Genomic DNA, 57,671 nt, shown 5'->3' on the forward strand with positions numbered 1-57,671 from the left:
GCAGGTTCCATTTTCTTAGGTAAATGGTCACCCGAATCAGTAGGTGACTATGCTTCAGGCACTAACCATGTATTACCGACTTATGGCTATACCCGTACATATTCAAGCCTTGGTTTGGCCGATTTTAGTAAACGAATGACAGTACAAGAATTATCTGCTGACGGTTTACTTGGTATTGCAAAAACAGTGACCACAATTGCAGAAGCTGAAGGCCTTGACGCTCACAAACACGCTGTCACTATTCGGGTTAATAAATTAACTGCACAACAAGAGAATTGATCATGAACATAGCTCAACTAGCCCGTAAAACCGTGCGTGAATTAACCCCTTACCAATCAGCCCGTCGTCTCGGTGGTAAAGGTGATATTTGGCTTAATGCAAATGAATCACCGTTTGCCAATGAATACAGTATTAATCTTGCAGGATTAAACCGCTACAGCGAATGCCAACCACCAGCACTGATCGATGCTTATGCTGACTACGCAGGCGTTGATCCTCAGCAGGTTTTAACATCTCGTGGTGCCGATGAAGGCATTGAGCTGATCATTAAAGCTTTCTGTGAGCCAAATTGCGACAGTATTCTCTATTGTCCACCCACTTACGGTATGTATGCCATTAGTGCAGAGATCAACGATGTTAACGCCAAAGTTGTACCATTAACGCCTAAATGGCAATTAGACCTTAATGCCATTGCAGAGCAACTTGATAACGTCAAGATCGTGTTTGCTTGTAGCCCTAATAATCCAACCGGTAATTTATTGGCGCGTAACGATATTATTGCCTTATTAAAGATGACGACAGATAAAGCATTAGTGGTTATTGATGAGGCTTATATTGATTTTAGTCTACAAGATAGTGTCAAAGATTTACTTGCCACCTATCCACATTTAGTCATTCTACGTACCTTATCTAAAGCATTTGCACTGGCAGGATTACGATGTGGGTTCACCTTAGCTAATAAAGAAATCATTGAAATTCTGCTTAAAATCATTGCACCTTACCCGGTGCCGGTGCCTGTAACTGAAATTGCAGTACAAGCCCTATCCGCAGCAGGTCGTGCTCGAACCAAATTTCAAGTATTGGATCTATGTGCTAACCGCGCTTACCTACAAGCAGGCCTCAGTATGTTACCCGGCGTTACTGTCTTTGATGGTTATGGTAACTACCTACTAGTGAAATTTACTGATGCCGATACATTATTTAATTCGCTATGGGATAACGGCATCATTTTGCGTCGTTCACCGATTGAAAACTGTATTCGAATCAGTGTCGGTAACCGTGACGAATGTGAAAAAACCCTCGCGTTTATTCGTGGTCAATTACAACAACAATAAGGACATTGATTGTGAGCCAAGAAAAAATTCTATTTATCGACCGTGATGGCACCTTAATTGTTGAGCCGCCACTAGACTTTCAAGTAGATCGATTAGACAAGCTACAATTTGAACCAAATGTTATTCCAGCATTACTTGCACTACAAAATGCTGGCTATAGCTTAGTAATGGTCACTAACCAAGATGGTCTAGGGACTGATAGCTACCCACAAGCTGATTTTGATGCACCACATTCGATGATGATGAATATTTTCAGCTCACAAGGCGTTCACTTTCGTGATGTATTGATCTGCCCTCACTTTGACCACCAGCAATGTAGCTGCCGTAAGCCAAAGTTGGGCTTAGTCAAAGACTACTTACAGCAGGGTCGTGTTGATTTTGCAACATCGGCTGTGATTGGGGATCGTCAAACTGATCTTCAATTGGCAGAAAATATGGCTATCCGTGGCATTCAATACCATCCGCAAGCTATGAACTGGCAACAGATCGTTACCGATCTCACCACTAAGCCACGGATCGCTGAGGTAATTCGTACCACCAAAGAAACAAATATTCGTGTCAAAGTGAATTTAGATCAAACGGGTGGCAATACGATTTCAACCGGATTAGGATTCTTTGATCATATGCTTGATCAAATCGCCACTCACGCTGGTTTTCAAATGGAATTAACGGTTGATGGTGACTTACACATTGATGACCACCACAGTGTTGAAGATGCTGCTCTTGCCTTAGGTGAGGCATTACGCCAAGCACTTGGTGACAAACGTGGCATTGGTCGATTTGGGTTTAGCTTACCGATGGACGAATGCTTGGCACAATGTGCGTTAGATTTGTCTGGTCGTCCTTACCTTAAATTTGATGCCATATTTAGTCGTGATCGTGTTGGTGATCTTTCTACGGAAATGGTACCTCACTTCTTTCGTTCATTGACCGATACTCTTGCCTGTACGCTGCACTTATCATCAACAGGTAATAATGATCACCACATTGTAGAAAGTTTATTTAAAGCCTTTGGACGAACTCTGCGCCAAGCGATCAAAGTGGAAGGTAATGAGCTTCCAAGCAGTAAAGGAGTGTTGTAATGACAGCATTAGCCATCACCAACGCAGATCAGCAAGTCGTTATTATTGATACTGGTTGTGCCAATGTAGCTTCGGTTAAATTTGCCATTGAACGTTTAGGCTATCGTGTTGAAGTTAGTAAAGATCCATGTGTTGTTTTAGCGGCAGATAAGCTGTTCTTACCCGGTGTAGGTACTGCCAGTGAGGCGATGTATAACCTTGAACAACGTGATCTCATTGCACTTGTCAAACAAGTAACCAAACCATTGCTCGGTATCTGCCTCGGTATGCAACTCTTAGGAAAACAGTCTCAAGAACAGGGTTACCAAGGCACAGAGTTAATCACTTGCTTAGGGATCTGTGATGCGATTGTTGAGAAAATGAACGCACCCGCATTACCTTTACCTCACATGGGCTGGAATACAATTACACCACAGTCAAATCACCCGCTATTTAAAGATATTCCAGCGGGAAGTTATTTCTATTTTGTTCATAGCTACGCCATGCCTGTATTTGATCATACTGATAATCAAGGCGGCATGACCATTGCGACCACAGAATATGGGCATCCATTTACAGCTGCGGTACAAAATGGCAATTATTATGGGGTGCAATTTCACCCAGAGCGCTCAAGTAAAGCGGGCGCGCAACTGATAAAGAACTTCTTAGAACTATAAAAATTAGCAATAACCATACAAAGGACATGTGATGATTATTCCCGCATTAGACTTAATCGATGGTCAAGTTGTGCGCCTATTTCAAGGCGATTACGGACAAGTGACTGAATATAACGTTAACCCGACAGAACAATTTGCCGTTTATCATCAAGCTGGCGCCAACTGGCTTCACTTGGTTGATTTAACTGGCGCTAAAAACACCCAAGCACGCCAACTGACACTTATTCGTCAATTATTGGCAAGTACGCCAGCCAATGTTCAAATTGGTGGCGGAGTGCGCAGCGAACAAGATGTTAGTGATTTACTCCATGCAGGCGCGCAGCGGGTGGTTATTGGCTCAACTGCCGTGAAACAACCGGAAATGGTAAAAGGCTGGATCGAAAAATACGGCGCTGAACATATTATATTAGCCCTTGATATTAATATTGATGGCAATGGTAACCGAATTGTTGCGGTATCGGGCTGGCAAGAAGACTCCGGTGTCACCATTGAAACATTACTTGAAGACTTTCTAAAAGTAGGATTGAAGCACGTCTTGTGTACTGATATTTCACGTGATGGCACTCTCGCTGGTTCAAACGTCGAATTGTATGTCGATCTTTGTCGTCAATATCCACAAGTTCAATTTCAATCCTCTGGCGGTATTGGCTCACTTGAAGATATTGCAGCCTTAAAAAACTCAGGGGTTGCTGGCGTCATCGTAGGACGGGCGTTATTAGACGGTAAATTTACCGCTGAGCAAGCATTTGCTTGTTGGAATCGCTAAGGAGAACACATGCTAGCTAAACGTATTATTCCTTGTTTAGATGTTCGCGATGGCCAAGTGGTTAAAGGGGTTCAATTTCGTAATCATGAAATCATTGGCGACATTGTACCACTGGCACAACGTTACGCAGAAGAAGGCGCTGACGAACTGGTCTTTTATGATATTACCGCCTCAAGTGATGGTCGAGTGGTTGATAAAAGCTGGGTCTCACGCGTTGCTGAAGTGATTGATATTCCATTTTGTGTTGCTGGCGGTATTAAATCAGCACAAGATGCGAGCCGTATTCTTCAATTTGGCGCAGATAAAGTTTCTATCAATTCACCAGCACTAACTGATCCGTCATTAATCACCACACTCGCAGACAAGTTCGGAGTGCAATGTATCGTTGTCGGTATTGACTCCTATTTTGATGCTGAAGCAGGTCAATATCAGGTATATCAATTTACGGGTGATGAACACCGCACTCAAGCCACTCAATGGCAAACACGTGCTTGGGTTGAAGAAGTCCAACGTCGTGGTGCAGGTGAAATTGTATTAAATATGATGAACCAAGATGGTGTGCGTAATGGTTACGATTTAGAACAACTCAACATGGTACGCAATGTCTGTAACGTGCCTTTAATTGCCTCTGGCGGCGCGGGTGAAATGTCACACTTTCGTGATGCTTTTCAACTCGCCAATGTTGATGGCGCACTGGCAGCGTCGGTGTTTCATAAGCAAATCATTAATATCGGTGAGTTAAAGCACTACCTAAAACAACAACAGCTGGAGATTCGACTATGAGTTTAACAACATCTATTGATTGGGAAAAAGTAGCCGGATTAATCCCTGCTATTATTCAAGATAGTAATAGTGGCCAAGTATTAATGCTGGGCTATATGAATGATGAAGCATTAGCAAAAACATTGGCAACGGAGCAAGTTACTTTTTGGTCACGTACAAAAAATCGGTTATGGACTAAAGGTGAAACATCAGGCAATGTATTACGCCTAAAAAGTATTAAGCTCGATTGTGATCAAGATACATTATTAATTCAAGTCGATCCGATTGGTCCAACTTGCCACTTAAACACGACCACCTGTTTCGATAATGATAAAAGCGGTGCACAACCACCGTCACTGGTTTTCCTTCATCAACTTGAGCAACTTTTGGCGAGTCGTAAAGGTGCAGATCCTGACTCTTCCTACACCGCTAGCCTCTATTCCCGTGGCACCAAGCGTATATCGCAAAAAGTGGGCGAAGAAGGCGTTGAAGTCGCGCTTGCGGCAACGTCGGGTGACAAAGCGGAATTAGTGTGTGAGTCAGCGGATTTGATCTATCACCTACTTGTACTGCTTCAAGATCAAGGTTTGTCACTGTCTGATGTCACCGATAAACTACAAGAGCGTCATAATAAGAAAGAATAGTCTTATTAGCTCCAATAAAACAAAAGCCAGCTAAAATTCAGCTGGCTTTCTGTGTATATAAAACGAGATTAAGCCTTAAAATTAACGACCTAAAGCTTCTTTATAATGTAATCGACATACTGATACGTAGCGATCATTACCACCAATTTCAACCTGGTTACCACCTGCAATAGCATTACCCGCAGCATCTTGGCGAATAACCATGTTCGCTTTACGACCACAATGACAAATCGTTTTCAATTCAACTAATTTATCAGCCCAAGATAATAAATAACGGCTACCTTCAAATAACTCGCCAAGAAAATCTGTTCGTAATCCGTAGCATAAAACAGGAATATCTAATTTATCGACCACTTCAGTCAATTGATAAACTTGCTCTTTCGTTAAAAATTGGCATTCATCAATTAACACACAGTCAATTTTACCTGCGTTCGAAAAATTGATTAATCTCTGATACAAATCATCTGTCGAATTAAATAATTCAGCATCTTCTTGTAACCCAATGCGAGAGCTAACTTTACCTTTACCAAAACGATCATCAATCGCCGCCGTAAAAATAATTGGCGTCATGCCGCGCTCACGGTAGTTAAATGATGATTGTAATAATGTGGTCGATTTCCCAGCATTCATTGCTGAGTAATAGAAATACATTTGGGCCATTAGCTTTCCTAGTCATACGAATTACATTTAAAAAACGCGCAGATGCTACATAAAATTGCCGTCAATGAAAAGCACCTAGGTCAACAACTGTTATTGTTACTATAAAAAAACCAGCTAATCTTCATTAACTGGTTCAATTTACATCCATTGGGTTATTTTAATAACATGGGATATTAACGTAACCCTGTTGCTTTTATGGGGCGACTCGACAACCATGATAAAACGAAACACATTAATATAAAGGCTACCGTTGCCACTAAAAATGCTAACGCCAATGAATCTGTAATCCCTAAAGTTAAAAATCCAATTGCAGCAATAACAGCAACAGATAATGCATAAGGTAATTGAGTTGCCACATGATCAATATGATGACAGCGTGCACCTGTCGAAGACAATATCGTCGTATCTGATATTGGAGAACAGTGATCACCAAATACAGATCCAGCAAGCACACTTGCAAGCATAGGTAACATTAGGCTAATTTCGGTCGCACCAGCAAGATCACCGGCAATAGGTAACATAATTCCAAACGTTCCCCATGAAGTACCGGTTGAGAATGCCATAATGCCTGATAACAAAAACAAGATCATTGGTAATAATGCAGGATTAATATTGCCTTGAACAAGCGTTGATAAATATTGACCTGTTTTCATATCGCCAATAACGCCACCAATACTCCATGCAAATAATAAAATTAAAATCGCACCAAACATTGATTTTGCGCCAACCCAAAGTGTATTACTGATCTCTTTGGCGGCAATACGCTGACGAAATACAGGAATAATAGCAGCAATTAAACCAAAGCCACCACCCAGACATAGTGCTTGACCAACATTGGTATTTTCAAAAGCGCCTAATAATGAAAACGGTTTACCTTCAGAGATAAGAACTTGATAGCCCGTAAACACCATAAAGAAGAACGTGGCGATAATAAGAATAATAATTGGCCACACTAAATCACCAACACGGCCTTGTAAGCTCTCTTTTATATCAAGCTCTTCTGTTAAATCTTTCGCCTGATCATCAACATCCCCCCCCTCATCCGTACCACAGCCGTGATTTGCAGCAATCTCATGTTTTCTCATCGGGCCAATGTCCCACTGAAACCATGACACAACAAAAACCATTGCTAAGGCAAAAATAGCATAAAAATTCATTGGTGCTAACGTCATAAAGGCACTTAATGGCGTATATTCAGTAACACCATGGGTCACTAATATGCCACCAATAAGCGTAATAATATAAGCCCCCCAACTCGATGCTGGCATTAATACACACATTGGTGCTGCCGTTGAATCAAGGATATAAGCTAATTTTGAGCGTGACACATGAAAACGATCAGTCACTGGTCGAGCAATAGAACCAACCGCAAGGCTATTAAAATAGTCGTCGACAAAAATGAATACCCCTAAAAAAGCGGCCAAAAGTTTTGCCCCACGCTTGGTCTTTATTTTTGTCTGTGCCCATTCAGCAAAAGCACGGGTGCCACCAGACAGTGTTAATAAGGCAGTGGTCATCCCGAGCAAGATTAAAAACAGCACAATACTCATGTTCCAAGTATTAATGCCATCATCTGCAATGAATAACCCTTTGATTGATGTAGCAAGATAGGACGCTGTATTAGTGAAAGAAAAATCATTAAGAAATAATGCTCCAAGCACAACACCTGTACCTAAAGACAATAAAACTCTACGTGTTAAAATCGCCAAGCCAAGTGCGACTAGTGGCGGAATAATGGATGTTAATGAGTGGGAATAATCTATCAAAGTTTATAATCTCTACGACAACCAATTCTGGTTAGAAGATCTACTGTTAGATATAACCATGATGGCATATTCAATTGAGTATATAGAAAGAAGGTTAGCCTTCCCAGCCTCTACAGTAGCGCTCCATAGTTATATCTTTATCTACTATGGCAGTATTACACTTATTCAATGTAACCCCAGTAAGAATATTTGATAATATGCATCTTACTTCGGCATTGACTCCTTTCACTAATAGTCGTCGGTATCACCCTCATATTAGTTACTAATAAACAATGCACCTCTACCCTTATCATTAAAGATGTAATAAAACATTCTACGTAAACGATTCAAGTTTGCAACACCATAAGTCAAAATCATTAACAATAGATATCACAAATGAATTGGTAACAACCATAAACGTTCAGCAATAACGAAGTGGTATAACATTTTAAATTTTATTATCATTTAACATATAAAGAGCAGTAACAATAACCAAAACTATTTGGCTCGTATTTATACTATTAATGAAGAATCATTTTATAAATAGCCTCATATACCGAATATAACTATTTTTTAAATAAAGAAATGATTAAAATGTTTTACACGTAATGTATAAAAGTATTACTATTGCAAAAAATGTTTTAATGCTGCTATTATTATTTACAGTTAATTAAAAATAACAGGAAATATAAAATGTCTGATGCAATGAAAGCGCTTTTAAACCTTCGAAGCCTACGCGCACTTTCGCGTGAATATACACTAGAGCAACTTGAAGAAGCGTTGGATAAACTAACAACAGTTGTTACTGAACGTTCAGAAGCTGAAGCTGAAGAACAAGCAAAAGAAAATGAGCGTAATGAAAAACTAGCTCAATATCGTGAAATGCTATTAGCTGACGGTATTGACCCAGAAGAATTGCTAGCAAGCTTAGCAAAAGCACCAAAAGCTAAGCGTGCTACTCGTCCTGCTAAATATAAATTCATCGATGAAAATGGCGATGAAAAAACATGGACAGGCCAAGGCCGTACACCTAGCGCGCTAAAGAAAGCATTAGATGATGGACAAGCTCTTGAAGAGTTTGAAATCTAATCTAAATATTTAAATAAAAAAGCCTAACTTGTTTAGGCTTTTTTTATATCTATTATCAATATTACGATTACTATTTCGCTCATAAATATCCCCATCAAGAATAAAATAATATTTATATTCGTAATAATGCCAAATAAAAAAAGCCAGACATTAATGCCTAGCTTTTTTATCATTCATTAAACTTGTATACAGATCTAATAATAACGTGTTATAGAATACGGTCTGCTAATGCACTTACTGCTAAAGCAAAATAATGCGAACGATTCCACTTAAGTAATGTTCGATAGTTTTCATATATAAGATAGGATTTACCCTCACCGCCATCGGGCTGAATTAGCCATGCTTGAATATCAGCAGCGGGTAATGCACCATGGCTGTTACTCATTACACCTAATTGTTGCCACTCTGACAATGTCTTTCCTTTTTCTGTTTCTGTGCCTTCATAACTATCAGCTAATACTTGTGACAACTTAACTGGGCGTCCCCACGTATATTCACTGTTCCAGCCAGAAAGTTTTAAATAATTCGCGGCAGAAGCAAAAACATCCGCTTTGGTATTCCAAATATCCGCTTTACCGTCACCGTCACCATCAACAGCATAAGTAAGATAAGAAGTTGGCATAAATTGGCATTGACCCATAGCACCGGCCCAAGACCCCTTCATATCATCAATCGTAATATGGCCATCTTGTAATATTTCTAATGCTGCCATAACTTGTTTGCGAAATAACGCCTCACGACGGCCGTCATAAGCCAATGTTGCTAATGCTTCAACAACATTATAATTGCCTTGAATCTTACCAAAATTACTCTCTACACCCCATAAGGCGACAATAAACCGCGGTTGGACTCCATATTGTTTACCAATACGTTCTAACGCGGGTTTATTTTGTTGATAAAGTCGATTAGCTTGCTTTACTTTCCAATCAGGTACTGCACGAGTAATATATTGCTCTAATGACAGTTTCTTTTCAGGTTGATTATTATCAGCTTTAACAGCGTGCGCTGTATATTTAATACCGTTAAATGCAGCACCGATTATCGGTTCAGAAATACCCTTCTCACGCGCTTCTACTTTTAATTTATTTACATAGGCATCAAATCCTTCTTCGCTTGCAAATGCAGAAGAGGACATTCCAACCCCGATGGCAACAAAAATCGATATCAAACGCTTATACATAATGGCCTTATTTTATTATTTAGCGGCTTTATCAGCCTTATATTGTTCTAATAAATTAGTCACAGGTGGCGGTACTTGCAAATAAAAGCCCACACTACCCAATGCTTCTTTCACTTTTTCAACATCAGCCAATGCCAATGTTCTACCTTCTAACTTGATTACCATAACAAATTGAGGCTTGCCAAATGTCGACATTAATTGTGCGGGCACGTCCGCAAAATCATCTTTTTTATTAATGTAGAGATAAGTATTGTCTTTTTTTAAACTTTTGTAGATTGAACACAACATATAATTAGCCTATTTCATTTATGCGCCATACATTTCAGAGCAAGATTACAAGCAATCATTCACTATTGACTCAGTTTTAAGTTAATTGTGTGAGAAGTTTGTCTGAAAAACCAACGTCAGCGCAAGGATAGCTTGCCCCTAACCGCGAGTAAATATACCATGCTAGTACCTTTGTGATAATGAACTAAATGGTTAATTTAAAATCTTAGCCATAATATACCTATGACCAAGATAGCTGAACTAAAAGGGAGCTCGTTCACGCTCTCTGCTCTTCATTTAGTTGATAATGACATTAGTAAAGTAACTAATCAGCTAAAAGACAAAGTTGAACTTGCACCAAATTTTTTTGCTTCTGCACCTGTTGTTATTGATATATCACAAGTTGACGCTGATATTAATTTTGAACAACTAAAAGCAGGTGTGATCGATGCAGGTATGATCCCTGTCGGTATTGGTGGTTGTAAAAATAAAACACAGCAAACACAAGCAAAAGCGGCTGGTTTTGCTATTATGAATGCGGCAAGACCGGTTAAAGACGAGCCATCTGAATTTTTAGCTGAAACATTAGATACCCCAGTAAGTACAGATAAAGAACCAACGTTAATTATTCGTACTCCGGTTCGTTCTGGGCAACAAATTTATGCTCGTAATCGTGATCTCGTTATTCTCAGTAATGTCAGTGCTGGTGCGGAAATTCTTTCCGATGGTTGTATCCATATTTATGGCACACTACGTGGGCGCGCTATTGCGGGTGCAAATGGTGAGCAAAGTGCGACAATTTTCTGTCAAAACTTACAATCTGAACTAATTTCTGTTGCGGGAAACTACTGGCTGAGTGATAACATTCAGGAAGAGTTTTGGGGCAAAGGTGTTGTCATATCTCTTGAAGACAATAATCTCAGTATAGAACACCTAGCTTTATAAAAGTTTTAAGAAGGAATTGAGTAAATGGCACGAATTATCGTTGTTACCTCAGGTAAAGGCGGCGTTGGTAAAACAACATCAAGTGCTGCTCTTGCATCTGGTCTAGCACTGAGCGGTAAAAAAACTGCAGTTATCGATTTTGATATCGGCCTGCGTAATCTCGATCTCATTATGGGTTGTGAACGCCGTGTCGTTTATGACTTCGTTAATGTTATTAATGGCGAAGCAAATCTAAGTCAGGCGTTAATTAAAGATAAGCGTGTTGATAACCTTTTTGTATTGCCAGCCTCACAAACACGCGATAAAGACGCGCTGTCTCGTAATGGTGTCGAAAAAGTATTTAAAGAACTAGCAAAAATGGGTTTTGATTTTATTATCTGTGACTCACCTGCTGGTATCGAAACAGGTGCCCTAATGGCGCTGTATTTTGCAGATGAAGCGATTGTTACCACGAACCCTGAAGTTTCTTCAGTTCGTGACTCTGATCGTATTCTAGGTATTCTAGATTCAAAGTCTCGTCGTGCAGAAAAAGGCCGTGAACCGGTTAAACAACACCTTTTACTTACACGCTACAATCCTGCGCGCGTTAATCAAGGTGAAATGCTAAGTGTACAAGATGTTGAAGAAATTCTTCATATTCCATTGCTTGGTGTTATTCCAGAAAGCCAAGCAGTATTGAATGCATCTAACAAAGGTGAACCTGTTATCTTTGATAAAGATTCCGATGCAGGACTAGCCTATGAAGACACTGTTGCACGTCTACTTGGTGAAGAACGTCCTTTCCGCTTCTTAGAAGAAGAAAAGAAAGGCTTCCTAAAACGTCTATTTGGAGGCTAAGTGGCTATGGCACTGCTTGAGTTTTTCCGCCCGAAAAGAGCGAAAACTGCAAATGTAGCAAAAGAACGGCTACAAATTATTGTTGCTGAAAGACGTAGTGCTGGACAAGCATCTCCGGCCTACCTTCCACAGCTAAAACGCGATATCTTAGCTGTTATCAGCAAATATGTTCAAATTAACCCAGAACATGTTTCAGTAAATCTAGACCATAACGGCGATGAGTTATCGGTACTAGAACTTAACGTCACGTTACCTGACGAAGAAAAATAATAAAGCCCCGCTAAGTGATACTTAGCGGGGCTTTTTATTCTTTATTTTTACTATCGATTAAACTATCGCTTAACTTATATCGTTACGCGCATGGCTCAGTTTTCATCCAGTATTGCTAAGACACGAGATTCAAATAAACCCTGACGCCAGTTTTTTAGCATTTCAGGGCGCTTTTCATCTGCACGTTGATATTTCCATGCCCATGAAAGTAATTGGTGAATTTGCTTTTTAGACGCTAAAAATTCAGGAGCTAATCCTGTTGTTAATTCAACGTCTGTCACCACATCTTTTAAACGTTTGACCATTTGTTTATAGCCAGGAAAATCAACCAAACGTTCAATTGCCTTCGGGTAATCTTTGTAATTAATCGCATCACAATCGTGTACCATTTTTAATAAACGGTTACCATGACGCTGAATTTCCATCGGCTCAAAGCCTTCTTTTTCAAGCACTGAACGCGAAGTTATTTCTAAACGAGCCAATTTCCACAAATGTAATTCTTTAACAATAAAGTTAAGTGCAATATCACGCTTTCTTGCTTCACGAACACGCCAAGCTGCCAGTTGCTGTAATATAGCCAATTGCTTTGGTGTTAATTGCCAAGCATTTTTAATATCAAGATACGCTTTATTAGGATCAAGTACTTTTGTTCGACGTAACATGATTGCATTACATTCTTGCTGTAAAGCTTCCATATACCCAGCAGCTTCAACTTTAGCCAATAGCGTTTCGTATAATGGCTTAAGGTAATGCACATCAGCAGCGGCATAATCTAACTGTTTGTCAGTCAATGGACGAGCGAGCCAATTAGTACGAGCCTCACCTTTATCAAGCTCAACACCCACATACTCTTTAACTAACGCACCAAACCCAGTTGAGATACCATGGCCTAAAAAAGCCGCCATAATTTGAGTATCAAGCATTGGTACAGGCAAGCAACCCGCATGGTACTGGAATACTTCAAGATCTTCACCACAAGCGTGCAGCACTTTAATCACAGACTGATCGCGCAACAATGCCCATAATGGCTCCATATCTTCAACATTAAGCGGGTCAATGAGTGACAAATATTCACCATCAAATAGTTGAATAAGCCCTAAACGAGGGTAAAGCGTTCGCGTACGTACAAATTCAGTATCAAGCATAACAGCTGTATGCTGACGTGCTGACTCACACCGTAGGCGAAGCTGCTCAGTTGTTGTAACAATCTCGAAATTCACAATGTACCTTTTTATGACAGAACGACCCCGTTTTAGAGCCAATTAAATATTTTATAGTAAAATGCCGGCATAAAAGCCGGCATTAGATACGTGCTAGCACAATCAGTTGCTACTATTTTATCAAACCGACATTTATTTTATGTCAGTAAAGACACTACTTCGTGGTTTGTTGCGCTTTTTTATCTGACTCTTCACGTAAGACACGACGTAAAATTTTACCAACGTTAGTCTTTGGTAAGTCATCCATAAATTCAACAATTTTAGGAATCTTATAGCCAGTTAAATGCTGTCGGCAATGAGCAATTAATTCTTCACGCGTTAAACTATCATCACGTTTAACCACACAAAGTTTTACCACTTCACCTGACACATCATGTGCTTGACCAATCGCAGCCACTTCTAATACTTTATCGTGTAGTGCCACAACATCTTCAATTTCATTTGGGTAAACATTAAACCCAGAGACAAGAATCATGTCTTTTTTACGATCAACAATATGCAAGAAGCCTTCATCATCAAATTTGACGATATCACCCGTTGAAAGCCAACCATCATCGGTTAACACTTCTTTGGTCGCTTCAGGATGTTGCCAGTAGCCTTTCATTACTTGAGGGCCACGAACTTGTAACTCACCAACTTGGTCGATACCGACAACGTTGCCTTCATCATCAACCATACGAACTTCAGTTGAAGGAACAGGCAAGCCAATAGATCCATTATAATAAGTTAGATTATACGGATAAGCTGCAACTAGCGGTGAACATTCCGTTAAACCATACCCTTCAAGTAAATAGTTACCCGTGATTTTTTGCCACTTTTCTGCAACAGCACGTTGAACCGCCATGCCACCACCAACAGAAAGGTGTAAGTTGCTAAAGTCTAATTTATGGAAATCAGGGTGATTCACTAACGCATTAAATAACGTATTAACACCAGTAATGGCTGAGAACGGGTAGCGTTGTAATTCTTTGATAAATGTTGGAATATCACGAGGATTAGTAATCAATAAATTTTGACCACCCATTTCCAACAACAGTAGACAGTTAACAGTTAATGCAAACACATGATACAACGGCAGTGCAGTCACGATTAATTCGCGACCTTCACTTAATACAGGACCATAAGCCCCTTTTGCCTGCATCACGTTAGACACCATATTATGGTGAGTAAGAATTGCCCCCTTAGCAACACCTGTAGTACCACCAGTGTATTGTAAGAAAGCCATGTCATCGCCAGTAATAAACGGCTTAACATATTGCATTCTGCGCCCTTTGCGTAAAGCAATACGCATTGAGGTTGCATGAGGCAAATGGTATGACGGTACCATTTTTTTAATGTATTTCACTACGAAGTTAACTAATGTTCCCTTCGGACGCGATAATTGATCACCAAGGCTGGTCAAAATAACATGCTTAACACACGTATTCTTCACTACAGCTTCTAGCGTGTGAGCAAAATTAGAAACAATAACAATGGCTTTTGCGCCAGAGTCGTTAAGTTGATGCTCTAATTCTCGTGGTGTATAAAGCGGATTAACATTCACCACCACACAACCTGCGCGTAAAATACCAAACAATGCAATCGGATATTGCAATAAATTTGGCATCATAACAGCAACACGATCACCTTTTTGCAGTTTAAGCTCATTTTGTAAGTATGCAGCAAATGCACGGCTACGCTCTTCCAACTTACGGAAGGTCATGACCTGCCCCATGTTGATAAATGCCGTCTGATCTGCGTATTTACGTACAGATTGTTCAAACATGTCGACCAAAGATGAATATTCATCCGGGTTAATTTCTGCCGGTACATCGTCCGGATAGCGGCTAAGCCAAACCTTATCCACGTGCACTCTCCTTTAAAATTAGACTGCGGTGCGCGCCTATCAACTTCACAAAACGGTAATGCTATAAATAATATAATTCGTTATAACGGCACTACCGCATATTTAATTTTGGATTAAAAATTGAATATTGCACAATGGCGATATCTGTTGATGCCAAAGATAAATCAATAATTAATCTAATTGAGTGGGGATAAAGGCTCGAATATGACGATAAACATCATTCGAACTTTGTAAATGACAATGATGTCCCCCGAACACCATCACTTGGGTAAAATCGTTAATACCCCATCCATTAACATCACACTGACGTAATGTCGCGTAGCCATCTTCACCGATAATAGATAATACAGGAGCTTGAATACGACTTAACAAAGCCTGTGCATGTTGTTGTGCCATTCGATATAAAGAATCACAACGAAGACGAGGGTCATGACGCCAATACCAACGTCCATCACGCTCAATTGTCGCCCTCTTGACGACAGCATCAAGTAATGATGCCGGTAATCGATTCACGTTTGCACGAAGCGCTACGGCTTCTTCAAATGTTGCCATTGAACGCTGCTGTAAACGCTGTTGCTGTCGACGATAACGCTGTCGACTTATGATACCCATTCGTAACCGTTCAGCTGCCATTTGCGAAGGTTCAGTTAATGGCGACAACCCTTCAATTAAGACTATTTTATCGACATATTCAGGAAATATTGCGGCATAACATCCCGCAACAATAGCGCCAAGTGAATGACCGATAAGATGTACTTTTGTTGGTTTAAGCTGCGTAATCACTTGATGTAAATCATCAATATAATCAACGAAATGGTAATAATTATCGGCACTTTTATAATCCGATTTGCCATGTCCTGGCCAATCAAGCGCAATAACCTCATAATCAGTTATTAATAACGGCCATAGTGATGCAAACGTAGCGGCATTATCTTGCCAACCATGTAATAGCACCAATAAAGGTTTTGAGGTACTCATCACCGTAGTGACATCAATACTGCTATAAGCGGCAAGGTTATACTCTGCTAACGTCAGCGTGATCTCTTTCATGACGGTTATAGTACTACTCGTTCAACAATTCGGCCGTTAACCCCAAAATTAGACATCATTAAATCATTACCCCATCGGTCACAATTAAATGAATAACAAGGTTGGCGTGTCCAAAAAGGGTCATCTAATTGTACTTGTTGTTGTACTTTCCATAATTGCTCGCCAAATACGTGCACGACAGGAAAAGTATATGGGTACTGCCCTATTTTCCCCTGCTCATCACCAGAAAATTGCCCAGCAACCGTCAATAGACGGCCTTTGGCATATTCTAAAGGCTCTAGAAAACCATCAACATAGGCGATAAAACGCCCTTGAGATTGTGCATGTAACTTAGGACGACCGTCAGCCGTTAATGGCATCGCAACCATTTCAATACGTGTTTGCTGCTGTTCATTACGAATCGAAGCAATAACACCACCAAGACGAACATCTTTACCTTTATTCGCCTGTGGATGTTGCAGAATAACTGTTAAATCAGTAATTGGATCTTTCGATTTCGTTACTAACGTTGCAGGTAAGCTCGCGCAGCCTACCATAAACACTAATATCACCCCAAGAAATAGCTTACCAAACATCTAAAACCTCCACACATTTGTTTAATAACTCGACAAAAAATAACATATCTCACTACTTAATTCCTATCTCGACCGAGGTAATAGGAAATCTAACACCATCAATAATACAGGCATTAAAATAATAAAAAGAAAAGTAAATGCAGCCACAGCTAGTGTTAGCAAGGGTAAAGAAACACCAATAAGGGTGATTTGATGCCTAGAATTATAGTTGTCATCGTAGAAGAGAAAATCTTAGCAGATAGGATTTGGGTATAAAAAACACGAAGAGTGATCAGCATGACTGTCACTCTTCGTTTTTTATTTTCACGATAGCATCAGTCATTACAGACAATGCGGTGTCGATTGATACTACTCACGACCAGGCAATTTCTTCCATGTCACAGTATCACGTAAATAAACGGGGCTTGCGGCCTCTGCAGCAACGATTTCACCGCGAGCAAAAGCGTATTTAGCTAGATGTACCATATCTTGTGAATCGGGATATAACACGCTACCTAGTTGCGCTTGCAATGGTAATTGATTAAGTAGTTCAGGATATGCTTCCCAACCAGTACCTGCCGTTAACCATGTATGGGTGTCAGCTTGTACGTTCGCTAATAAAGCATCAGGAGCAATCACTTGCTCATTGCCCAATAATAGCCAATCACCATCATTTTTACGCTGGTATTGCCCCCAGTAAAGCTCCCCCATGCGTGCATCAATCGCCGTCAATACATGATCAGCTTGATGTAAACGGAACGTACCTTGCGCCATTGCCGCTAAAGTAGACACTCCAATCATCGGTAAGTTAGCACCAAAGGCCAGTCCTTGTGCAATACCAATACCAATACGAACGCCGGTAAAGCTACCCGGGCCACGACCATATGCTAATGCATCAAGCTGCTTCAGCTTAACACCAGCTTCAGCAAGTACCGCATCAATCATCGGTAAAATTTTCGTCGTGTGCTCACGAGGAGCATATTCACAGCGAGAAATAACATCATCGCCGATCATAAGTGCGACAGAACAGTTTTCAGTTGCAGTATCTACTGCCAGAATTTTGGTGCTCATTCAAGCCTCTGAATGTTGGGTATCGTCAGCAACAGATAGATTCATATCCGTTAAACTCGACAAAAATTCGCTAACTCCGACAACACTACGTGTGCGTGGAATTGGCGGTAAACTTCTCAAAAATACAGCGCCATAAGCACGGGTGACTAAACGGTTATCGCAAATCACTAATACCCCTTTATCTTGAGTATCACGAATCAAACGACCAACACCTTGCTTTAAGGTGATCACAGCATCAGGCACTTGTACCTCAGCAAAGGGATCACCACCACGAAGACGACAATCTTCAATACGTGCTTTTAATAATGGGTCATCAGGTGCTGTAAACGGTAATTTGTCTATGATAACACAGCTAAGGGCTTGGCCTCTAACATCAATACCTTCCCAAAATGCCCCCGTCGCAACTAATAATGCATTACCTCGTTCAAGGTATTCCGCTAGCAGCTTTTGTTTGCTGGTTTCGCCTTGTGCTAATACGGGTAAATCTAGCCGAGCACGAAAACCCTCGGCAAGATCTCGTACCATTTGATGTGAGGTACACAAAAAGAAACAACGGCCGCCATTAGCTTCAATCACAGGAGTTAACATCTCTACGAGCTTATCAGCTAATCCATAGCTATTAGGCTCAGGTAAATGCCGAGGAACACACAGCAAAGCCTGAGTTGCGTAATCAAAGGGACTCTCTAATGAAAATTGTTGTTTAGGTTGCAGCCCTAAGCGGTGGCTAAAATGGCTAAAATCATCATCAACAGCCAAGGTTGCTGAAGTAAAAATCCACGCCCCTTTTTGTTCTGCCATACGTTCACTGAATTTATCAGCTACAGATAATGGCGTAATGTTTAAACTAAATTGGCGTGGTGTGCACTCATACCAATACGAATACCCCATAATGCTGGTATCCATTACTCGTTTTAAGCGAGCTTTTAACAATGTCGCTCGTTCAAAGGCCGCATCTAATAACTGGCTGCGCCCTAACGCTAATTTAAGCACGTCATAAATTAAATCAAGGGCATCATTGAGTCGAACCAGTTCACGTTGTACCGCGGGAGTTTTTGAAGCTTCACGCCAATTACCACGAAAACCGGGATCACCTAAAATAATCCGCATTTCAAACGCCGCCTGTTGTAAACGTGCCGCTGCCTTTTGCAGTTGGCGCATATCTTTCGCTTCGGTGCGATAGCCAATTTCAATATCTTTTGCTAATTCAATTAACTGGCGGCTCGATAGATTTTGACCAAAATATTGACTCGCAATATCAGGAATCTGATGTGCTTCATCAAAAATAAACATTTCAGCTTCAGGGATGAGCTCACCAAAGCCGGTTTCTTTAATAGCAAGGTCAGCTAAGAAGAGATGATGGTTAACGACCACGATATCAGCTTCCATCGCTTTACGACGTGCTTTAACCACAAAGCAGTCATCATAAGACGGACATTCTCGACCAAGGCAATTATCATTGGTTGAGGTGATCATTGGAATCACTGGGCTATCTTCAGCAATATCTTCACATTCCCCCAGATCTCCCGTTTTAGAGGCTGATGACCATTGTCGAGTTTTAATCAATAAACTCAACATCACCGGATCAGAATGATCACCATGACTTTCTGTTATTTGGCGACTAAGACGATCTACACATAAATAGTTTGAACGGCCTTTTAATAAAGCCACTTTTCCTGTAAACCCTAATGCGCTTGCCATTAAGGGTAAGTCACGATGAAATAATTGCTCTTGAAGGTTTTTTGACCCCGTACTGATGATGGCTTTCTTGCCACTAACTAATGCAGGCACCAGATAAGCAAATGTTTTACCTGTTCCTGTCCCGGCCTCAACCACTAATTGTGATTGTTGCTTTATTGCATCAGCGACCGCTTTTGCCATATCAATTTGAGATTGTCGAGCTTGAAATCCGGGAATGGCTTTATCTAACGCACCACCAGCGGCAAAAAACTTAGCTATCATTCACTTCGCACTATTGGTTATTTATACAGTATCAATAATTCTATTATGCCAATTTTATTCCGTGACGACCAGCAATGTCAGGCGCTATTTCTCGATCCTAAACCCACGCTATAAGAAACTATTTGACCCCAACACAGTATAAGCGTCATAGTGATAAATTATGATTTTTAGACGTAGCATAGCGTTACCGTCATCAGGAATAGACATGGAAAAGAAAACACTATTAACGGAATGCCCTGATAATATGGGGCTTATCTCCAAGATCACCAATATATGTCATAAACACCAACTCAATATTATTAATAACAAAGAGTACGTTGATAACGCTAAAAACCATTTTTTCATGCGTACAGAATTAGAAGGCTATTTTAATGACGAAACTTTACTTGCCGATCTAGACCGAGCCTTACCCGCAGGCAGTAAGCGTCGATTAATTAGTTCAGAGCGTAAAAAAGTCGTTATCATGGTAACCAAAGAAGCCCATTGCTTAGGGGATATTTTAGTTAAAACCTTTGACGGATCGCTAGATATAGATATTGCAGCGGTAGTTGGTAACTACGATAAACTGCAAAATTTAACTGAAAAATTTGATGTACCATTTCATCATATTTGTCATGAAGGGCTTACTCGCGAGCAACATGAAACAAAATTACTTGCCGCTGTACAGCAATATTCACCTAACTATGTCGTACTAGCAAAATACATGCGTATCCTCACGCCTAATTTTGTCGCGCAATTTCCACATAAGATTATTAATATTCATCACAGCTTTCTGCCTGCATTTATTGGCGCAAAGCCTTATCAGCAAGCCTTTGAACGGGGTGTGAAAATTATTGGAGCAACAGCTCACTTTGTTACCAATGATCTCGATGAAGGCCAAATCATAACGCAAAACGTGATTCCGGTTGATCATACGTTCAGTGCTGAAGAAATGGCAAAATCTGGGCGTGATGTTGAAAAAACCGTATTGAGCAAAGCGCTTGGTTTAGTGGTTGATGATCGCGTATTTGTTCATGGTAATCGAACCGTGATCCTTTAACTTATCGACAGCCTTCATCCATGTTTCTATTTGCGATGATAAAAAATGCCACTGCACGATGCGGGGGCATTTTTTTACTCTTCATTTCACAACCGCTGCTTATTCACAACTAATAGCATTAATTATTGTTCACTTGTAGGTATTATTGTTCACTCGCGATCACTGCAGCTAATGAATGTGAATGTAATTTAATGCATATATTGTCTTTTTTAAACGCATAGGTTGGATTAGGTAAGCGTTCATGCTCACCAGCAGGAGAACTTGCTTTAACTTTAATTCCTTTCTCGGCCAACTGCTGCCAATTTAACGCTGGAAACGTTGAGTTAATCGACTGTTCTAATTGTTCTAGTGACATCGCGTTTCCAGGAATAACAAACTCAACATGCTCCCAGCCTTGTTGAGGATAAACTTTGTCACTTGGATACGGTAACTCTAACGCTTCAATCGACCACTCTCCAACTTGCAATGGTGTATCAAAACCAATTACTACAATTGGACGCCCATTAATGATCGCTTTTGACCATTCAGTGCCATACGCCAGCCATGCCTGATGAAGTTCCAGTGCGATATCCTGAGAATTAACCCTTAATGCAATATGATCTGCTGTATATGATGAGAGCGATATTCCGATTTCATCGGCTAAACCAATAATGCGATTCATAAAAGCAGGTAAACCAGCTAACATTTGCTCTGGGTGTAAGCCTAATTGTTTCAGATTTTGCATTTTGCACCTTCAACCACGTAACATTTAATAAACAACAGCATAATTACTCACACTTTCCGCATTATCAAGAACTAAACTAACCCTAAGGGAGCCCTTATCAGGGCTGAATTTTGGCTTTATTTTAGTCTATTTTAAAAACTTTAAAAAAAATTGCCTACAATCTCTTTTTCCAGTTGCCAAAGTACCTAACTATGTGGGTATTATTAGGGTAACGCATACTGCTTATTCAAGATATTGGTGTTTATATTAAATTAACACTACCATCAAAAAATACTCACGTAGCTTTGGTCGCTTTTTAGTGCAATGAAAAACACTTTAGCTCCGTGAGTATTTTTAACGGCATATCTTGCTATCTGCAGAGGTTTTTGCCACATATTTATGATTGGCGTTACAAACGATTTAAGGAACAGCGAGTGAATATTCAAGCACTTATTAATAATAAAGTATCACAAGCATTAGAAGCCGCAGGCGCACCAGCAGGTAGCCCAGCAGCAGTTCGTCAGTCAGCAAAAGCACAGTTTGGTGATTACCAAGCAAACGGTGTAATGGGCGTTGCTAAAAAACTGGGTATGAACCCACGTGAATTTGCTCAAAAAGTTATCGACTGCCTAGAACTAGATGGTATTGCTGAAAAAGTTGAAATTGCAGGTCCTGGCTTTATTAACATTTTCCTAGATAAAGCATGGTTGGCCGCTCGCGGTGAAGAAGCGCTAGCTAGTGATCGTCTAGCCGTTAACACTGATGAAGCACAAACAATCGTTGTTGACTACTCAGCACCTAACGTAGCAAAAGAAATGCACGTAGGTCACTTACGTTCAACTATCATCGGTGATGCAGTTGTACGTACTCTAGAGTTTTTAGGCCACAATGTTATTCGTGCTAACCACCTTGGTGACTGGGGTACCCAATTTGGTATGCTTATCGCTAACATGGAGCGTAAAGAGAAAGAAGGTAGCGATGTTTCAATGAACATCAGCGATCTTGAAGGCTTCTACCGTGAATCAAAAGTGCTTTACGATGAAGACGAAGAGTTTGGTGTAACAGCACGTAACTTCGTTGTTCGTCTACAAAGTGGTGATGAGTACTGCCTTGAAAAATGGCGTCAACTTGTTGCTATCACATTGAAGCAAAACCAGCGTAACTACGATCGTCTAAGCGTATCATTAACTGATGATAACGTGATGGGTGAGTCAATGTACAACGACATGCTTGCTCCTGTTGTTGCAGATCTAAAACAAAAAGGTCTAGCCGTAGAAAGTGATGGTGCAACAGTTGTATTCCTTGACGAATACAAGAATAAAGATGGCGAGCCTATGGGTGTTATCATCCAAAAGCGTGATGGTGGTTACCTATACACGACAACAGATATTGCTTGTGCTAAATACCGTTACGAGCAACTTCATGCAGATCGTGTTCTTTACTTTATCGATTCACGTCAACACCAACACCTAATGATGGCTTGGTCTATCGTACGTAAAGCGGGCTATGTTCCTGAAGAAGTTTCTTTAGAGCACCACGCATTTGGTATGATGCTAGGTAAAGACGGTCGTCCATTTAAAACTCGTGCAGGTGGTACTGTACGTCTTGCTGATCTTCTTGATGAAGCAGAAGAGCGTGCTAACAAGCTAATCGAAGAAAAGAACCCTGAGCTAAGCGCTGAAGAAAAAGCAAAAATTGCTACAACAGTTGCAATGGCTGCGGTTAAGTACTCTGATCTTTCTAAGCACCGTACCACAGATTACATCTTCGATTGGGACAACATGCTAGCATTTGAAGGTAATACAGCACCTTACATGCAGTATGCATACACTCGTGTTGCCTCTATCTTCAAGCGTGCCAATATTGAACTTAAAGATCTAACATGCCCTATCGTTATCAATGATGAAAAAGAGCAAGTGTTACTATCTAAATTACTTCAATTTGAAGAAGCAGTTCAATCTGTAGCTCGTGAAGGTCAGCCACACTTAATGTGTACTTACCTATTTGAACTTGCAGGTCTGTTCTCTAGTTTCTACGAAGCATGTCCAATTCTTAACGCTGAAGAAGATGTTAAGCAAAGCCGCTTGAAGTTAGCACTACTTACCGCTAACACTATCAAGAAAGGCTTGGATCTTCTTGGTATCGAAACACTAGAACGTATGTAATTCCACGACTTGTCGTAGTCGCTACATAACCAAAAGCCTTCATTCGTGAAGGCTTTTTTAATGGTATTTTATTAAGGTACTTATATTAAAAATCACTGCCCAAATCGTAAGCCGCCATCATGTAACCATGTAAGTTCTTTTTTAGTCGATAGCCGCCCTTTCACAGCGTTTCGATGCGGGAAACGTCCAAATTCTTTAATTACATCTAAATGACTATTCGCAAATTCATAAAAACTATCAAACACTGCGGCGTTCTCTGACTGGACAGTTTTACGCAATAAATCAAATCGAAACACACTCTCTTCTTGATCTTCTAAATCTTCTGAATGCTCTAATGGTAAGTAAAAAAATACCCGCTCAATAGCGGCAAGCTCAGCATCTTGATTAAGAGCCAACCCTCGCTTACAAATAGCTAGAGCTAATAGATCATAACGAAAAGCTGCATTTAATCCGCGATAAATATTACGTGGAAATTGATCTAATAAAATAATTAATGCAAGCCGACCCTGCGCGGTATCACTCCAATGATTAAGATCACCATTACCCGCCTGACTTACCCAACATTGAAACTTAGAGATAATATCAGCATCAACCTCAGCCCCACCTAAAAACCACAGTGCATGTTTATTATTACGGGTCACTTCACCGTCTAGCTCACCAAACCAGTAATCAAGAATAAATTGATACTCAGCTACCATTTAAGCCCCCCATTAATATACACTTTAACAACGTTTTCATTGGATAATCATTCTCTGTAAGGTAACGATTACGTATACCCAAAGGATAATACCAATTACGCCAAATTAAGCTTACTATAATAAATATTGCTCAAGCTTGTGAGCTAGAATGTACTGTTAAGGAATAATTACATGAGTTTCACTCTTCACCCGCAATTAATGGCAGATACAACCATACTTGGTGATTTACCTTTATCGCGAGTATTGCTTGCTAAAGAAGCCCTTGGCCCATGGTTAATTTTAGTACCACGTTATGAATCACTACGCGAAATCCATCATTTATCAGAGCAAGATCAACAGCAACTAATACGTGAATCATCTGCAGTTGCTGCTTTATTAGAGCAAGACTATCAGGCTGAAAAAATTAATATTGGTGCGTTAGGTAACCTTGTGCCTCAACTTCATATTCATCACATTGCACGTTTTAGTAATGATATTGCATGGCCAGGCCCTATTTGGGGTAATACCAAAGGTATTCAACGTAGCGAAGAAATACAGCAAGCATTAGCTGAAGAACTACGTCAAGAGCTAATGAATATTGCTGGTTTTAGTATCATTACTGCGTAGTTTTATTATTACGCTGATGATTACTCCCCCCTGCGTGTGTAGTCTTTAATATAAAAAAGCAGCCCGCAGGCTGCTTTTTTAATGGACGCTAATAATTGTTAGCGCATCACTGTGACAGATAATTCATTTGCCGCTAAACAGCGATACCATACATCTTTCGCTGTTTGACAACATTGCGTACTATCGCAGCCAACCAATTCCTTACCGATAGTTCCTTTACGAACCCAAACAGCAAGCATGGCATCAACACCATCTTCCGACATACCAAAATGCAGTGAAAGCTGTTTACGGCTTACCCGTCCATTATCTGTAATATATTGCTTTAATTCTTGTAAAATCATTCAAACAATAATCCTTCTAGATGAGACTGCTTTTTACCTTGTCGCTTAAGTAAGAAATAAATCCCGACATTAATGACAATAAAGAATGCAATCCAGAACGAACTACTGGCTGGATGCACGGCAAAATCAGCAATTTGATAGAACAATGAAGCAAAAGTATATGCCAGTAACATTGTCCAACCTGCAATAAAGCCAGCAAATTTCTTACCAAACTCACGTACATATGCACCCATTGCTGCCGCACATGGTGTATAAAGCAGAATAAAGATTAGGTACGACATGGCTGCAGCACCACTCACAAAACGTGATTGAATATTGCCGTAAACCGATTGATCAACACCTTGCTCTTCAGCAACCGCGGTTTGGTTCTCAAGACTACCCACCTCAATACCCAAAGGATCACTAAAGCTTAATGCTGCTAGATTATCACCAATAGAAGCAACAGCTTCTTTTAAGCTACTAACAAGATCATACTCTTCATTACCACCATCAAGGGCTGGTGCATACAAACTATTTAAGGTACCAACAACTGCTTCTTTAGCAAAAATACCGGTAATAATACCCACTGTTGCAGGCCAGTTATCTGCTTTAACACCAATAGGTTCTAGAACAGGTGTTACAACTTGTGCCGCATGTGATAATACTGATTTTGACGTATCTTCATTACCAAATGAGCCATCAGTACCCAGAGAGTTAAAGAAACTTAAAATAGTAACCACAACCACAATCGTTTTACCGGCACCAAAGACAAAACGCTTTAGCTTCTGCCATGTTTTAATGATTACATTACGTATTGTAGGTAATTCATAGTTTGGCATTTCCATGATAAAACTATCGCTTGAACCAGGATAAAGCGTATTTCGTAGAATAAGACCTGTCATAACAGCTGCAACAATACCCAAAATATATAGTGCAAAAACAACGTTTTGACCATTTTCAGGGAAGAATGCTGCCGCAAATAATGCATATACAGGCAAACGAGCACCGCATGACATAAACGGTGCCATTGCTGCAGCTAGTTTACGTTCACGTTCTTGTTCTAAAGTACGCGTTGCCATAATAGCAGGTACATTACAGCCAAAACCGAGTACTAGTGGAACAAATGCTTTACCCGGTAAGCCAACTTTTTGCATCACTTTATCAAGTACAAAAGCCGCACGTGCCATGTAACCTGAGCTTTCCAATACAGCAAGGAACAGATATAGGCAGGCAATAACAGGAATAAAGGTTGCAACGGTTTGAATACCACCGCCCACACCATTTGCAATAATGGTTACTAGCCATACCGGCAGATGGTTGTCTAATAGATAATGACCACCATCAACTAAAATCGCGCCAAAACTAATATCAAAGAAGTCGATAAATGCACTGCCTACGTTAATCGCAAACATGAACATTACGTACATTACTAAGAAGAAAAATGGGATGCCAATAGCACGATGTAATAATACGCGGTCAATTTTATCGGTGAGACTATTGCTTAAGCGCCCCTCTTGACGACGTACTTTCTGACATAATTGATGTAAAAATGTATATCGAACATCCGCAACCTGAATGTCAGGATCAACCAAATCCAGCATTTGCTGACGAATAGCGCAAGCTTGCTGTTTGTTTTCTTCAGATAGTGTATGAATTACTAAGGTATCGTTTTCTAATACACGAATAGATTGCGCACGAGAATTTAATTTTTCATCATGATTAAATAGCGGTTTTAATTTATCTACAGTCGCTTCAAAATCATCGCCATAATCAAGTGAAAAATCTGAAACAACAATGCCCTGAATCAGCATTTTATGCAGTTTAGATTTGAACTCCCCAATACGTTCCATGTTATTAGCAGATAATGCAACAACAGGACACCCTAATGCTTTTTCTAACGCTTTAAGATCTAACACTTGCTGCTGACGTTTTAATACGTCCATTTTATTAAGCACAACCACCATCGGTCGACCTAATTCACGTAGCTGCAATGTCATGTATAAACTACGTTCAAGTGATGATGCATCAACAACGTTAATGATAACATCTGCCGGTGTTGTCAAAATTGCACGCGATGCAATCGCTTCATCAAGACTATTAGCGTCATTTGCGCTATCAAGGTTATAAATACCAGGAAGATCGGTTAAAGAAAAATCATCACCATTATGTTGGTAACGACCCGTCTTCTTTTCAACAGTGACACCAGCCCAGTTACCCACTTGCTGTTTTGAACCTGTTAATCCATTAAACAGTGTCGTTTTACCGCTATTTGGATTACCAACGGTAAGAATGTCATATTGCATTATTTAACCTCAACTTCTATATCTTCAGCAATTTTTTTACGGAGCGCAATATCAACACCACGCACGCGTACTTGAAGTGGATCCCCTAATGGAGCTAAACGAACAACAGTAATTTCTGTATGTGGTAGTAACCCCATAACCATTAATTTTTTACGCGTTACAACAGGCAACGCAGACATATTAATCACTGTACCGCTGTGGCCACACGACATCTCTGACAGTTTCATAACTAAACGGCTACCTTAATAAGAATTATTTTCATTACGATGTAGAGGATTTTACACTTTGATACGAAATTAGTCTTGTCTTAAATCAATTATTTCATGCCTGTTTTGAATAAATAGTTTCGGCTAGTAACTAAATATTTAATAACATAAATAACTGCTAATATTTAAAATACTAGTCAATACATTCAAAATTTAGCAGGCAAAAAAAAGCGTACCTTTCGATACGCTTTCACAACAGCCAATACTGTCTCTATTAACTCGGCATTTGTGTACTTAACTGTTTTTTATATGCTTTAACATTACGCATAAATTGAGTACGTGTGCTACCTCTTAAAGGCTCAGCTTGTGGTAAAGGTACTTTCATCGCGTTAACAGGACGGCCATTTTTAATTAGTTCAAAATGTAAGTGTGGCCCTGTTGAACGCCCAGTATTACCACTTTTAGCAATACGCTGCCCCATTTTAACTTTATCGCCCACTTTGACTTGGCGTTTACTTAAATGTAAGTAGCGCGTCATGTGTTCTCGTCCATGCTTAATAACAATATAATTGCCCGCAAGAGGATGATAACGAGATTTCACTACTACGCCATCACCAGCCGCCAAAATAGTAGTTCCAACAGGCACAGCAAAGTCAGTGCCGTTATGTGGCGAACGACGTTTAGTAATTGGATGTAAACGGTTTGGGTTAAATGAAGAGCTAATTCGGTATGAACGTAGCAGTGGGACTCGCTTAAAACCACGATTTAAGCTACGTGCATCTTGATCATAAAATTGGTCATCTGCGCCACGAGCAATAAATATTGAATGGCCACGACGCTGGCTTTTATAGTAGAAGGCATTTATTTTACCTTTGCCTACTGCCTTACCATCAATAAATTCGCGATCTAATACCACACCAAATGAATCGCCTTTGCGGGCATCACGGCCAATATTCATTTTCCATTGTAATGCTTTAACAACATTACCAATTTGAGTTGGAGTTAACCCTGCATCACGTGCAGAATTATAAAAACTACCGGAAACACGCCCAGTTAATGTTACGGGCTTAATATCACCTTTTTGTACAACTTCTTTATATGTATACCCTTTTTTAGTCAGAGTATAAGTATCCGTCACTTTTTTACTGCGAATAATACTCAATGATGTTAACTTACCATCCGCATTGACTTCCCATTCTAGGGTTTGTCCAACACGTAACTGCTGTACAGATTTATTCGCATCAATTAAACGGTACATCTCAGAAATAGGTAGTCCGTATTGAGAAAAAATAATTCCTAACGTTTCCCCTGATGCGACACGGTGTTTGGATTCAGTTTCAGCATGAGCCTGTACTAATTGTTGTTCAATCTCATCTTTAGGGGCTTGAAACTGGGGATCATTTTGATCTAAAGATGCTCCCATAGGCTCACTATCTGATTCTAATACTTCAGGATCGGTGAGATTAATGGGTACAGCAATAGGTGCTGGTTTTTTAAAGCTGGAAAAATGTATTGTATGTTTAGGCTGCCATACAATAGCAGCCACCATCAAAATTGTAGTTGAGAATAACGCAATTTTATGCTGCAACGGCAGCATCTTTAAAGATGCTACCGCAGCGATATAATATTTCATGATTAATTAAGACACTTACTAAATCGTTGTCCAAGTTCATTAAGAAAGCGGACATATCCTCCCTTGCCCTCAACGATATCGGTAGCCATTGGGTCAAGAGTCCCTATTTTTACATTCGTTCCTTTAGTTACAGACTTCACAACAGCTGGCGAAAATTGTGGCTCACTAAAGACACAATACGCTTGATTATTTTTCAGTGATTCACGAATAGATAACAAAGTCTTAGCGCCAGGACGACGATCAGGTTCAACCGTAAAATGACCTAAATTATCTAATTTAAACTGTTGCTCAAAATAGCCGTAACCATCATGAAAAACATAATAACCTTTGTCACTTAACGGTTTTAGTTGCTTATTAAGCTGAGTAACCGCTAACTGAACATCTGTAGTGAATGTAGAAAGATTAGCTGTATATGTGTTTTTATGCAATGGATCATACTTGATCAATGCCTTAGTTATGACATTTGCTGCCTGCACAGCTTGATCTGGACCTAACCATAAATGTGGATCAATACCATGATGGTGATGGTGATGGTGATGATGGCCTTCATGCTCAGATTCGTGATCATGCTCTGCTTCATTTTCATGACCATCATGATCTTGTTCTTCTTCAGAATAATAACGGAAGCTAATGCCCTTTTGCTGGCTTAAAGCTATATTCTCAGGCTTTGATGCCATTGTTTTAGTTAAAAATGACTCTAATTCAGGCCCAACCCAAACCACAAGATCCGCTTGTTTTAACTTTTTAATATCGGAAGGACGCAATGCATAATCATGAGGTGACGCACCTAACGGAATAACATATTCACTGGTCGCAACCCCTTGAGTTAATTCGCTAACAATCAAGTTTAGCGGTTTCACAGTAGTCACAACATTAAAGGTATCAGAAGCCAATGCAGATCCAGAAACGACAAGAGCGGTAGCACAAAATAGAGAGGTTAAACGGTGCATGATTTTTCCCATAAAAATGTAGAGCAGCAAAAATTATTGATTATCAGCAAAGAAATTTTTCTCAATTGGCTATAATCGGCGCGTATTAACAGTAACACATGTAAAACGAAGATGTTATAATATAACATCACATTCTGGCAAACTCTTATTTTAAGCTCGCATTATGACAACATTAGTAGAATTACAATCACTCACAGTGGCCTTCTCTGGACGTAATGTTTTAGATAATGTTGCACTCAAATTAGAGCGTGGTGAAATCACGACCCTTATCGGCCCAAATGGCGCAGGTAAGTCCACCTTGGTTAAAGTGATCACAGGTTTACAGAAACCAACATTAGGTAAAGTCATCCGCCAAAAAGGATTACGGATTGGTTATGTTCCACAAAAGCTTCATCTAAACAGTACCCTACCTCTTTCTGTCGATCGATTTATGCGTTTAGCTGGGCGTTATTCACTAGCACAACGTCATGAAGCATTGACCATGGTTAATGGCGCACACTTAATGGAAAGTGATATGCACCGTTTATCTGGTGGTGAAATGCAACGGGTATTATTAGCACGAGCATTACTTCAAAAGCCGGATTTACTCGTATTAGATGAACCCGTTCAAGGGGTTGATGTAACAGGCCAATTAGAGCTTTATCGCTTAATTCAGCAATTACGTGATTTACTCAATTGTGCAATATTAATGGTTTCGCACGATCTACATTTGGTCATGGCAAAAACAGATAAAGTAATCTGCTTACAGCACCATATCTGTTGCTCTGGAAGTCCATTTAGTGTTACTAACCACCCTAAATACATTGCGTTATTTGGTCGCCAAGCCAGTGATCAATTAGCACTATATCAACATCAACATAACCACCAACATGATGATTCAACAACACCATCAACATGCTGTAATAATCATCAGGATAATAATTAATAATGATTGAGTTTCTACTTCCTGCATTAATTGCAGGTATTGGGATTGCCTTGTTAGCAGGCCCGTTAGGTTCATTTGTAGTATGGCGTAAAATGGCTTATTTCGGCGATACGCTTTCACATGCGTCATTGCTGGGTATTGCTTTAGGCTTTTTATTTAATATTAACTTAAACCTTGCCTTGGTTATTTGTTGTTTAGTATTAGCGGTTATTTTAGTGACATTACAAAAACAACGTTATGTCGCAACGGATACATTACTTGGCATACTTGCTCATAGTGCATTATCTCTCGGTTTAGTCGCGGTAAGCTTTTTAGATAATGTTCGAATTGATTTAATGGCCTATTTATTTGGAGATTTACTGGCAGTTACCACAACTGATCTCATGTGGATTTATGGCGGCGGAGTTATCGTATTAGCCTTACTTATTTATCTATGGCGACCACTATTATCAATGACCATCAGCGAAGAAATGGCGCAAGTTGAAGGCGTAAATGTTGATTTAATGCGATTACTATTAATGCTAATGGTCGGCATGGTGATTGCAGTAGCAATGAAATTTGTAGGGGCGTTAATTATTACCTCATTGCTTATTATTCCAGCTGCAACAGCACGCCGCTTTGCCCATAGCCCCGAGGCAATGGCAGTGATTGCATCAATTATTGGTTCAATTTCAGTCATGATCGGATTAGCTATGTCATGGCATTATGATACGCCAGCAGGCCCATCTGTTGTGGTATCTGCAGCGGCATTATTTATGCTAAGCCAATTTAAACCAGCTCGACGTTAGTAATCTTTATTACAAAGATTACAAATAAAAAACCCGCTACACATTAGTTTGTGAGCGGGTTTTTATACAATCAATGATCATCAACTACGCATCTACGTTAGTTTACCAACCAGTCACATCACGTAATGTCTTACCGATATCAGCCAAGCTTTGGACGGTTTTTACACCCGCCGCTTCCAGAGCTGCAAATTTTTCTTCAGCCGTGCCTTTACCACCAGAAATAATCGCACCAGCATGGCCCATACGTTTGCCTTCAGGTGCAGTCACACCGGCAATATATGACACGACAGGTTTAGTGATATGATTTTTAATATACGCTGCGGCTTCTTCTTCCGCAGTTCCACCAATTTCACCAATCATGACAATAGCTTCTGTCGCAGGATCTTTTTCAAACATATCAAGAATATCAATGAAGTTTGAACCAGGAATAGGATCACCACCAATGCCAACACATGTGGACTGACCAAAGTCTTCATCCGTTGTTTGTTTCACCGCTTCATAAGTTAATGTACCTGAACGTGAAACAATACCAACTTTACCCGCTTTATGAATATGGCCAGGCATAATTCCAATCTTACACTCATCAGGCGTAATAATACCTGGGCAGTTAGGGCCAATCATACGTACGCCTTTGGCATCTAAACGTACTTTAACATCCAGCATATCCAACGTTGGAATACCTTCAGTGATGGTAACAATTAATTCGATACCAGCATCGATGGCCTCTAAAATCGCATCTTTACAAAATGGCGCTGGCACATAAATAACGGTGGCTGTTGCCCCTGTTGCCTCAACAGCATCACGAACAGTATTAAACACAGGTAAGCCTAAATGCGTAGTGCCGCCTTTACCTGGAGAAACACCACCGACTAATTGCGTACCATAAGCTAATGCTTGCTCTGAATGAAATGTCCCTTGTCCACCGGTAAAACCTTGGCAAATGACCTTAGTATCTTTGTTAATAAGTATCGACATTATTTACCCTCCGCAGCAGCAACAACTTTCTCAGCGGCTTCTGTTAGCGAAGTAGCAGCAATAATATTGAGACCGCTATCAGCCAATTTTGCAGTACCAACTTCAGCATTATTACCTTCAAGACGCACCACTACTGGCACTTTCACACCAACTTCCGCGATAGCACCAATGATGCCGTCAGCAATTAAATCACAACGTACAATACCGCCAAAAATATTCACTAAGACAGCTTTAACGTTGTTATCTGAAAGAATAATTTTAAACGCTTCTGTAACACGTTCTTTAGTTGCACCGCCGCCTACATCTAAAAAGTTAGCTGGGTGACCACCATGAAGATTAACAATATCCATGGTTCCCATTGCTAATCCAGCACCATTAACCATACAACCAATACTGCCATCAAGGGCTACGTAATTAAGTTCCCATTGTGCCGCGTGGGCTTCGCGCTCATCTTCTTGTGAAGCATCATGCATCTGACGTAATTTAGGTTGGCGATATAATGCATTTGCATCCACATTAACTTTACCGTCAAGACAAACTAAGGTGCCTTCATCTGTAATAATTAATGGATTCACTTCAAGCAGTGCTAAATCACACTCAGCAAACATAGTGCCAAGCCCTAAGAAAATACGTGTAAACTGTTTAACTTGATCACCTTGCAGACCTAATTTAAAGGCTAATTCTCGCCCCTGATAAGGTTGTGGTCCAACTAAAGGATCTATCGCCGCTTTATGGATTAAATGTGGCGTTTCTTGTGCCACTTTTTCAATTTCCACACCACCTTCTGTCGATGCCATGAAAACAATACGTTGTGAACTACGGTCAACAACAGCACCTAAATATAATTCGGTTGCAATACTAGATGCCGCTTCTACCAATACTTTAGTTACAGGTTGACCCGCAGCATCTGTTTGGTAAGTCACTAAATTTTTGCCTAACCAATGTTGAGCAAACTGCTTAATACCTTCTTTATTATCATGTAGTTCAACACCACCAGCCTTGCCTCGACCACCAGCATGAACTTGACATTTTACTACCCATTTTTCACCGCCAATTTTACCTGCCGCCGCAGCCGCTTCTTGTGGGGTATCACAAGCATAGCCATCTGGAACAGGTAAACCATACTCAGCGAATAGTTGTTTTGCTTGATACTCGTGCAAATTCATAATGTTCTATCCGTTTTTATCCCTTTGGGACTCGTTAAATCCATTTGAGATATTCTTTGATACCTCTTCATCATGGCGCCATGTTTACTGTTTCCCGTTATAGGAAAAGTGTTAACCGAATAATGAGCACTTATTCGGTTAACGATGTAATATTTATACGTCCAGTAATAAACGTGTAGGATCTTCAAGCAACTCTTTAATTGTCACTAGATAACCCACTGACTCACGACCATCAACTAAACGATGATCATAAGAAAGCGCAAGGTACATCATTGGTAAAATTTCAACCTGCCCATTAACCGCCATTGGGCGATCTTGGATTTTATGCATACCTAAGATTGCCGCTTGTGGTGGATTAATAATTGGCGTTGACATTAACGAACCAAATACACCGCCATTAGTAATCGTAAAATTACCACCAGTAAGATCATCAACCGTTAATTTTCCATCACGGCCTTTAATGGCTAAATCTCGAATACCTTTTTCAATCTCGGCTAGACTTAACTTATCACAATCTCGTAACACAGGGGTAACTAAACCTCGTGGTGTTGAGACCGCAATACTAATATCAAAGAAATTATGGTAAACAATATCATCACCATCAATCGATGCATTTACTTCAGGATAGCGTTTTAATGCTTCAACAACGGCTTTAACATAGAACGACATAAAACCAAGACGAATGCCATGGCGCTGCTCAAACACATCTTTATATTGCTTACGTAGATCCATAATTGGCTTCATATTAACTTCATTAAATGTCGTTAACATGGCGGTACTATTTTTAGCTTCAAGTAAACGTTCAGCAACACGCTTACGTAATCGTGTCATAGGCACACGCTTTTCACTGCGGTGTGCTAAAGGTAACTCGTGATCAATTTTTGCTTCGATATTTTTTGCGACAGCCGGTACAGCAACAATATTTTTCAAATAAGAATCAACATCCTCACGTGTAATACGTCCCCCAACACCAGTGCCTTTTACTTTTTCAGCAGCCACACCATGTTCACTTAACAAGCGACGTACTGCAGGGCTTAATGCTTCTGTATTTTCTTCATTTAATGATGCGGTATTACGCTTATTCGGTGATGATTCCGCATCAGCAAGTACATCTAATGTTGGTTCACCAGCAACAGCATTAACTTTAATCTTGCCAATCAGTTGCTTAGTTAATACCGTTGTGCCTTCAATTTCAAAAATAGCTTCTAACACGCCATCTTCAGGAGCTGGAACTTCAAGTACAACTTTATCAGTTTCAATATCAACCAAGACCTCATCACGAGTAACAGTGTCACCTGGTTGTTTATGCCATGTGGCTACAGTTGCATCAGCAACAGATTCCGGAAGGTCAGGAACCAGAATTTCGATTGTCATATCGGTATTGTCCTTTTGTTCTCGTTCTAATTATTAGAATGGTCTTGAGATTCAATAGTTAATGCGTCTTCAACTAACGCTTTTTGTTGTTTCAAATGTACAGACATATACCCTACCGCAGGTGACGCTGATGCTGGACGACCGGCATAACGTAACTGTGATCCAGCAGGTAAAGCAGAATAGAAGTTATGTTGACTAGAATACCATGCACCTTGGTTTTGAGGCTCTTCCTGACACCAAACAAAATCAGTCACATGTTGATAATCAGCAATAGCTGCTTCAACATCTTCTTTCGGGAAAGGATACAACTGTTCAATCCGCACAATAGCAACATTCGTTTGTTCATTTTTACGACGCTGTTCTAGCAAGTCGTAATATACTTTACCGGAACAAAAAACGACCCGTTGAACATCTTGAGCAGGTAAGGCATCAACCTCACCAATCGCCGCCAAGAAAGTACCATTAGCTAATTCATCTAATGTTGATGTACACAATGGATGGCGTAACAACGATTTAGGAGACATCACAATTAACGGACGGCGCATTGGACGAACAACTTGACGTCGAATCATATGGTAAACTTGAGCCGGGGTTGACGGTACAACCACTTGCATATTTTGTTCAGCACATAATTGTAAATAACGTTCAAGACGAGCCGACGAGTGCTCTGGACCTTGACCTTCATAACCATGTGGTAGCAGCATGGTTAAACCACACATACGTCCCCATTTTTGCTCACCTGAACTAATAAATTGGTCAACGACTACTTGCGCACCATTGGCAAAATCACCAAATTGCGCTTCCCAAATCGTTAATCCACTTGGCTCTGCGGTTGCATAACCATATTCAAACGCTAAGACCGCTTCTTCAGATAACACCGAATCAATCACTTCAAATGGCCCTTGACCATTATGGATGTGAGTTAACGGAATATAGGTGCTGGCATCTTCTTGATTGTGTAACACCGCATGACGGTGGAAAAAGGTACCACGGCCTGAATCTTGCCCCGTAATACGAATACGATTACCATCATCAACCAATGTTGCATAAGCTAAATTTTCAGCCATACCCCAATCAATGGCTTTTTCACCAGCAATCATTGCTAAACGATCGGTATAGATTTTTTGAACACGACTTTGCAGTTGGTGACTGGTTGGATACTGACATAAACGTTTACCCAACTCTTGTAAACGCTGCTCGTCAACTTTACTCTTCCAATCAACAGTCCAATCATGACCCAAATATGGTGCCCAATCGACGGAGTGCAATTTCATTGGTCGCCACTCTTTGACCACACACTCACCACGATCTAATGCATCACGGTATTCATTGACTAGACCTGTCGCTACATCTAATCCAAATGCACCAATGTCAGTTAAATAATCGGCATATAATTTACGTGGCGTCGGGTGCTTTTTGATTTTTTGATACATCAATGGCTGCGTAGCGTTAGGCTCATCAGCTTCATTATGACCATGACGGCGATAACACACTAAATCAATCACGACATCACGCTTAAACTCATGACGATAGTCAAACGCCAGTCGAGTAACAAAAGCAACCGCTTGTGGATCATCGGCATTGACGTGAAAAATAGGGGCCTGTACCATTTTCGCGATATCAGTACAGTATTCTGTTGAACGAGTATCTTGAGGATTTGACGTCGTGAAACCCACCTGATTATTGATAACAATACGTACTGTACCGCCAACACTATAACCACGAGCTTGAGACATATTAAAGGTTTCAGCAACAACACCTTGTCCAGCAATAGCAGAGTCACCGTGAATGGTAATCGGTAATACTTTATCGCCAGTATCATCACCTAAACGATCTTGACGAGCACGAACTGAACCAACAACAACCGGGTTTACAATTTCAAGATGCGAAGGGTTAAAAGCAAGCGCAAGATGTACATCACCGCCAGGGGTTGAGAAATCAGCGGAGAAACCTTGGTGGTATTTCACATCACCGGTGCCCCAGCTTTCGCCATGCTTACCCGCAAATTCATCAAACAAATCTTGTGGTTTTTTACCTAATACGTTCACTAACATATTTAAGCGGCCACGGTGAGCCATACCCACAACGACTTCACGCACACCTTGTGAACCCGCATGACGAATCAACTCTTTCATCATTGGAATCATGGCGTCGCCACCTTCTAATGAGAAACGTTTTGCGCCTGGGAATTTTGCACCTAAATAGCGCTCAAGGCCTTCAGCAGCGGTCAATTCATCAAGAAAGCACAATTGTTCGTCGGTAGTAAATGATCCTGTTCCCATCACCGATTCTAGTCGCTGTTGAATCCAACGCTTTTCTTCAGTGTCAGTAATATGCATATATTCAGCACCAATTGAACCACAATAGGTCTTTTTAAGGGCTGCATATATTTCACTGAGTTTCATGGTCTCTTGACCGATAGCAAACGAACCGACATTAAACGTTTCATTAAAATCATCGGCAGTTAGCGAGTGAAATTCTGGATCAAGATCAGCAACGTGCTCACGTTGCCATAATCCTAATGGATCAAGATTTGCATTTTGATGACCACGAAAACGATACGCATTGATTAACTGTAATACTTTAACTTGTTTTGCATCAACATCAGGATCATTTACAACAGCACTTAAGAAATGAGTTTCTTTTGCTAACCGTCGAAAATAATCACGGACACGAGAATGAGGTTGTTCAACCACCTTATCATTAACGATAGGTAGGCCAACAAACACCTCTCGCCACTGAGTATCAACTAACTCTGGATCGCTAAGATACAACTCGTAAAGATCTTCTACATAAGTTGCGTTGGCGCCAGCTAAATGTGAAGACTCAAGCCATGCCTTCATAACGCTATTCTGCATTACTTTCCCTTAACTACTGATTTATCGCCATTGGCTTCGGTTTAATACCGCGCATTTCGGTTAGTGGTCAATGATTGGTTAACACTGAACCACTAACATATCGATATTTTTTAGACTGCTCGTTGAAGCAGCATAGATTTTATATGTCCAATCGCTTTTGTCGGATTTAATCCCTTAGGACAAACATTTACACAGTTCATTATGCCATGGCAACGAAAAACACTAAATGCATCATCAAGTTCTGATAATCGTTGATCAGTCGCTGTATCACGACTATCAATTAACCATCGGTAAGCTGCTAGCAACCCCGCAGGGCCAATAAACTTATCAGGGTTCCACCAGAATGATGGGCAGGCCGTCGAACAACAAGCACACATAATACACTCATATAGACCGTCCAATTGAGCACGATCTTCCGGCGCTTGTAAGTTCTCTCGTGCTGGCGGTATTGTCGCATCATCAATTAAAAAAGGCTTTACTTTAGCGTAGTTACTATAGAACTGTTCCATATCAATAATCAAATCACGTATCACAGGTAACCCAGGTAACGGACGAATGACAATCGCACTGGTATTGATTAACGCTGATAATGGAGTAATACAAGCTAATCCGTTTTTACCATTCATGTTAATACCATCAGAGCCACAAACACCCTCACGACAAGAACGACGGAAAGACAAGCTAGCATCTTGTTCTTTAAGTAAAATCAACGCATCTAGCACCATCATATCTGAGCCATCAGCCACATCAAGCTGATAATCTTGCATATACGGAATATCATCAACGTCAGGATTGTAACGGTAAATTGAAAAATTCAGTTTCATCGTAGTGATCTCCCGTTAATAAACACGTGCTTTTGGCGGAAACGCTTCTCGATGAATAGGCGTCATGTTGACATCACGTTTCGTCATCGTTTCTGTTTCTGGATTATAAATCGAATGGCATAGCCAATTAGTATCATCACGATCGGGGAAATCAAATCGAGCATGAGCACCACGACTTTCAGTACGGTAATTAGCGGCAATCGCTGTTGCCATTGCGGTTTCCATGAGGTTATCTAGTTCTAAACACTCAATACGCTGAGTATTAAACTCAGTTGACGTATCATCTAATCGCGCATGCTGTAGTCGTTCACGAATTGCTTTTAGCTCTTCCAAACCAGTAGCCATTGCCTCACCTTCCCTAAATACCGAGAAGTTGTTTTGCATGCATGCCTGCAAGTCTTTACGAATTTGAACAGGATCTTCACCTTCTTGAGTATTATTCCAACGGTTAAGGCGAGCAAGTGAGGCTTCTATATCCGCTTCTGTCGCAGGTTTAGCTTCAGCTTGTGCCAATAATGTATTACCTAGATGCAATCCCGTTGCGCGTCCAAAGACGACTAAATCAAGTAATGAATTACCCCCTAAACGATTAGCCCCATGTACTGATACTGATGCAATTTCACCACAGGCAAACAAACCTTGAATTTCTTCATCCGCCCCATTCGCATTTTGTTTCAATGCTTGACCAGATACTTGTGTCGGTACGCCCCCCATCATGTAATGGCAGGTTGGAATAACAGGAATTGGCTCTTTAACAGGATCAATATGGGCAAATGTACGCGATAATTCACAAATACCGGGTAAGCGCGATTCAAGAACATCTTTACCTAAGTGATCAAGTTTTAACTTCAAGTGAGGCCCCCATGGACCATCGCATCCGCGCCCTTCACGAATTTCAACCATCATCGAACGAGCGACAACATCACGGCCAGCTAAATCTTTAGCATTTGGTGCATAACGCTCCATAAAACGTTCGCCATCTTTATTCAGTAAATAGCCACCTTCACCACGACAACCTTCAGTTACCAACACGCCAGCACCTGCTATACCAGTCGGATGAAATTGCCACATTTCCATATCCTGCATAGGTACACCAGCACGTAATGCCATACCTACGCCATCACCAGTATTAATATGGGCGTTAGTAGTGGATGCATAAATACGCCCCGCCCCGCCTGTTGCTAGGATTGTTGCTTTGGCTTTGAAATAACACACCTCGCCAGTTTCCATACACAAAGCCGTGCAGCCTAGAATAACGCCATCTTCATTCTTCACTAAATCAAGCGCATACCATTCAGAAAAAATTGTGGTGTGGTGTTTAATATTTTGCTGATAAAGCGTATGTAATAAAGCATGACCCGTTCGATCGGCAGCCGCCGCCGTACGTGCCGCTTGCTCACCACCAAACTCTTTTGACTGACCACCAAATGGACGTTGATAAATACTGCCATCATCAAATCGAGAAAAAGGTAATCCCATTTTTTCCAATTCAATAACAGACTTAGGACCGTTTTCACACATATACTCAATCGCATTCTGATCACCAATATAATCAGAACCTTTCACCGTATCATACATATGCCATTGCCAATTATCAGGATGAGAGTTCCCTAAGGCAACCGTGATTCCTCCTTGTGCAGACACCGTATGAGAGCGGGTTGGAAACACTTTTGATAGCAAGGCACATTTTAAGCCTTGCTCTGATATTTGTAGTGCAGCACGCATTCCTGCACCACCAGCGCCGATAACAACGGCATCAAATTCACGAACAGCAATGCTCACTACACACCCCACACAATGAAGAAACCTGAAAATAGGTAAATAAATAAAATTGCGACAACAGCAAACTGACAACACGCTCTTAATACTGCAGGTTTAATATAATCAGTAAGCACTTGCCATAAGCCGATCCACGCATGAATTAAAATGGAAACCAATGCCAACAGAGTAAATACTTTCGTGGTCAGCTGCCCAAAAAACGCTTGCCACGACGCAAAAGTTATTTCGGCACCAAACGTAAAAAAGCCTACTAAATAAAAAGTATATAACGTCAAAATAATGGCTGTGGCACGAATTAAAATAAAATCATGTACGCCGTTACGTCCGACAGAAGAGACACTGGCTACCATACTAATACTCCTGCAAACACGGATAATATCGCGACAATAACAAAGCTCACTTTAGTACTAGCAAGGCCGGTTTCCATTTCTTCAAAATAGCCAAAATCCATCAATAAATGACGAATACCTAGTACAATATGGTAAAACAGCGCCGTTAATATTCCCCATAGTACCAATGTAACCACCACACTATCAGTCACACTGACAACAGTAGTAAATCCTTCTGGGGAAGATAATGACAAGTTCAATAGCCATAATAAAATAGCGACAGCAACGAACGTAATCACGCCCGATACACGATGTAGAATTGACGCAATCGCCGTTAAGGGAAAGCGTATAGTTTGTAGGTTGAGATTGACGGGTCTAGGCTTCTTTACTTTCACATTTTGCTCACTCAGCTTTATTAAAAGCATCTTATTTTTATTAAACGCTTTGATTGTTCCTATAGTGAGCCATCAAGAAACAGTTAAAAAATGCTACGTTACCATTAAAAGCAAAGTGTTGAGCAATATAATCGCTTTGTCTTTCAACCGCATTCTTTGCGCAGTTTATTAACAACTTTTCATCCATATCACAACCAAATATCAACGCAACTATACCTAGCGTAACATTCAAAAACAAACTTGGTTACATGTTATTACACACCAAGTTCACAAAAAAAACACAAATATGGAAAAGTTATTAACAAGCGCACATTGATGAATACAAAAATTGACAATTGCTTCACCGAGCGGTACAACAAATATACATCCGTTTCGGATTCAGGATTCTACAAATAACAAAGGAGATTGTTATGGCAGATAAGAAAGCTACTCTTCATATAGAAGGGAAAGCACCTATCGAACTGCCGATTATCGAGGGCTCAGAGGGCCAAGATGTAATCGATGTGCGAAAACTAGGCGCAAACGGTTTTTTTACATTTGATCCAGGTTTTCTAGCGACAGCCTCATGTGAATCTCAAATCACGTATATTGATGGCGATAAAGGAATTCTGCTACATCGTGGTTTTCCTATCGATCAATTAGCGAATAATGCTGATTACTTAGAAGTCTGTTACGTTCTGTTATATGGTGAAGTCCCTACCCGTGCTGAGTATGAACAATTTCGTACTACAGTTACTCGCCACACCATGGTGCATGAGCAAATCGCAAGTTTCTTCCATGGCTTTCGCCGTGATGCCCACCCAATGGCAATTATGTGTGGTGTCGTCGGAGCTTTATCAGCGTTCTACCATGATTCATTAGATATCAATAATGATCTTCACCGTGAAATAACCGCATTTAGATTACTGTCTAAAATGCCAACCTTGGCTTCAATGTGTCATAAATACACCACAGGCCAACCTTTTATTTATCCTCGTAATGATCTCGATTACGCTGAAAACTTCCTTCATATGATGTTTGCTACGCCATGTGAGGAATATGAAGTCAGCCCAGTTGTATCACGCGCAATGGATAAAATTTTCACCCTTCATGCCGATCATGAACAAAACGCATCAACATCAACTGTCCGTTTAGCCGGTTCTTCAGGTGCCAATCCGTTTGCTTGTATTGCTGCAGGTATTGCCTCTCTTTGGGGACCTGCTCACGGTGGTGCCAATGAAGCCTGTCTGAAAATGCTGGAAGAGATTGGTAGCGTAGATAATATTCCGGAATTTATTGAGCGAGCCAAAGATAAAGATGATCCATTCCGCTTAATGGGCTTTGGCCATCGGGTATATAAAAACTACGATCCACGTGCAACCGTGATGCGCGAAGCTTGTCATGAAGTGCTTGAAGAACTTAAAATTGATGATCCATTACTTGATGTAGCAATGGAACTTGAACGTATCGCACTGTCAGATGAATATTTTGTCAGTAAGAAACTATATCCGAACGTTGATTTCTATTCAGGTATTATTCTCAAAGCGATTGGTATTCCGGTCTCGATGTTTACGGTTATTTTTGCGATGTCACGTGTTATTGGTTGGATTGCGCATTGGAACGAAATGCACAGCGATCCAACTAATCGTATTGGTCGTCCACGTCAGCTTTATACGGGTTATTCACAACGAGAGTTTAAACCGCTTCATGAACGTGAGTAACTAAAGTTCGAGGTTCGAGTAAATAAAAAGGTTGAGACAAAAGCTCAACCTTTTTTATTTTTTAAAAACAACAGTATAATTGCCAATTCTATCAAGGTAATTAGTTATACTGGATTATCGATATCAATAAATTCAACCGCAATACCATGCTCTTGTGCTAACCACTCACCCAAAGCTTTAACACCATAACGTTCTGTTGCATGGTGCCCTGCGGCAAAATAATGAATACCCAATTCACGCGCAATATGGGTTGTACGCTCGGATACTTCACCTGAAATAAAGGCATCACAACCTTGCTGTACTGCCAGTTCAATATAATCTTGGCCACCGCCAGTACACCAGCCTACTTTTTTAATTAACGCTGGTGCATTATCACCAATATGCAGGGGTTCACGTTGTAATGCCATTGCAATCCGTGCGGCAAATTCTTCGCCTGTTAATGGTGTATCAAGATCACCATAAATCGCAATCGAGCGCGGATTACCAACGTCTAAACCGCCGATAACACTTAAACCTAAACGCTGCGCTAATTGAACGTTATTACCCACCTGTGAGTGAACATCAAGTGGCAAATGGTAAGCGTAGAGATTAATACCATTTTCGATTAAAGCCTTAATACGGCGATATTTCATACCTCGAATTTCAGCCGGCTCACCTTTCCAGAAAAAACCATGGTGAACTAAAATAGCATCGGCACCTTCAGTAACAGCACGATCAATCAGATCTTGGCAAGCTGTCACTCCCGTAATTACCTTGTTTATCTCAGTGTTGCCTTCTACCTGTAACCCATTAGGACAATAATCTTTCATCAAGTGTGGTGATAAAAAATCATTTAACAAAGCTTCTAATTTAAGATTATTCATTACCCAACCTTTTTTAATAACGTTATGCCGTTGACTCTACAATTGCTTCTATAAAAAATATCAGCCTTTGGTGATAATCTCAATTAACAACACCAACCATTCTGTGTACTTATATTATTAGACATACAAAAAAAGCCACCATTGGCAGCTTTTTCAACAACAAATCGTCATATTAAATAGATCAACTAACGGCGTGGAATACTATGCTCTAGCCGTGATAACCACAATGGTTTCGTGCTTGTTTGTGACCAACAACGGTACATATAACTTGTAAGTCGTGTACGTTTATTAATAGGAATAAAAAGCAGTACAGGAAAACACACGAACCCTAATAAAACCGTATAAATACGACGAGAGATAATATTCATTACTGAAAATTGCGTATACATTGCTAACACCTGCTCTTTATAAACCTATTGATACTTTAATCCAATAAATGAAAGAATACTACAGAAATTGGGTTAATAATTAGTCAACAACGATAAAGAAAACGTTTACCTTGAGGAATGTGTCAACATGTTACAGAAACATGATATTAATTATCACACTACAGCTGATTTTAATGCGCTGTTGACGATGCCTAATCTTGTTACTGATGGTGATTACAGCATCAGTAACCAATGGCTACACCAGTTTTCAAAAAATGCCATTATTCCAACTAATGTTAACTACCACGGCAACACCCGTTTAGGTTTTTATTATCAATGGCTATGGCAGCAATTGATTATACATCATCCAGATTACAGCCTGATTGGTGAAGAAATTCAATTACAATGGCAACATCAGACGGCCGGCGCCATTGATTTTTTAGTCCATAACCATAGCAATGATGAACTTGAACATTGGGAAGTGGCTATCAAATTTTATTTAAGCTTTCAGCACCAATGGCCGGGGCCAAACGCTAACGATAATTTAGATAAAAAAATAAATAGAATGCGGAATCATCAACTCCAACTGACAACTCACCCTGCATTTAATCATCTCGATTACTCTCTACCAACACGGCGTAGATTAATTATGCAAGGACGTTTATTTGATGCTTGGCCAGAAACTCAATCAGGCTCAGCTATAGTGATAAACCCCACCAGCAAAAAAGGGCATTGGTGCTATTGCTCGCAAGCATCGACACTTAATCTACGTGCATTAGAGAAACGCCAATGGATTGCGCCTCCTCCTTTTTCGCAATTAACGACAACACTAGATATCACTAAAATTGCAGTTCCTACTCAAGCTGTTGATAATAATGATAGTGTTTGGTTTATAGTGCCAAACCATTGGCCTCGACATAATCGCGAGCTATAAAAAACGCCCTAATACTCCTTCAATAACAAAGAGAGTAATTAGGGCGTTTTTTCGAATGTATTATCCGTTATGACGCTAAATTATTATAAACCAGCATCACTAAAGACTTTACTTACGATATCTTGAGCTTCTTTTTCGATAAGAGCTAGATGCTCTTTACCTTTAAAGCTTTCACAATAAATCTTGTAGATATCTTCTGTACCCGATGGACGAGCTGCAAACCAACCGTTTTCTGTGGTTACTTTCAAGCCACCAATCGCTGCACCATTACCTGGAGCATGTGTTAGTCGAGCAAGAATAGGTTCGCCAGCCAATGTTTCAGCTGCAACCATTTCTGGAGATAACTTGCTTAATACTGCTTTTTGTTCTTTATTAGCAACAGCTTGTAGGCGCGCATATTCTGAGCTACCAAACTCAGCAGCAAGTTCATCATAATATTGTTGTGGGTTCTTACCTGTTACCGCTGTGATTTCTGCAGCAAGTAGACATAAAAGAATACCATCTTTATCGGTTGACCAAGGCGTACCATCTTTACGTAAGAAAGAAGCTCCCGCACTTTCTTCGCCGCCAAAGCCCAAAGAACCGTTATACAAGCCATCAACAAACCATTTAAAACCAACAGGCACTTCAACTAATTCACGACCTAATGCTGCAACAACACGGTCAATTAAAGCACTTGATACTAAAGTTTTACCAACAGCAACGTCTTTACTCCACTCACTACGGTGACGGAATAAATAGTCGATACAAACGGCAAGGTAATGATTAGGATTCATCAAGCCAGCAGGAGTTACGATACCGTGACGATCGTAATCAGGGTCATTACCAAACGCTAAATCGTAGTTATCTTTATAAGCAAGTAAACCTGCCATAGCATAAGGTGATGAACAGTCCATTCGTACCACGCCGTCTTTGTCTAATGACATGAAACGGAATGATGGATCAATAGAATCATTAACTAAAGTTAAATCTAAAGCATAATATTGTGCAATCTGACGCCAGTACTCAATACCAGAACCACCAAGTGGATCAACACCTAGCTTTAAGTTTGCTTTTTGAATCGCTTCAATATCAATAACGTTAGCCAAATCGGCAACATAAGGTGCAACTAAATCTTGCTCGACAACAAGATCAGAAGCAAAAGCATCAACAATTGACACACGCTTTACGTCAACCATACCATTAGCAATGATATCGTTCGCACGTTGCTCAATAGCGGTAGTTAGCTCACTTTCAGCTGGGCCACCGTGAACAGGGTTATACTTAATGCCGCCATCTTGTGGTGGATTATGCGATGGAGTAATGACAATGCCATCAGCTTTATCTGCATAGGCTTTATTGTGACAAAGAATGGCATGAGAAATGCCTGGCGTTGGTGTATAACCTAACCCTTCTTGTACTACAACTTTCACATTATTCGCGACCAACACTTCCAATGTTGACGTGAACGCAGGCTCAGATAAAGCATGGGTATCCTTACCTAAAAATAGCGGTCCAGTTAAGCCATTTGCTAGACGAACTTCAGCGATTGCTTGAGCAATAGCCCAAATGTGGTGCTGGTTAAACGTTCCTTTATCAGCAGTACCACGATGTCCAGAAGTACCAAAGGCTACTTTTTGTAGCGGATCAGTAATAGTTGGCTCAATCAGAAAATAGTTAGCAACAAGTGCTGGAATATTATGCATATCTTCTTGCTGAGCGCGTTGACCCGCACGAGGATGGATTGCCATTGTCTTAATCCTTGTAAAAACTTAATAGTGACTAAATTTCACCACAAACTTTATCAATAATATCAGAACTAAACCCCATCTTCGTCATCAATTGGTCAATCATTTGACGCTTTCGGTCTGTATTGGTATTTGTGATCACCCAAAATGGGGTTGTGGGAATAGCTTTTGGCTTAGTTGTTTTACCACTGGTGAGTAATGTTTCTTCATCATGGGCAAAATAAACGCGAGTGCGTCCTTTAATTGCCGCAGCTTCTGCGAAACCATCAGCATCAATACGATAAAGAGAAGATAAGATCAGCATAAAGCGGCCAATGGCTTTTTCCTGTGCCGCAAATTCATCTGAAATTAACACCGTACGCATTTCTTTAACGCGATCTATGGTTGGCTCATTACCAGCATCACTGCTCACAACGATGCCTTTAGGACGGACAGGCATCACAACTGCAGGTTGCTGCAATTGTTCTTCTGGCACCATAAGCAAGCGACGTAAAATATCAGAAGCGCTTTCACCAATATGTTGAGTTTGGCTAGCGATATAACGATATAGCTCTTCGTCTACCTCAATAGTCTTCATGGTATTATTCATTATCATTCCGTTTAAAATTCTGGGTACGATTATAGCCTGATCCGAGGTTATACTCTATGGTAAATACCACACCTAACTAGAGAAAATAGCCTGTGAATCTTCATTTTCGTGCTGAAGGCAAGGGTAAAACGATCGTTTTGATCCATGGTTTGTTCGGCAGTGCAGATAATCTTGGTCTTTTAGCCCGAGAATTAAAACACCATTACCACGTGATCAGCGTCGATCTTCGTAACCATGGTTTATCCCCTCATAGTGATCAATTTAGCTATCAAGATCTTGCTCAAGATATTATTGAGACTCTCGATCATTTGGCCATTGACCAATTTGATGTAATTGGCCACTCGATGGGTGGTAAGGTCGCAATGGCATTATCCGCTATCATTCCTCAACGCATCAATCACCTTATTGTTATCGATATTGCTCCTGTCGCCTATCAAGGTCACCGCCATCAAAATGTGTTTGATGGTTTACGTGAAGTTAATCGCCATTTACTCACTAAACGTAGTGAAGCAGAAGCGTATTTAGCGCGTTATATTAATGATGCAGGTGTTCGCCAATTTTTATTAAAATCATTGGTAAAAACAGAGACCGGTTACCAATGGCGATTTAATGTCGAAAGCTTAATTGCGAACTATGCCACTATAATGGGTTGGCACCCAGCATCGCAACCCTTCACGGGTAACACTCTATTTATAAAGGGACAGTTATCTGATTATATTGAACCTCAATACCGTGCCGCAATTATGGCGCAATTTTCAAATGCCAAAGCACATGTGGTTGCCAATACAGGGCATTGGCTTCATGCTGAAAAATCGGCCACAGTAAATCGCATTATTCTTCAATTTTTGAATCAATAAGCCAAAATAATACACCAGCATAATTGAAGATTAACTACAGTAGACTATAGGACTAACTATTAAATCCCTTACTCTACTGTGATATAGTCTATTGATGTTTGATAGTAATTCCACGCGGCTTATTGCTATCTTCTGCTCTAGAGTAATGCAATGAAAGCAGCGACTGAGCAAGCTAACGTCATTAACTACGAGCTATCATGCCCTTGAGATGCAGGGCTACAATAAACAATGATGATATTTGGGCGAAAAAACATCAAATCGCCATCAAAAAGTAATTATCATTGTGTCGTTTATACTGATTTCTGTAAACTGCCCAAATAGCAGTTAACAATTTAATATGGGTAATATCTACTATGGCGAGCGTTGGACTCTTCTTTGGTAGCGACACCGGTAACACCGAAGCTGTCGCTAAAATGATTCAGAAGCAACTAGGTAGCAAGCTAGTTGAAGTAAAAGATATCGCAAAAAGCAGCAAAGAAGATATCGACAACTTTGATCTGATACTACTAGGTATTCCGACTTGGTATTATGGTGAACCACAGTGTGATTGGGATGACTTTTTCCCAGAGCTTGAGCAAGTTGATTTTTCAACCAAACTTGTTGCTATCTTTGGTTGTGGTGACCAAGAAGATTACGCAGAATACTTTTGTGATGCGATGGGTACAGTACGTGACATCGTTGAAAGCAAAGGCGGCACAATTGTTGGTAATTTCTCAACTTCAGGTTATGAGTTTGAAGCATCAAAAGCATTAGTTGATGATGCAAACTTTGTTGGTCTATGTGTTGATGAAGACCGTCAACCAGAGCTAACAGCATCACGTGTTGAGCAATGGGTTAATCAAATTTTTGATGAGATGTGCCTAGCTGAACTTGCTGACTAATCACTAACAGCAATCCACAAAGAACGCGCTTCAACAGCGCGTTTTTTATTTTTACCAAATATATTACGGCTTCAGACAATAACATCCCGCTACATATTCTTACCTACCGCTATAATTTCAATAGTAATCAACGATAACAAAAATTTATCAATTCGCTCATTCAATGGCTAAACTCTAAAAATAAAAACCATAAGTTTAACGACAGCTTAACCAAACTTACCTTATAGTAATCAAACAAGACAACACACTATATAAACTGGTATGATGAGGTGTTTATTTACATTTTCGTTACAAATCGACAAGAAAAATAAAAGTAACACTTCTGCTAGATAACTGACCTTTTAAGGTTTATTGTTATCGTTGCGTCACTTATAATGAATCTATATGAGAAAGACTACTGCAACATTTTTGCAGCTAGCCAACAGGAAAATCGGATGTCAGATAATAATCACGCGCTAAAGCAAGCTGGTCTTAAAGTAACACTTCCTCGTCTTAAGATTTTAGAAGTGCTTCAACAACCTGATTGCCAACACATCAGTGCTGAAGACCTGTATAAAAAACTCATCGATATCGGTGAAGAAATTGGCCTTGCGACCGTTTACCGTGTCCTTAACCAATTTGATGATGCAGGCATTGTAACTCGTCACCATTTTGAAGGTGGTAAATCGGTATTCGAATTAGCCACTCAACATCATCATGATCATCTCGTTTGTCTTGATTGTGGTAAAGTAATTGAATTTTCAGACGAAATGATTGAGCAACGCCAGAAAGACATCGCGGCACGCTACAATGTTCGTTTAACAAACCATAGCTTGTACCTATATGGTCATTGCATGGATGGCGATTGTAATGCCGATGAAACGTTACACGACGAAAAATAACAATGACTAGTTATTTTCGCCCTAAAAACCAGTGATCAGCATCACTGGTTTTTTTATCACTCAATCTTTGTCGCGACCCACATCACGATTCAAATAACGTTACAATTGGTTGCGTGACAAATAATGGTTAATTACATATATCAGTTAGTTACTTATATAGGGAATTAATCATGAAATCGAATTCATTAACTGTCGCTCTAATCACTGCTTTATCTTTAGGCTCTATGTCATCGGTTGCCAATGCCTGCACTCGTGTTTTATGGCAAACTCAAGATCAAGGCACCTTTGTTGCTCGTACCATGGACTGGTCAGAATCAACCCAACCGACATTAGTCAATTTCCCTCAAGGCTCTAAATATTCCACCCATTTAAGTCAATTAAATAATGTTAATGCTAAATATGCCGTTACCGGAATAACCGCCTATAGCATTGTTATGGATGGTATAAATTCACAAGGATTAAGCGGGAATGTTCTTTATGATGCAGAGATGGATTTAGGCAAATCAGACCCACAACAAAAAGCAGGGGCAATAACGTACTTACGTCACCTATTATCACAATATAAAGACGTTAATGAATTAGTAGCAGCCATCAAAGATACACCACCGATTGAAGAGCTTATCAAAGGTATTCCAGTACGAATCGCACTTCATATTTCAGTTCAAGATCCAACTGGTGATAGTGCTATTATCGAATGGCGAAATGGCAAACCACAAATTTGGCATGGTAAAAAATACACCGTGATGACAAATCAGCCCGGTTACGCACAACACCTGGCGAATGTTCAACGTTCAGCACGCGGTTGGGGAGAGCAAGATACCCAATGGAGCCAAACAAACTTAGGGACGGGGGGCAATACAAATCCGGAAGATCGCTTTATTCATACCACATACTTTTCAAAACACTTAAAACAACCAACCAGTATTATAAACGGCATTCTAAAACTAGATTCAACAGTATTTCGTATTCCTCATGATGCTCCCAATCGCCCAGTTAATGGCAAAATGGCTGGTTATGCTACTGAATATACAATCAATACCCATTTGCAATCAGGTCAAACCTACATTCGATATCAATGGGGCAATATTTATACTCAATTTAACTATGATGTTAAAGCTATTCAACAATCACAAAAAAACATCAATTTTACTCTCGCCAATAATGACTTAGCTGGCGACATTACACAAAAAATCATTGATTCAAGTAACTAATAACGGTCAAAATGACATAAAAAAGCGCCTATTCCATTACTGAAATAGGCGCTTTTCAACAAATATCAACGACTAATTAGTCACCGATTTTTGCCCAAGTATCACGTAGACCTACAGTACGGTTAAATACAAGGTGGTCTGCACTTGAATCTTTGTTATCAGCACAGAAATAACCCATACGCTCAAACTGGTATGCTTTTTCAGCTTCTGCTGCAACCAATGCTGGTTCAACAAAACCGTGCAATACCGTCAGAGATTCAGGGTTAATCACTGATACGAAATCTTCTGCTGCACCTGGATTTGGTACAGTAAATAGACGATCGTATAAACGAATTTCTGCTGGAATACCCGCTTGTGCAGACACCCAGTGAATAACGCCTTTTACTTTACGACCATCAGCTGGGTTTTTACCTAGCGTATCTTTATCGTAAGTACAGTAAATAGTCGTAATATTGCCTTCAGCATCTTTTTCAATACGTTCAGCTTGAATCACATATGCGCCACGTAGACGTACTTCTTTACCTAAAACTAAACGCTTGTACTTCTTGTTCGCTTCTTCGCGGAAGTCTTCACGCTCAATGTAAAGTTCACGGCTAAATGGTACTTCACGTGTACCCATTTCTGGTTTGTTAGGGTGATTAGCAACCGTTAACGTTTCAGTCTCACCGTCAAAGTTTTCAATCACAACTTTAACAGGATCTAGAACCGCCATTGCACGAGGTGCATTTTCATTTAGATCATCACGAATACAAGATTCTAGTGAGCTAATTTCAATGGTATTGTCTTGCTTAGTCACACCAATACGCTTACAGAATTCACGCATTGAGCCAGGTGTAAAGCCACGGCGACGTAGACCAGAAATAGTTGGCATACGTGGATCATCCCAACCGTTCACTAATTTATCTGTCACAAGTTGGTTTAGCTTACGCTTAGACATTACAGTGTATTCAAGGTTTAGACGACTAAACTCATACTGATGTGGCGTACAATCAATGGTGATGTTTTCAAGAACCCAATCGTATAAACGACGGTTATCCATAAATTCAAGTGTACAGATAGAATGCGTAATGCCTTCTAACGCATCAGAAATACAGTGCGTAAAGTCGTACATTGGGTAAATGCACCACTTATCACCTGTTTGGTGGTGATTTGCAAAACGAACGCGGTAAATAACCGGATCACGCATAACCATAAACGGTGATGCCATGTCGATTTTCGCACGTAGACACATTTTGCCTTCTTCAACTTCGCCGTTCTTCATTTTCTCAAATAAGGCTAAGTTTTCTTCGACACTACGATCGCGGTAAGGACTATGTTTACCCGCTTGCGTTAACGTACCGCGGTATTCGCGCATTTGCTCAGGACTTAGCTCATCAACATATGCTAAGCCTTTATTAATTAATTCAATGGCAAACCCGTGAAGCTGATCAAAGTAGTTTGATGAATAACAAATCTCACCACTCCACTCAAAGCCTAACCAGTTAACATCATTTTTAATAGACTCAACATATTCGATGTCTTCTTTCTCAGGGTTGGTGTCATCGAAACGTAAGTTACATTGACCCTGATAGTCCTGAGCAATACCGAAGTTCAAACAAATAGATTTCGCATGACCGATATGCAGATAACCATTTGGTTCTGGCGGGAATCGGGTATGTATGCTTGTATGTTTGCCACTTGCTAAATCCGTATCAATGATTTGACGGATAAAGTTAGTTGGACGAGCTTCAGATTCACTCATCTATTACACCTCGTGTACTTACAGGATTGAGAATTATGTACAGTTCATCAATATGAACTATGACTTTACACTATACCTCAATGCCGCTATGCAAAAAATCAAAAACGCAGTTATAACAAACAATAGTTGTGATTTTAATTAATAACGCGCAATAAAAAGCCGACGATGGTCATCCCATCGTCGGCAATAGCGCGATCATATAATGATCAAACGTTACATAACCGCTAGTCGATTACAGTGTTGTAACACGACTGAAACGTTTACCGTTACCACTTACAGCACGGATTTCAACTTTACCCGTTACACTTGGTTGTGCTTTCGCATCATAAGTGTTCCAAGTTTTACCTGCGTCTGTAGAGTACTGTAGTGTCAGACCTGGCATGCTTACATTCATCGCAAGTTTACCGTTTTCAATCTTGGCACCAGGTACAGGTACGCGGTATTGAATACCAGCCGCATCTAATTTAGCTAATTCACGTTGACCTAATACGTTAGCAAAACGCTGCCACTCATCGTGAAGTGCTTTTTTGTTTACAAGGTTTGAATCTTGAGAATATTCAACACCAGCTTGGTATTCATTTTCCCACTCACCTTTATGCCATGCACGCTCAGCGGCGGCTAATACACGTGGGAATACCATATATTCATACTGCTTATCATTACCTACTGTCTCACTCCAAAGCTGAGCAGATAAGCCATGGAAACCTTTTGATTTCACAGTACCTTTACTGGTAAAGCCATTACCATCACGGTCAAGTGATGTTTCCGCATTTTGTGGTAAGTTCTCTGGTGCAAAACCAAACATCTTACGCGTATCTGTTGCACGTGTTGCCCAGTAGTAGCCACGCTCTGATGGGTCTACTTCATATGGCATATCCATGTAAACATAATCAGGGTTTGATACAACTACATCATAGCCTTTATTAGCCCACTCGTAAGCTGACGCGCCGCCGCCCCAGTATAGAACGTCCCAGAAGTTTACACGTACGTTATCTGTACCAAACGCTTTTGAATCTTTTGAATACTTCAAGCCATCTTGCCATGCTTGGAAGTTTTCAATACCTTTACCATTTACCACTTCACTGATTTTCTCAGCAAAGTGACTTGGTAGGTGATCGTAATCACTTACTACACCATCAGCCACTAACTTCTGACACATTGGTGATTTCTGGTAAGGCTTATCTTGCTTAGATTGGTCAATAGAACCCGTCCAAGCCGTTTGCTCTGCAGCATTAATATCTTGGAAGCCTGCATTTAACTTAATATTTTTCGCTTCATCACCACCGAAGTGCCATGTATTTAGTGGCATTCCTGCTTCTTTATGCATAGCTTGAAGTTCAGAAATAACTTTATCTACAAACTTTACAGAAGAATCCATACATGGGTTGATGAAACTACGCTTATCGTAGAACTGCACGGTAGTTACGTTTGACGTATCTTTTGGATCCATCAAGCGGTATTCATTCGCTTCATCCATCTTACCTTCAGCAGCAAGACGATTGTAACGTGCTTCCATTGCAACCACTGCCGCACGTGCGTGTGCAGGCATATCGATTTCAGGAATGACTTCAATACCACGTGCTTTTGCGTATTTTAGAATATCTAAGTAATCTTGCTTACTGTAGTAACCAGAGCCATCATTATCTGATGTTGGGCCTGAACCTAACTGAGGTAACAGACATGTTGTTTCAGAAAGATCGTGACAACGCTTACTACCAATATCTGTCAGTTCTGGTAAACCTGGAATCTCTACACGCCAACCTTCATCATCTGATAGGTGGAAGTGGAATTTGTTCATCTTGTACGCTGCCATTTGGTCTAGCGTACGCAGAATAACGTCTTTTGAGTGGAAGTTACGACCAACATCAACCATTACGCCACGGTAGTCAAAACGTGGAGCATCGGTAACTTCTAGTGTAGGAATGCTATTTTTCGCACCCGTACTCATTAATGAGATTAGTGACTGTACGCCGTAGAATGCACCTTGATCATCAAAACCAGTAATGGTTGCACCAGTTGGAGTTACATCTAATGTATAAGCACCTGCAATTTGCTTATCTTTAGCAAATGAGCCCGGTAAACGGCTTACTTTTACAGGGTACTGGCCCTTAGTGTTAACGCCTAGTACATCAAGACGCTCATTTACTGCAGCCATCATGTCTGCTGGTAACGTAAAGTTAGTAATTTTAATACCGTTTGCTAATGAAACAGTATTACCAGTAAGCTTAGTGCTTAATGGCGTAGGAACAATAGTTGCAGCCACTTCAGCTGTCGCTAACACATTAATATCTTGGTTTTTATTAAAGCGAGTTTCAGCGGTTGCAAGTACGTTATTATCAGCCTTAACACGCTTAAATTGGTCACCTTTCAGTGGCACTAAATAATCACTAGGGTTAGCTGAATCTGTACTCTTAATTGTTTGTGCCGCAGCGTCACCTGATGTTACGTATGCACGAGGCATGTAGTCATTTTCGAAAAGTGTCCAGTATTCGCCAATGTAAGGAATAACAACCTTCTCGCCTTCTGCAAAACCATCAAACTTGTCTGTTGGCTCTAACGTATGAAGGTCACCTGTTACGTGTGTAACTTTGAATTGGTCGTTTTGCACTTCAAGAATTTGGCGAATGCTGCTGAAATAAATTTTCCAATCAGTACCCGTTACCGCTGGGCCATTATTTTCCAGCGTCAAATTAATTAGATCACAAGATGCCCATTCTGCGCCTAGCGTCTTACACTGTAGGCCTTCTTCTGCACCGTGTTGAGTAACGATTTCATAAGTAACATCAAGGTTATTAGCTAAATTTTTAACAACCTTTTCATCATCATTTCCTTGAGTTGCACAACCAGTTACTGCTAGTGCAATGAAAGATGCTAACGCTGTAAGTTTAATAGTCATGAAATATTCCTTTCTCCCGATATCCCTTAAAATGAAGGGAAAATCTATATAGAGCCCAAAAGTTGGGTACTCAAAATGCCGGTCTTGATATCTTACAATTAAAATATCAGGACCGGTCTAATTAAAAGTGTTGCGGTATTTCGTGTGTCGCCTAATTACTTAAGAATTTAAATAATTATGGAAGTTTTACTGCTGATAGATCTTCTGATACTGGAATCTTTTTCATTTCGCCAGCAACGATTTCAGCTAGAGGGCCAAGGATAACTTGTAGGTTGTTTGAACCTAGTTTAACCACACCCATTGCACCTAGAGCTTTTAATGTTTTCTCATCAGCTAAACTACTGTCTTTTAGTGTAAGACGTAGACGAGTGATACAAGCATCAATGTTTTCTAGGTTACCGTGACCACCAAGCGCTTTTAAGTACTGCTTAGCTAACTCACCAGTTTCAGCTGAACCACGTACTGATGATACTTCTTCGTCGTCGTCTTCACGGCCAGGTGTCTTAAGGTTGAACTTAAGAATAACGGTACGGAAGATGAAGTAGTATAGACCGAAGAATACAATACCTTGAAGAATCAACATGTGCCATTGAACAGCTAGCGGGTTACGCGTTGACAAGAATAAGTCAACTAGACCTGCTGAGAAGCCGAAACCTGCAATCCAGTGCATTGATGCTGCGATGTATACAGAGATACCCGTCAGAGCTGCGTGGATAACATAAAGTGGTGGCGCAAGGAACATGAATGCAAATTCTAGTGGCTCAGTAACACCAGTGAAGAATGATGCAAAACCTGCAGCTAGAAGAAGAGAAGCTACACGCTCTTTGTTCTTCGCTTTTGCTGTTTGGTACATAGCAAGTGCAGCACCAGGTAGACCAAACATCATGATAGGGAAGAAACCAGCCTGGTACATACCAGTAATGCCAGGGGTACCTTTACCACTTAAGAAGTTAGGAATATCGTTAATGCCTGCAACATCAAACCAGAATACTGAGTTCAATGCGTGGTGAAGACCAACAGGAATCAATAGACGGTTAAAGAATGCATAGA

General features: G+C 40.3%; 54 protein-coding genes and 1 riboswitch (2 of these 55 running past the window's edge). Of the genes, 22 read left to right on the forward strand and 32 right to left on the reverse strand.

Translation table 11 applies throughout. The annotated features are described in order from the left end of the window. The 7 genes in view from hisD to hisIE are tightly spaced (at most 31 nt apart) and all read left to right on the forward strand, a layout consistent with a single transcriptional unit that may run on beyond the window. Nucleotides 1-279, forward strand: partial view of a histidinol dehydrogenase gene (gene hisD, locus VXS03_RS01935; protein WP_327761683.1) — the end only. The gene continues 1,023 nt to the left of window position 1, outside the view; 279 of the gene's 1,302 nt are visible here — the last part of the coding sequence; its start codon lies off the left edge, out of view; it ends in the stop codon at nt 277-279. A gap of 8 nt (nt 280-287) precedes the next feature. Continuing rightward, nucleotides 288-1,334: a histidinol-phosphate transaminase gene (gene hisC, locus VXS03_RS01940; protein WP_327762025.1), complete on the forward strand. Its 1,047-nt coding sequence runs from the start codon at nt 288-290 to the stop codon at nt 1,332-1,334. A gap of 8 nt (nt 1,335-1,342) precedes the next feature. Continuing rightward, nucleotides 1,343-2,416 (forward strand): bifunctional histidinol-phosphatase/imidazoleglycerol-phosphate dehydratase HisB, encoded by a 1,074-nt coding sequence (gene hisB / locus VXS03_RS01945; protein ID WP_327762026.1) that lies wholly within the window; start codon nt 1,343-1,345, stop codon nt 2,414-2,416. Then, a complete protein-coding gene (hisH, locus tag VXS03_RS01950; RefSeq protein ID WP_327761684.1) occupies nt 2,416-3,072 on the forward strand; it encodes an imidazole glycerol phosphate synthase subunit HisH in 657 nt (218 codons plus the stop codon). Before hisB ends, hisH begins: the two co-directional genes overlap by 1 nt. A gap of 31 nt (nt 3,073-3,103) precedes the next feature. Continuing rightward, entirely contained in the window at nt 3,104-3,838 is a 735-nt protein-coding gene (hisA, locus tag VXS03_RS01955) for a 1-(5-phosphoribosyl)-5-[(5-phosphoribosylamino)methylideneamino]imidazole-4-carboxamide isomerase (RefSeq protein WP_327761685.1), read from the forward strand. 9 nt (nt 3,839-3,847) lie between these two features. Next, on the forward strand, nt 3,848-4,621 hold the full coding sequence (gene hisF, locus VXS03_RS01960; protein ID WP_327761687.1) for an imidazole glycerol phosphate synthase subunit HisF: 774 nt from the start codon (nt 3,848-3,850) through the stop codon (nt 4,619-4,621). After that, the gene (hisIE, locus tag VXS03_RS01965; RefSeq protein WP_327761688.1) at nt 4,618-5,244 is read left to right on the forward strand and encodes a bifunctional phosphoribosyl-AMP cyclohydrolase/phosphoribosyl-ATP diphosphatase HisIE; all 627 of its coding nucleotides are present in this window, start codon (nt 4,618-4,620) and stop codon (nt 5,242-5,244) included. The genes hisF and hisIE overlap by 4 nt, the downstream gene beginning before the upstream one ends. A gap of 81 nt (nt 5,245-5,325) precedes the next feature. On the opposite strand, the gene VXS03_RS01970 is transcribed toward hisIE, so the two are convergent. Beyond that, nucleotides 5,326-5,904: a thymidine kinase gene (locus VXS03_RS01970; protein WP_327761689.1), complete on the reverse strand. Its 579-nt coding sequence runs from the start codon at nt 5,902-5,904 to the stop codon at nt 5,326-5,328. Between the two features lie 173 nt (nt 5,905-6,077). Beyond that, on the reverse strand, nt 6,078-7,670 hold the full coding sequence (locus tag VXS03_RS01975; RefSeq protein WP_327761690.1) for a Na+/H+ antiporter NhaC family protein: 1,593 nt from the start codon (nt 7,668-7,670) through the stop codon (nt 6,078-6,080). A gap of 108 nt (nt 7,671-7,778) precedes the next feature. Continuing rightward, nucleotides 7,779-7,961: riboswitch (Lysine riboswitch) on the reverse strand. Between the two features lie 381 nt (nt 7,962-8,342). Between VXS03_RS01975 and VXS03_RS01980 the strand changes: the two genes are divergently transcribed. Continuing rightward, the gene (locus VXS03_RS01980) at nt 8,343-8,738 is read left to right on the forward strand and encodes an H-NS family histone-like protein (RefSeq protein WP_327761692.1); all 396 of its coding nucleotides are present in this window, start codon (nt 8,343-8,345) and stop codon (nt 8,736-8,738) included. Between the two features lie 208 nt (nt 8,739-8,946). On the opposite strand, the gene VXS03_RS01985 is transcribed toward VXS03_RS01980, so the two are convergent. After that, nucleotides 8,947-9,918: a lytic murein transglycosylase gene (locus VXS03_RS01985; protein WP_327761694.1), complete on the reverse strand. Its 972-nt coding sequence runs from the start codon at nt 9,916-9,918 to the stop codon at nt 8,947-8,949. 15 nt (nt 9,919-9,933) lie between these two features. After that, on the reverse strand, nt 9,934-10,206 hold the full coding sequence (locus tag VXS03_RS01990) for a YcgL domain-containing protein (protein WP_327761695.1): 273 nt from the start codon (nt 10,204-10,206) through the stop codon (nt 9,934-9,936). A 222-nt stretch (nt 10,207-10,428) separates the two neighbouring features. On the opposite strand from VXS03_RS01990, the gene minC reads away from it, so the two are divergent. The 3 genes from minC to minE are packed head-to-tail and all read left to right on the forward strand — an operon-like array spanning nt 10,429 to nt 12,237. Then, nucleotides 10,429-11,130, forward strand: coding sequence for a septum site-determining protein MinC (gene minC, locus VXS03_RS01995; protein WP_327761696.1), 702 nt, complete (start codon nt 10,429-10,431; stop codon nt 11,128-11,130). A 24-nt stretch (nt 11,131-11,154) separates the two neighbouring features. Continuing rightward, complete coding sequence (gene minD / locus VXS03_RS02000) at nt 11,155-11,967, forward strand: septum site-determining protein MinD (RefSeq protein ID WP_327761698.1); 813 nt, start codon at nt 11,155-11,157, stop codon at nt 11,965-11,967. Nucleotides 11,968-11,973: 6 nt separating this feature from the next. Further along, nucleotides 11,974-12,237: a cell division topological specificity factor MinE gene (minE, locus tag VXS03_RS02005; RefSeq protein WP_327762028.1), complete on the forward strand. Its 264-nt coding sequence runs from the start codon at nt 11,974-11,976 to the stop codon at nt 12,235-12,237. 95 nt (nt 12,238-12,332) lie between these two features. Here minE and rnd read toward each other — a convergent pair whose 3' ends face one another. The 6 genes from rnd to VXS03_RS02035 all read right to left on the reverse strand — a co-directional run bounded on the left by rnd (nt 12,333) and on the right by VXS03_RS02035 (nt 19,937). Continuing rightward, entirely contained in the window at nt 12,333-13,457 is a 1,125-nt protein-coding gene (rnd, locus tag VXS03_RS02010; RefSeq protein ID WP_327761700.1) for a ribonuclease D, read from the reverse strand. Nucleotides 13,458-13,611: 154 nt separating this feature from the next. Beyond that, nucleotides 13,612-15,303 (reverse strand): long-chain-fatty-acid--CoA ligase FadD, encoded by a 1,692-nt coding sequence (gene fadD, locus VXS03_RS02015; protein ID WP_327761702.1) that lies wholly within the window; start codon nt 15,301-15,303, stop codon nt 13,612-13,614. Nucleotides 15,304-15,474: 171 nt separating this feature from the next. Beyond that, nucleotides 15,475-16,353: an alpha/beta hydrolase gene (locus tag VXS03_RS02020; RefSeq protein ID WP_327761703.1), complete on the reverse strand. Its 879-nt coding sequence runs from the start codon at nt 16,351-16,353 to the stop codon at nt 15,475-15,477. Between the two features lie 5 nt (nt 16,354-16,358). Next, nucleotides 16,359-16,928 (reverse strand): Slp family lipoprotein, encoded by a 570-nt coding sequence (locus VXS03_RS02025; RefSeq protein WP_327761704.1) that lies wholly within the window; start codon nt 16,926-16,928, stop codon nt 16,359-16,361. Between the two features lie 348 nt (nt 16,929-17,276). After that, entirely contained in the window at nt 17,277-17,978 is a 702-nt protein-coding gene (gene tsaB, locus VXS03_RS02030; protein ID WP_327761705.1) for a tRNA (adenosine(37)-N6)-threonylcarbamoyltransferase complex dimerization subunit type 1 TsaB, read from the reverse strand. Continuing rightward, nucleotides 17,979-19,937 (reverse strand): ATP-dependent DNA helicase, encoded by a 1,959-nt coding sequence (locus tag VXS03_RS02035; RefSeq protein WP_327761706.1) that lies wholly within the window; start codon nt 19,935-19,937, stop codon nt 17,979-17,981. It lies immediately after the preceding gene. A gap of 205 nt (nt 19,938-20,142) precedes the next feature. Here VXS03_RS02035 and purU point away from each other — a divergent pair, with 205 nt between their 5' ends. Next, nucleotides 20,143-20,976: a formyltetrahydrofolate deformylase gene (gene purU, locus VXS03_RS02040; RefSeq protein ID WP_327761707.1), complete on the forward strand. Its 834-nt coding sequence runs from the start codon at nt 20,143-20,145 to the stop codon at nt 20,974-20,976. Between the two features lie 142 nt (nt 20,977-21,118). On the opposite strand, the gene VXS03_RS02045 is transcribed toward purU, so the two are convergent. Next, on the reverse strand, nt 21,119-21,700 hold the full coding sequence (locus VXS03_RS02045; protein WP_327761708.1) for a VOC family protein: 582 nt from the start codon (nt 21,698-21,700) through the stop codon (nt 21,119-21,121). A gap of 413 nt (nt 21,701-22,113) precedes the next feature. Here VXS03_RS02045 and argS point away from each other — a divergent pair, with 413 nt between their 5' ends. Next, nucleotides 22,114-23,844, forward strand: a complete 1,731-nt coding sequence (gene argS / locus VXS03_RS02050; protein ID WP_327761709.1) for an arginine--tRNA ligase — start codon at nt 22,114-22,116, stop codon at nt 23,842-23,844. 92 nt (nt 23,845-23,936) lie between these two features. Here the strand turns inward: argS and VXS03_RS02055 are convergent, their stop codons facing one another. Further along, nucleotides 23,937-24,542: a DUF924 family protein gene (locus VXS03_RS02055; protein WP_327761710.1), complete on the reverse strand. Its 606-nt coding sequence runs from the start codon at nt 24,540-24,542 to the stop codon at nt 23,937-23,939. 171 nt (nt 24,543-24,713) lie between these two features. Here VXS03_RS02055 and VXS03_RS02060 point away from each other — a divergent pair, with 171 nt between their 5' ends. Further along, nucleotides 24,714-25,148 (forward strand): HIT family protein, encoded by a 435-nt coding sequence (locus VXS03_RS02060; protein ID WP_327761711.1) that lies wholly within the window; start codon nt 24,714-24,716, stop codon nt 25,146-25,148. A 98-nt stretch (nt 25,149-25,246) separates the two neighbouring features. Here the strand turns inward: VXS03_RS02060 and VXS03_RS02065 are convergent, their stop codons facing one another. The 5 genes from VXS03_RS02065 to znuA all read right to left on the reverse strand — a co-directional run bounded on the left by VXS03_RS02065 (nt 25,247) and on the right by znuA (nt 30,560). After that, the gene (locus VXS03_RS02065; protein ID WP_327761712.1) at nt 25,247-25,489 is read right to left on the reverse strand and encodes a FeoC-like transcriptional regulator; all 243 of its coding nucleotides are present in this window, start codon (nt 25,487-25,489) and stop codon (nt 25,247-25,249) included. Continuing rightward, nucleotides 25,486-27,771, reverse strand: coding sequence for a Fe(2+) transporter permease subunit FeoB (gene feoB, locus VXS03_RS02070; protein WP_327761713.1), 2,286 nt, complete (start codon nt 27,769-27,771; stop codon nt 25,486-25,488). Before feoB ends, VXS03_RS02065 begins: the two co-directional genes overlap by 4 nt. Then, entirely contained in the window at nt 27,771-27,998 is a 228-nt protein-coding gene (locus VXS03_RS02075; RefSeq protein ID WP_045037261.1) for a FeoA family protein, read from the reverse strand. The genes feoB and VXS03_RS02075 overlap by 1 nt, the downstream gene beginning before the upstream one ends. Nucleotides 27,999-28,251: 253 nt before the next feature. Continuing rightward, nucleotides 28,252-29,610 carry a murein DD-endopeptidase MepM gene (mepM, locus tag VXS03_RS02080; RefSeq protein WP_327761714.1) on the reverse strand — a complete coding sequence of 453 codons (1,359 nt, stop codon included), beginning with the start codon at nt 29,608-29,610 and terminating at the stop codon, nt 28,252-28,254. A gap of 2 nt (nt 29,611-29,612) precedes the next feature. Next, nucleotides 29,613-30,560, reverse strand: a complete 948-nt coding sequence (gene znuA / locus VXS03_RS02085) for a zinc ABC transporter substrate-binding protein ZnuA (protein ID WP_327761715.1) — start codon at nt 30,558-30,560, stop codon at nt 29,613-29,615. A 163-nt stretch (nt 30,561-30,723) separates the two neighbouring features. On the opposite strand from znuA, the gene znuC reads away from it, so the two are divergent. Both znuC and znuB read left to right on the forward strand, forming a co-directional pair. Then, nucleotides 30,724-31,485, forward strand: a complete 762-nt coding sequence (gene znuC, locus VXS03_RS02090; RefSeq protein WP_327761716.1) for a zinc ABC transporter ATP-binding protein ZnuC — start codon at nt 30,724-30,726, stop codon at nt 31,483-31,485. A gap of 2 nt (nt 31,486-31,487) precedes the next feature. After that, nucleotides 31,488-32,273 carry a zinc ABC transporter permease subunit ZnuB gene (znuB, locus tag VXS03_RS02095; RefSeq protein WP_327761717.1) on the forward strand — a complete coding sequence of 262 codons (786 nt, stop codon included), beginning with the start codon at nt 31,488-31,490 and terminating at the stop codon, nt 32,271-32,273. A gap of 102 nt (nt 32,274-32,375) precedes the next feature. Here znuB and sucD read toward each other — a convergent pair whose 3' ends face one another. The 8 genes from sucD to sdhC form a co-directional block, all read right to left on the reverse strand. Then, nucleotides 32,376-33,248: a succinate--CoA ligase subunit alpha gene (gene sucD, locus VXS03_RS02100; RefSeq protein WP_327761719.1), complete on the reverse strand. Its 873-nt coding sequence runs from the start codon at nt 33,246-33,248 to the stop codon at nt 32,376-32,378. Beyond that, on the reverse strand, nt 33,248-34,414 hold the full coding sequence (gene sucC / locus VXS03_RS02105) for an ADP-forming succinate--CoA ligase subunit beta (protein ID WP_327761721.1): 1,167 nt from the start codon (nt 34,412-34,414) through the stop codon (nt 33,248-33,250). The genes sucD and sucC overlap by 1 nt, the downstream gene beginning before the upstream one ends. A gap of 153 nt (nt 34,415-34,567) precedes the next feature. Then, nucleotides 34,568-35,788 carry a 2-oxoglutarate dehydrogenase complex dihydrolipoyllysine-residue succinyltransferase gene (gene odhB, locus VXS03_RS02110; RefSeq protein WP_327761722.1) on the reverse strand — a complete coding sequence of 407 codons (1,221 nt, stop codon included), beginning with the start codon at nt 35,786-35,788 and terminating at the stop codon, nt 34,568-34,570. A 26-nt stretch (nt 35,789-35,814) separates the two neighbouring features. Beyond that, nucleotides 35,815-38,646, reverse strand: coding sequence for a 2-oxoglutarate dehydrogenase E1 component (gene sucA, locus VXS03_RS02115; RefSeq protein ID WP_327761723.1), 2,832 nt, complete (start codon nt 38,644-38,646; stop codon nt 35,815-35,817). Nucleotides 38,647-38,756: 110 nt separating this feature from the next. Beyond that, nucleotides 38,757-39,470 (reverse strand): succinate dehydrogenase iron-sulfur subunit, encoded by a 714-nt coding sequence (locus VXS03_RS02120; protein WP_327761724.1) that lies wholly within the window; start codon nt 39,468-39,470, stop codon nt 38,757-38,759. Between the two features lie 15 nt (nt 39,471-39,485). Further along, nucleotides 39,486-41,252, reverse strand: coding sequence for a succinate dehydrogenase flavoprotein subunit (sdhA, locus tag VXS03_RS02125; RefSeq protein WP_327761725.1), 1,767 nt, complete (start codon nt 41,250-41,252; stop codon nt 39,486-39,488). After that, a complete protein-coding gene (gene sdhD, locus VXS03_RS02130; protein ID WP_327761726.1) occupies nt 41,252-41,599 on the reverse strand; it encodes a succinate dehydrogenase, hydrophobic membrane anchor protein in 348 nt (115 codons plus the stop codon). Before sdhD ends, sdhA begins: the two co-directional genes overlap by 1 nt. Further along, nucleotides 41,593-42,003 (reverse strand): succinate dehydrogenase cytochrome b556 subunit, encoded by a 411-nt coding sequence (sdhC, locus tag VXS03_RS02135; RefSeq protein ID WP_327761727.1) that lies wholly within the window; start codon nt 42,001-42,003, stop codon nt 41,593-41,595. The genes sdhD and sdhC overlap by 7 nt, the downstream gene beginning before the upstream one ends. A gap of 380 nt (nt 42,004-42,383) precedes the next feature. Between sdhC and VXS03_RS02140 the strand changes: the two genes are divergently transcribed. After that, a complete protein-coding gene (locus tag VXS03_RS02140; protein WP_080156853.1) occupies nt 42,384-43,673 on the forward strand; it encodes a citrate synthase in 1,290 nt (429 codons plus the stop codon). A gap of 104 nt (nt 43,674-43,777) precedes the next feature. Here the strand turns inward: VXS03_RS02140 and VXS03_RS02145 are convergent, their stop codons facing one another. Both VXS03_RS02145 and VXS03_RS02150 read right to left on the reverse strand, forming a co-directional pair. Next, nucleotides 43,778-44,536, reverse strand: coding sequence for a Nif3-like dinuclear metal center hexameric protein (locus tag VXS03_RS02145; protein WP_327761728.1), 759 nt, complete (start codon nt 44,534-44,536; stop codon nt 43,778-43,780). A gap of 185 nt (nt 44,537-44,721) precedes the next feature. Beyond that, nucleotides 44,722-44,925, reverse strand: a complete 204-nt coding sequence (locus tag VXS03_RS02150; protein WP_327761729.1) for a DUF2517 family protein — start codon at nt 44,923-44,925, stop codon at nt 44,722-44,724. Between the two features lie 127 nt (nt 44,926-45,052). Between VXS03_RS02150 and VXS03_RS02155 the strand changes: the two genes are divergently transcribed. After that, the gene (locus VXS03_RS02155) at nt 45,053-45,838 is read left to right on the forward strand and encodes a DUF1853 family protein (protein WP_327761730.1); all 786 of its coding nucleotides are present in this window, start codon (nt 45,053-45,055) and stop codon (nt 45,836-45,838) included. 83 nt (nt 45,839-45,921) lie between these two features. On the opposite strand, the gene pgm is transcribed toward VXS03_RS02155, so the two are convergent. Beyond that, complete coding sequence (gene pgm, locus VXS03_RS02160) at nt 45,922-47,568, reverse strand: phosphoglucomutase (alpha-D-glucose-1,6-bisphosphate-dependent) (protein ID WP_327761731.1); 1,647 nt, start codon at nt 47,566-47,568, stop codon at nt 45,922-45,924. Nucleotides 47,569-47,599: 31 nt separating this feature from the next. Next, nucleotides 47,600-48,142 carry a replication initiation negative regulator SeqA gene (gene seqA, locus VXS03_RS02165; RefSeq protein WP_327761733.1) on the reverse strand — a complete coding sequence of 181 codons (543 nt, stop codon included), beginning with the start codon at nt 48,140-48,142 and terminating at the stop codon, nt 47,600-47,602. A gap of 104 nt (nt 48,143-48,246) precedes the next feature. Here seqA and VXS03_RS02170 point away from each other — a divergent pair, with 104 nt between their 5' ends. The 4 genes from VXS03_RS02170 (at nt 48,247) to VXS03_RS02185 (ending at nt 51,984) form a co-directional block, all read left to right on the forward strand. Further along, the gene (locus VXS03_RS02170; RefSeq protein WP_327761734.1) at nt 48,247-49,011 is read left to right on the forward strand and encodes an alpha/beta fold hydrolase; all 765 of its coding nucleotides are present in this window, start codon (nt 48,247-48,249) and stop codon (nt 49,009-49,011) included. Nucleotides 49,012-49,364: 353 nt separating this feature from the next. Then, complete coding sequence (gene fldA, locus VXS03_RS02175; RefSeq protein ID WP_327761735.1) at nt 49,365-49,892, forward strand: flavodoxin FldA; 528 nt, start codon at nt 49,365-49,367, stop codon at nt 49,890-49,892. 434 nt (nt 49,893-50,326) lie between these two features. Continuing rightward, the gene (gene fur / locus VXS03_RS02180; RefSeq protein WP_080156859.1) at nt 50,327-50,773 is read left to right on the forward strand and encodes a ferric iron uptake transcriptional regulator; all 447 of its coding nucleotides are present in this window, start codon (nt 50,327-50,329) and stop codon (nt 50,771-50,773) included. Between the two features lie 170 nt (nt 50,774-50,943). Continuing rightward, on the forward strand, nt 50,944-51,984 hold the full coding sequence (locus tag VXS03_RS02185) for a linear amide C-N hydrolase (protein ID WP_327761736.1): 1,041 nt from the start codon (nt 50,944-50,946) through the stop codon (nt 51,982-51,984). 76 nt (nt 51,985-52,060) lie between these two features. Here the strand turns inward: VXS03_RS02185 and glnS are convergent, their stop codons facing one another. The 3 genes from glnS to nagE all read right to left on the reverse strand — a co-directional run. Then, nucleotides 52,061-53,725, reverse strand: coding sequence for a glutamine--tRNA ligase (glnS, locus tag VXS03_RS02190; RefSeq protein WP_327761737.1), 1,665 nt, complete (start codon nt 53,723-53,725; stop codon nt 52,061-52,063). Between the two features lie 232 nt (nt 53,726-53,957). Then, nucleotides 53,958-56,621 (reverse strand): beta-N-acetylhexosaminidase, encoded by a 2,664-nt coding sequence (locus VXS03_RS02195; RefSeq protein ID WP_327761739.1) that lies wholly within the window; start codon nt 56,619-56,621, stop codon nt 53,958-53,960. A 175-nt stretch (nt 56,622-56,796) separates the two neighbouring features. Then, nucleotides 56,797-57,671, reverse strand: partial view of an N-acetylglucosamine-specific PTS transporter subunit IIBC gene (nagE, locus tag VXS03_RS02200; RefSeq protein WP_327761740.1) — the 3' portion only. It continues 595 nt past the right edge of the window; only the last 875 of its 1,470 coding nucleotides appear in the window; its start codon lies beyond the right edge, outside the window; its stop codon occupies nt 56,797-56,799.

This window comes from Photobacterium sp. S4TG1, assembly GCF_036040035.1.
Lineage (GTDB): Bacteria > Pseudomonadota > Gammaproteobacteria > Enterobacterales > Vibrionaceae > Photobacterium.

Excerpts from the sequence above, each read along its gene's own strand:
- hisH (WP_327761684.1), top strand. The coding sequence starts at position 2,416 with ATGACAGCATTAGCCATCACCAACGCAGATCAGCAAGTCGTTATTATT.
- hisA (WP_327761685.1), top strand. The coding sequence starts at position 3,104 with ATGATTATTCCCGCATTAGACTTAATCGATGGTCAAGTTGTGCGCCTA.
- hisF (WP_327761687.1), top strand. The coding sequence starts at position 3,848 with ATGCTAGCTAAACGTATTATTCCTTGTTTAGATGTTCGCGATGGCCAA.
- hisIE (WP_327761688.1), top strand. The coding sequence starts at position 4,618 with ATGAGTTTAACAACATCTATTGATTGGGAAAAAGTAGCCGGATTAATC.
- VXS03_RS01970 (WP_327761689.1), bottom strand. The coding sequence starts at position 5,904 with ATGGCCCAAATGTATTTCTATTACTCAGCAATGAATGCTGGGAAATCG.
- VXS03_RS01980 (WP_327761692.1), top strand. The coding sequence starts at position 8,343 with ATGTCTGATGCAATGAAAGCGCTTTTAAACCTTCGAAGCCTACGCGCA.
- VXS03_RS01985 (WP_327761694.1), bottom strand. The coding sequence starts at position 9,918 with ATGTATAAGCGTTTGATATCGATTTTTGTTGCCATCGGGGTTGGAATG.
- VXS03_RS01990 (WP_327761695.1), bottom strand. The coding sequence starts at position 10,206 with ATGTTGTGTTCAATCTACAAAAGTTTAAAAAAAGACAATACTTATCTC.
- minC (WP_327761696.1), top strand. The coding sequence starts at position 10,429 with ATGACCAAGATAGCTGAACTAAAAGGGAGCTCGTTCACGCTCTCTGCT.
- minD (WP_327761698.1), top strand. The coding sequence starts at position 11,155 with ATGGCACGAATTATCGTTGTTACCTCAGGTAAAGGCGGCGTTGGTAAA.
- minE (WP_327762028.1), top strand. The coding sequence starts at position 11,974 with ATGGCACTGCTTGAGTTTTTCCGCCCGAAAAGAGCGAAAACTGCAAAT.
- VXS03_RS02020 (WP_327761703.1), bottom strand. The coding sequence starts at position 16,353 with ATGAAAGAGATCACGCTGACGTTAGCAGAGTATAACCTTGCCGCTTAT.
- VXS03_RS02025 (WP_327761704.1), bottom strand. The coding sequence starts at position 16,928 with ATGTTTGGTAAGCTATTTCTTGGGGTGATATTAGTGTTTATGGTAGGC.
- tsaB (WP_327761705.1), bottom strand. The coding sequence starts at position 17,978 with ATGAGCACCAAAATTCTGGCAGTAGATACTGCAACTGAAAACTGTTCT.
- VXS03_RS02035 (WP_327761706.1), bottom strand. The coding sequence starts at position 19,937 with ATGATAGCTAAGTTTTTTGCCGCTGGTGGTGCGTTAGATAAAGCCATT.
- purU (WP_327761707.1), top strand. The coding sequence starts at position 20,143 with ATGGAAAAGAAAACACTATTAACGGAATGCCCTGATAATATGGGGCTT.
- VXS03_RS02045 (WP_327761708.1), bottom strand. The coding sequence starts at position 21,700 with ATGCAAAATCTGAAACAATTAGGCTTACACCCAGAGCAAATGTTAGCT.
- VXS03_RS02055 (WP_327761710.1), bottom strand. The coding sequence starts at position 24,542 with ATGGTAGCTGAGTATCAATTTATTCTTGATTACTGGTTTGGTGAGCTA.
- VXS03_RS02060 (WP_327761711.1), top strand. The coding sequence starts at position 24,714 with ATGAGTTTCACTCTTCACCCGCAATTAATGGCAGATACAACCATACTT.
- VXS03_RS02065 (WP_327761712.1), bottom strand. The coding sequence starts at position 25,489 with ATGATTTTACAAGAATTAAAGCAATATATTACAGATAATGGACGGGTA.
- feoB (WP_327761713.1), bottom strand. The coding sequence starts at position 27,771 with ATGCAATATGACATTCTTACCGTTGGTAATCCAAATAGCGGTAAAACG.
- VXS03_RS02075 (WP_045037261.1), bottom strand. The coding sequence starts at position 27,998 with ATGAAACTGTCAGAGATGTCGTGTGGCCACAGCGGTACAGTGATTAAT.
- mepM (WP_327761714.1), bottom strand. The coding sequence starts at position 29,610 with ATGAAATATTATATCGCTGCGGTAGCATCTTTAAAGATGCTGCCGTTG.
- znuA (WP_327761715.1), bottom strand. The coding sequence starts at position 30,560 with ATGCACCGTTTAACCTCTCTATTTTGTGCTACCGCTCTTGTCGTTTCT.
- znuC (WP_327761716.1), top strand. The coding sequence starts at position 30,724 with ATGACAACATTAGTAGAATTACAATCACTCACAGTGGCCTTCTCTGGA.
- znuB (WP_327761717.1), top strand. The coding sequence starts at position 31,488 with ATGATTGAGTTTCTACTTCCTGCATTAATTGCAGGTATTGGGATTGCC.
- sucD (WP_327761719.1), bottom strand. The coding sequence starts at position 33,248 with ATGTCGATACTTATTAACAAAGATACTAAGGTCATTTGCCAAGGTTTT.
- sucC (WP_327761721.1), bottom strand. The coding sequence starts at position 34,414 with ATGAATTTGCACGAGTATCAAGCAAAACAACTATTCGCTGAGTATGGT.
- odhB (WP_327761722.1), bottom strand. The coding sequence starts at position 35,788 with ATGACAATCGAAATTCTGGTTCCTGACCTTCCGGAATCTGTTGCTGAT.
- sucA (WP_327761723.1), bottom strand. The coding sequence starts at position 38,646 with ATGCAGAATAGCGTTATGAAGGCATGGCTTGAGTCTTCACATTTAGCT.
- VXS03_RS02120 (WP_327761724.1), bottom strand. The coding sequence starts at position 39,470 with ATGAAACTGAATTTTTCAATTTACCGTTACAATCCTGACGTTGATGAT.
- sdhD (WP_327761726.1), bottom strand. The coding sequence starts at position 41,599 with ATGGTAGCCAGTGTCTCTTCTGTCGGACGTAACGGCGTACATGATTTT.
- sdhC (WP_327761727.1), bottom strand. The coding sequence starts at position 42,003 with ATGCTTTTAATAAAGCTGAGTGAGCAAAATGTGAAAGTAAAGAAGCCT.
- VXS03_RS02140 (WP_080156853.1), top strand. The coding sequence starts at position 42,384 with ATGGCAGATAAGAAAGCTACTCTTCATATAGAAGGGAAAGCACCTATC.
- VXS03_RS02145 (WP_327761728.1), bottom strand. The coding sequence starts at position 44,536 with ATGAATAATCTTAAATTAGAAGCTTTGTTAAATGATTTTTTATCACCA.
- VXS03_RS02150 (WP_327761729.1), bottom strand. The coding sequence starts at position 44,925 with ATGTATACGCAATTTTCAGTAATGAATATTATCTCTCGTCGTATTTAT.
- VXS03_RS02155 (WP_327761730.1), top strand. The coding sequence starts at position 45,053 with ATGTTACAGAAACATGATATTAATTATCACACTACAGCTGATTTTAAT.
- pgm (WP_327761731.1), bottom strand. The coding sequence starts at position 47,568 with ATGGCAATCCATCCTCGTGCGGGTCAACGCGCTCAGCAAGAAGATATG.
- seqA (WP_327761733.1), bottom strand. The coding sequence starts at position 48,142 with ATGAAGACTATTGAGGTAGACGAAGAGCTATATCGTTATATCGCTAGC.
- fldA (WP_327761735.1), top strand. The coding sequence starts at position 49,365 with ATGGCGAGCGTTGGACTCTTCTTTGGTAGCGACACCGGTAACACCGAA.
- fur (WP_080156859.1), top strand. The coding sequence starts at position 50,327 with ATGTCAGATAATAATCACGCGCTAAAGCAAGCTGGTCTTAAAGTAACA.
- VXS03_RS02185 (WP_327761736.1), top strand. The coding sequence starts at position 50,944 with ATGAAATCGAATTCATTAACTGTCGCTCTAATCACTGCTTTATCTTTA.
- glnS (WP_327761737.1), bottom strand. The coding sequence starts at position 53,725 with ATGAGTGAATCTGAAGCTCGTCCAACTAACTTTATCCGTCAAATCATT.
- VXS03_RS02195 (WP_327761739.1), bottom strand. The coding sequence starts at position 56,621 with ATGACTATTAAACTTACAGCGTTAGCATCTTTCATTGCACTAGCAGTA.